Annotated in this window: 53 protein-coding genes; 33 read left to right on the top strand and 20 right to left on the bottom strand. The window is 72.3% G+C overall.

What is annotated here, in order from left to right; all coding sequences use genetic code 11:
• The first annotated feature begins 94 nt into the window (after nt 1-94).
• The 6 genes from AB0C62_RS13740 to AB0C62_RS13715 are packed head-to-tail and all read left to right on the top strand — an operon-like array spanning nt 95 to nt 6,536.
• Nucleotides 95-1,063: an endo alpha-1,4 polygalactosaminidase gene (locus tag AB0C62_RS13740; protein ID WP_362972647.1), complete on the top strand. Its 969-nt coding sequence runs from the start codon at nt 95-97 to the stop codon at nt 1,061-1,063.
• A 12-nt stretch (nt 1,064-1,075) separates the two neighbouring features.
• A complete protein-coding gene (locus AB0C62_RS13735) occupies nt 1,076-2,365 on the top strand; it encodes an ABC transporter substrate-binding protein (RefSeq protein WP_362972645.1) in 1,290 nt (429 codons plus the stop codon).
• Nucleotides 2,366-2,413: 48 nt separating this feature from the next.
• Nucleotides 2,414-3,376, top strand: coding sequence for a sugar ABC transporter permease (locus tag AB0C62_RS13730; protein WP_362972643.1), 963 nt, complete (start codon nt 2,414-2,416; stop codon nt 3,374-3,376).
• The gene (locus AB0C62_RS13725) at nt 3,373-4,203 is read left to right on the top strand and encodes a carbohydrate ABC transporter permease (RefSeq protein WP_362972641.1); all 831 of its coding nucleotides are present in this window, start codon (nt 3,373-3,375) and stop codon (nt 4,201-4,203) included. The genes AB0C62_RS13730 and AB0C62_RS13725 overlap by 4 nt, the downstream gene beginning before the upstream one ends.
• A 3-nt stretch (nt 4,204-4,206) precedes the next feature.
• Nucleotides 4,207-5,220 carry a carbohydrate kinase family protein gene (locus AB0C62_RS13720; protein WP_362972639.1) on the top strand — a complete coding sequence of 338 codons (1,014 nt, stop codon included), beginning with the start codon at nt 4,207-4,209 and terminating at the stop codon, nt 5,218-5,220.
• Complete coding sequence (locus tag AB0C62_RS13715) at nt 5,217-6,536, top strand: alpha-glucosidase/alpha-galactosidase (protein ID WP_362972638.1); 1,320 nt, start codon at nt 5,217-5,219, stop codon at nt 6,534-6,536. Before AB0C62_RS13720 ends, AB0C62_RS13715 begins: the two co-directional genes overlap by 4 nt.
• Before the next feature lie 76 nt (nt 6,537-6,612).
• On the opposite strand, the gene AB0C62_RS13710 is transcribed toward AB0C62_RS13715, so the two are convergent.
• The gene (locus tag AB0C62_RS13710) at nt 6,613-9,267 is read right to left on the bottom strand and encodes a LuxR C-terminal-related transcriptional regulator (RefSeq protein WP_362972636.1); all 2,655 of its coding nucleotides are present in this window, start codon (nt 9,265-9,267) and stop codon (nt 6,613-6,615) included.
• Nucleotides 9,268-9,555: 288 nt separating this feature from the next.
• Between AB0C62_RS13710 and AB0C62_RS13705 the strand changes: the two genes are divergently transcribed.
• The 4 genes from AB0C62_RS13705 (at nt 9,556) to AB0C62_RS13690 (ending at nt 14,276) form a co-directional block, all read left to right on the top strand.
• Nucleotides 9,556-11,211, top strand: a complete 1,656-nt coding sequence (locus AB0C62_RS13705) for an MFS transporter (RefSeq protein WP_362972634.1) — start codon at nt 9,556-9,558, stop codon at nt 11,209-11,211.
• A gap of 115 nt (nt 11,212-11,326) precedes the next feature.
• Nucleotides 11,327-11,524 carry a hypothetical protein gene (locus AB0C62_RS13700; protein ID WP_362972632.1) on the top strand — a complete coding sequence of 66 codons (198 nt, stop codon included), beginning with the start codon at nt 11,327-11,329 and terminating at the stop codon, nt 11,522-11,524.
• 125 nt (nt 11,525-11,649) lie between these two features.
• Nucleotides 11,650-12,312 (top strand): DUF308 domain-containing protein, encoded by a 663-nt coding sequence (locus tag AB0C62_RS13695; RefSeq protein WP_362972630.1) that lies wholly within the window; start codon nt 11,650-11,652, stop codon nt 12,310-12,312.
• A 107-nt stretch (nt 12,313-12,419) separates the two neighbouring features.
• The gene (locus AB0C62_RS13690) at nt 12,420-14,276 is read left to right on the top strand and encodes a phospholipid carrier-dependent glycosyltransferase (protein ID WP_362972628.1); all 1,857 of its coding nucleotides are present in this window, start codon (nt 12,420-12,422) and stop codon (nt 14,274-14,276) included.
• Nucleotides 14,277-14,279: 3 nt separating this feature from the next.
• On the opposite strand, the gene AB0C62_RS13685 is transcribed toward AB0C62_RS13690, so the two are convergent.
• Together AB0C62_RS13685 and AB0C62_RS13680 are read right to left on the bottom strand one after the other, a co-directional pair.
• Nucleotides 14,280-14,828, bottom strand: coding sequence for a flavoprotein (locus AB0C62_RS13685; protein ID WP_362972626.1), 549 nt, complete (start codon nt 14,826-14,828; stop codon nt 14,280-14,282).
• 9 nt (nt 14,829-14,837) lie between these two features.
• Complete coding sequence (locus AB0C62_RS13680; protein ID WP_362972624.1) at nt 14,838-15,599, bottom strand: NAD(P)H-dependent oxidoreductase; 762 nt, start codon at nt 15,597-15,599, stop codon at nt 14,838-14,840.
• Nucleotides 15,600-15,668: 69 nt separating this feature from the next.
• Here AB0C62_RS13680 and AB0C62_RS13675 point away from each other — a divergent pair, with 69 nt between their 5' ends.
• Nucleotides 15,669-16,646, top strand: coding sequence for a sigma-70 family RNA polymerase sigma factor (locus tag AB0C62_RS13675; protein ID WP_362972622.1), 978 nt, complete (start codon nt 15,669-15,671; stop codon nt 16,644-16,646).
• 443 nt (nt 16,647-17,089) lie between these two features.
• Here AB0C62_RS13675 and AB0C62_RS13670 read toward each other — a convergent pair whose 3' ends face one another.
• Both AB0C62_RS13670 and AB0C62_RS13665 read right to left on the bottom strand, forming a co-directional pair.
• Nucleotides 17,090-17,290, bottom strand: coding sequence for a ferredoxin (locus AB0C62_RS13670; RefSeq protein WP_351432150.1), 201 nt, complete (start codon nt 17,288-17,290; stop codon nt 17,090-17,092).
• A gap of 12 nt (nt 17,291-17,302) precedes the next feature.
• On the bottom strand, nt 17,303-18,547 hold the full coding sequence (locus AB0C62_RS13665; protein WP_362972620.1) for a cytochrome P450: 1,245 nt from the start codon (nt 18,545-18,547) through the stop codon (nt 17,303-17,305).
• 358 nt (nt 18,548-18,905) lie between these two features.
• Here AB0C62_RS13665 and AB0C62_RS13660 point away from each other — a divergent pair, with 358 nt between their 5' ends.
• The 3 genes from AB0C62_RS13660 (at nt 18,906) to AB0C62_RS13650 (ending at nt 20,722) form a co-directional block, all read left to right on the top strand.
• Nucleotides 18,906-19,535, top strand: a complete 630-nt coding sequence (locus tag AB0C62_RS13660; RefSeq protein ID WP_362972618.1) for a LysE family transporter — start codon at nt 18,906-18,908, stop codon at nt 19,533-19,535.
• 90 nt (nt 19,536-19,625) lie between these two features.
• A complete protein-coding gene (locus tag AB0C62_RS13655; protein WP_267049198.1) occupies nt 19,626-20,087 on the top strand; it encodes a carboxymuconolactone decarboxylase family protein in 462 nt (153 codons plus the stop codon).
• Between the two features lie 191 nt (nt 20,088-20,278).
• Nucleotides 20,279-20,722: a nitroreductase family deazaflavin-dependent oxidoreductase gene (locus AB0C62_RS13650; protein ID WP_362972616.1), complete on the top strand. Its 444-nt coding sequence runs from the start codon at nt 20,279-20,281 to the stop codon at nt 20,720-20,722.
• 137 nt (nt 20,723-20,859) lie between these two features.
• Here the strand turns inward: AB0C62_RS13650 and AB0C62_RS13645 are convergent, their stop codons facing one another.
• A complete protein-coding gene (locus AB0C62_RS13645) occupies nt 20,860-21,834 on the bottom strand; it encodes a cation diffusion facilitator family transporter (protein ID WP_362972890.1) in 975 nt (324 codons plus the stop codon).
• A 291-nt stretch (nt 21,835-22,125) separates the two neighbouring features.
• Between AB0C62_RS13645 and AB0C62_RS13640 the strand changes: the two genes are divergently transcribed.
• The gene (locus AB0C62_RS13640; protein WP_362972614.1) at nt 22,126-22,434 is read left to right on the top strand and encodes a DUF4235 domain-containing protein; all 309 of its coding nucleotides are present in this window, start codon (nt 22,126-22,128) and stop codon (nt 22,432-22,434) included.
• Nucleotides 22,435-22,476: 42 nt separating this feature from the next.
• Here AB0C62_RS13640 and AB0C62_RS13635 read toward each other — a convergent pair whose 3' ends face one another.
• The 3 genes from AB0C62_RS13635 to AB0C62_RS13625 all read right to left on the bottom strand — a co-directional run bounded on the left by AB0C62_RS13635 (nt 22,477) and on the right by AB0C62_RS13625 (nt 24,268).
• On the bottom strand, nt 22,477-22,869 hold the full coding sequence (locus AB0C62_RS13635; RefSeq protein WP_358815848.1) for a VOC family protein: 393 nt from the start codon (nt 22,867-22,869) through the stop codon (nt 22,477-22,479).
• A gap of 82 nt (nt 22,870-22,951) precedes the next feature.
• Nucleotides 22,952-23,413: a pyridoxamine 5'-phosphate oxidase family protein gene (locus tag AB0C62_RS13630; RefSeq protein ID WP_362972612.1), complete on the bottom strand. Its 462-nt coding sequence runs from the start codon at nt 23,411-23,413 to the stop codon at nt 22,952-22,954.
• 90 nt (nt 23,414-23,503) lie between these two features.
• A complete protein-coding gene (locus AB0C62_RS13625) occupies nt 23,504-24,268 on the bottom strand; it encodes a TetR/AcrR family transcriptional regulator (RefSeq protein ID WP_362972610.1) in 765 nt (254 codons plus the stop codon).
• 119 nt (nt 24,269-24,387) lie between these two features.
• On the opposite strand from AB0C62_RS13625, the gene AB0C62_RS13620 reads away from it, so the two are divergent.
• From AB0C62_RS13620 to AB0C62_RS13605, 4 genes are all read left to right on the top strand, one after another.
• Nucleotides 24,388-25,881: an APC family permease gene (locus AB0C62_RS13620; RefSeq protein WP_362972608.1), complete on the top strand. Its 1,494-nt coding sequence runs from the start codon at nt 24,388-24,390 to the stop codon at nt 25,879-25,881.
• Between the two features lie 13 nt (nt 25,882-25,894).
• Nucleotides 25,895-27,526 (top strand): amidohydrolase, encoded by a 1,632-nt coding sequence (locus tag AB0C62_RS13615; protein ID WP_362972606.1) that lies wholly within the window; start codon nt 25,895-25,897, stop codon nt 27,524-27,526.
• Between the two features lie 95 nt (nt 27,527-27,621).
• Nucleotides 27,622-27,984 (top strand): DUF1304 domain-containing protein, encoded by a 363-nt coding sequence (locus tag AB0C62_RS13610; protein WP_362972604.1) that lies wholly within the window; start codon nt 27,622-27,624, stop codon nt 27,982-27,984.
• Nucleotides 27,981-28,535 (top strand): TetR/AcrR family transcriptional regulator, encoded by a 555-nt coding sequence (locus AB0C62_RS13605; RefSeq protein WP_362972602.1) that lies wholly within the window; start codon nt 27,981-27,983, stop codon nt 28,533-28,535. The genes AB0C62_RS13610 and AB0C62_RS13605 overlap by 4 nt, the downstream gene beginning before the upstream one ends.
• Before the next feature lie 39 nt (nt 28,536-28,574).
• On the opposite strand, the gene AB0C62_RS13600 is transcribed toward AB0C62_RS13605, so the two are convergent.
• Both AB0C62_RS13600 and AB0C62_RS13595 read right to left on the bottom strand, forming a co-directional pair.
• Nucleotides 28,575-29,432, bottom strand: a complete 858-nt coding sequence (locus tag AB0C62_RS13600) for a hypothetical protein (RefSeq protein WP_362972600.1) — start codon at nt 29,430-29,432, stop codon at nt 28,575-28,577.
• A gap of 96 nt (nt 29,433-29,528) precedes the next feature.
• Nucleotides 29,529-30,503, bottom strand: coding sequence for a helix-turn-helix domain-containing protein (locus AB0C62_RS13595; RefSeq protein WP_362972888.1), 975 nt, complete (start codon nt 30,501-30,503; stop codon nt 29,529-29,531).
• A 116-nt stretch (nt 30,504-30,619) separates the two neighbouring features.
• On the opposite strand from AB0C62_RS13595, the gene AB0C62_RS13590 reads away from it, so the two are divergent.
• Nucleotides 30,620-31,570, top strand: a complete 951-nt coding sequence (locus AB0C62_RS13590) for an NADP-dependent oxidoreductase (protein ID WP_362972598.1) — start codon at nt 30,620-30,622, stop codon at nt 31,568-31,570.
• Between the two features lie 313 nt (nt 31,571-31,883).
• On the opposite strand, the gene AB0C62_RS13585 is transcribed toward AB0C62_RS13590, so the two are convergent.
• Nucleotides 31,884-32,837 (bottom strand): ribose-phosphate pyrophosphokinase, encoded by a 954-nt coding sequence (locus AB0C62_RS13585; protein ID WP_362972596.1) that lies wholly within the window; start codon nt 32,835-32,837, stop codon nt 31,884-31,886.
• Between the two features lie 263 nt (nt 32,838-33,100).
• On the opposite strand from AB0C62_RS13585, the gene AB0C62_RS13580 reads away from it, so the two are divergent.
• The 3 genes from AB0C62_RS13580 (at nt 33,101) to AB0C62_RS13570 (ending at nt 36,054) form a co-directional block, all read left to right on the top strand.
• On the top strand, nt 33,101-33,751 hold the full coding sequence (locus AB0C62_RS13580) for a DUF4230 domain-containing protein (protein ID WP_362972594.1): 651 nt from the start codon (nt 33,101-33,103) through the stop codon (nt 33,749-33,751).
• Nucleotides 33,752-34,213: 462 nt separating this feature from the next.
• Nucleotides 34,214-34,669, top strand: a complete 456-nt coding sequence (locus AB0C62_RS13575; protein ID WP_362972886.1) for a VanZ family protein — start codon at nt 34,214-34,216, stop codon at nt 34,667-34,669.
• Nucleotides 34,670-34,806: 137 nt separating this feature from the next.
• On the top strand, nt 34,807-36,054 hold the full coding sequence (locus AB0C62_RS13570; protein WP_362972592.1) for a family 16 glycosylhydrolase: 1,248 nt from the start codon (nt 34,807-34,809) through the stop codon (nt 36,052-36,054).
• 96 nt (nt 36,055-36,150) lie between these two features.
• Here the strand turns inward: AB0C62_RS13570 and AB0C62_RS13565 are convergent, their stop codons facing one another.
• A complete protein-coding gene (locus tag AB0C62_RS13565) occupies nt 36,151-36,387 on the bottom strand; it encodes a hypothetical protein (protein ID WP_362972590.1) in 237 nt (78 codons plus the stop codon).
• Between the two features lie 230 nt (nt 36,388-36,617).
• Between AB0C62_RS13565 and AB0C62_RS13560 the strand changes: the two genes are divergently transcribed.
• Together AB0C62_RS13560 and AB0C62_RS13555 are read left to right on the top strand one after the other, a co-directional pair.
• Nucleotides 36,618-37,646, top strand: coding sequence for a PHP domain-containing protein (locus tag AB0C62_RS13560; protein ID WP_362972588.1), 1,029 nt, complete (start codon nt 36,618-36,620; stop codon nt 37,644-37,646).
• Nucleotides 37,647-37,962: 316 nt separating this feature from the next.
• Nucleotides 37,963-38,922, top strand: coding sequence for an SDR family NAD(P)-dependent oxidoreductase (locus AB0C62_RS13555; RefSeq protein ID WP_362972587.1), 960 nt, complete (start codon nt 37,963-37,965; stop codon nt 38,920-38,922).
• 120 nt (nt 38,923-39,042) lie between these two features.
• Here AB0C62_RS13555 and AB0C62_RS13550 read toward each other — a convergent pair whose 3' ends face one another.
• Together AB0C62_RS13550 and AB0C62_RS13545 are read right to left on the bottom strand one after the other, a co-directional pair.
• Entirely contained in the window at nt 39,043-39,294 is a 252-nt protein-coding gene (locus tag AB0C62_RS13550; RefSeq protein WP_362972586.1) for a hypothetical protein, read from the bottom strand.
• A gap of 152 nt (nt 39,295-39,446) precedes the next feature.
• Entirely contained in the window at nt 39,447-40,763 is a 1,317-nt protein-coding gene (locus AB0C62_RS13545; RefSeq protein WP_362972584.1) for an ROK family transcriptional regulator, read from the bottom strand.
• Nucleotides 40,764-40,930: 167 nt separating this feature from the next.
• Between AB0C62_RS13545 and AB0C62_RS13540 the strand changes: the two genes are divergently transcribed.
• Genes AB0C62_RS13540 through AB0C62_RS13525 form a run of 4 tightly spaced genes read left to right on the top strand, consistent with a single transcriptional unit; the run spans nt 40,931 to nt 45,519 of the window.
• Nucleotides 40,931-42,247, top strand: a complete 1,317-nt coding sequence (locus AB0C62_RS13540; RefSeq protein WP_267049187.1) for a sugar ABC transporter substrate-binding protein — start codon at nt 40,931-40,933, stop codon at nt 42,245-42,247.
• A 14-nt stretch (nt 42,248-42,261) separates the two neighbouring features.
• Complete coding sequence (locus AB0C62_RS13535; RefSeq protein ID WP_362972582.1) at nt 42,262-43,263, top strand: sugar ABC transporter permease; 1,002 nt, start codon at nt 42,262-42,264, stop codon at nt 43,261-43,263.
• A gap of 28 nt (nt 43,264-43,291) precedes the next feature.
• Complete coding sequence (locus AB0C62_RS13530; protein WP_362972884.1) at nt 43,292-44,131, top strand: carbohydrate ABC transporter permease; 840 nt, start codon at nt 43,292-43,294, stop codon at nt 44,129-44,131.
• 29 nt (nt 44,132-44,160) lie between these two features.
• On the top strand, nt 44,161-45,519 hold the full coding sequence (locus AB0C62_RS13525; RefSeq protein WP_362972580.1) for a GH1 family beta-glucosidase: 1,359 nt from the start codon (nt 44,161-44,163) through the stop codon (nt 45,517-45,519).
• 57 nt (nt 45,520-45,576) lie between these two features.
• Here AB0C62_RS13525 and AB0C62_RS13520 read toward each other — a convergent pair whose 3' ends face one another.
• Nucleotides 45,577-46,578, bottom strand: coding sequence for a DUF3626 domain-containing protein (locus AB0C62_RS13520; RefSeq protein ID WP_362972578.1), 1,002 nt, complete (start codon nt 46,576-46,578; stop codon nt 45,577-45,579).
• A 193-nt stretch (nt 46,579-46,771) separates the two neighbouring features.
• On the bottom strand, nt 46,772-47,368 hold the full coding sequence (locus tag AB0C62_RS13515) for a TIGR03086 family metal-binding protein (protein WP_362972576.1): 597 nt from the start codon (nt 47,366-47,368) through the stop codon (nt 46,772-46,774).
• Nucleotides 47,369-47,487: 119 nt separating this feature from the next.
• Between AB0C62_RS13515 and AB0C62_RS13510 the strand changes: the two genes are divergently transcribed.
• From AB0C62_RS13510 to AB0C62_RS13500, 3 genes are all read left to right on the top strand, one after another.
• Nucleotides 47,488-48,750, top strand: a complete 1,263-nt coding sequence (locus tag AB0C62_RS13510; protein WP_362972574.1) for an aromatic acid exporter family protein — start codon at nt 47,488-47,490, stop codon at nt 48,748-48,750.
• Between the two features lie 96 nt (nt 48,751-48,846).
• A complete protein-coding gene (locus AB0C62_RS13505) occupies nt 48,847-49,902 on the top strand; it encodes a hypothetical protein (protein ID WP_362972572.1) in 1,056 nt (351 codons plus the stop codon).
• A gap of 115 nt (nt 49,903-50,017) precedes the next feature.
• A complete protein-coding gene (locus AB0C62_RS13500; RefSeq protein WP_362972570.1) occupies nt 50,018-51,241 on the top strand; it encodes a lactonase family protein in 1,224 nt (407 codons plus the stop codon).
• Here AB0C62_RS13500 and AB0C62_RS13495 read toward each other — a convergent pair.
• The 3 genes from AB0C62_RS13495 to AB0C62_RS13485 all read right to left on the bottom strand — a co-directional run bounded on the left by AB0C62_RS13495 (nt 51,209) and on the right by AB0C62_RS13485 (nt 53,186).
• Nucleotides 51,209-51,934: a DUF2470 domain-containing protein gene (locus AB0C62_RS13495; RefSeq protein ID WP_362972568.1), complete on the bottom strand. Its 726-nt coding sequence runs from the start codon at nt 51,932-51,934 to the stop codon at nt 51,209-51,211. The two genes, AB0C62_RS13500 and AB0C62_RS13495, sit on opposite strands and share 33 nt — an antisense overlap.
• 86 nt (nt 51,935-52,020) lie before the next feature.
• Nucleotides 52,021-52,383 carry a hypothetical protein gene (locus tag AB0C62_RS13490; RefSeq protein ID WP_362972566.1) on the bottom strand — a complete coding sequence of 121 codons (363 nt, stop codon included), beginning with the start codon at nt 52,381-52,383 and terminating at the stop codon, nt 52,021-52,023.
• Between the two features lie 194 nt (nt 52,384-52,577).
• Complete coding sequence (locus AB0C62_RS13485) at nt 52,578-53,186, bottom strand: TetR/AcrR family transcriptional regulator (protein ID WP_362972564.1); 609 nt, start codon at nt 53,184-53,186, stop codon at nt 52,578-52,580.
• Between the two features lie 110 nt (nt 53,187-53,296).
• Between AB0C62_RS13485 and AB0C62_RS13480 the strand changes: the two genes are divergently transcribed.
• Nucleotides 53,297-54,790 (top strand): cytochrome P450, encoded by a 1,494-nt coding sequence (locus AB0C62_RS13480; RefSeq protein ID WP_362972562.1) that lies wholly within the window; start codon nt 53,297-53,299, stop codon nt 54,788-54,790.
• The last annotated feature ends 41 nt before the right edge of the window (nt 54,791-54,831 follow it).

Genomic DNA, 54,831 nt, shown 5'->3' with positions numbered 1-54,831 from the left:
AGCCGGTAGCGGACTCGGTTCAAGTCCGGCCAAAGTCGCCAGGATCGCTCGCAGCGTCCGAGGCGGGGACGTACTCGCGATTGATGGAGCGGACATGCCCCCCGTCAAACGTGCTCTCCGCGCCGGAGTTCTGGGTACCGCCACAGCTCTGGCCGGCCTTCTCGCCCTCGTCGGCTGCGGCTCGGGGAAGGACACCGACGCCTCGCCGAAGACCCCGCGCGGGACCACCGGCGCGCCGGCCCCGTCGTCGAAGCCGAAGCCGTCCCGGACCTCGGCCGAACCCTCGGCCGACGCGGGCCAGCGGTCGTCCGGCGCGCCGAAACCGACCCGCCGTACCGACCCGAAACCGACCGCCGTCCAACTGCCGCCGCTGCACGCGGGCTTCGACTACCAGATCGGCGGCGCCTACCCTCCGGCCGCGGGGGTCCGCATCGTCAGCCGCGACCGTTCCTCGTCGCCCGCGCCCGGCCTGTACAACATCTGCTACGTCAACGCCTTCCAGGCGCAGCCGGAGGAGCGCGGCCAGTGGCCCGCCGACCTGCTGCTGCGGGACGCGGACGGCAAGGTCGTCGTCGACAAGGACTGGGACGAGGCGCTGCTGGACATCAGCACGCCGGACAAGCGCCGCCGGGTGGCGGCGCGCGTCGACCGGTGGATCGACTCGTGCGCCGACAAGGGCTTCGACGCGATCGAGCCGGACAACTACGACAGCTACACGCGTTCCCGGAAGCTGCTGACCGCGGACGACGCGACGGCCTTCATCTCGCTGCTGTCGGCGCACGCGCACGCCCGGCATCTGGCGATCGGGCAGAAGAACACCGTCGAACTGTCCGGGGCCAGGTCCCGGGCCGGGCTGGACTTCGCGGTGGCGGAGGAGTGCGGCGAGTACGACGAGTGCGGTGAGTACGCGAAGGCGTTCCACGACCGGGTGGTCGTCATCGAGTACACCGACAGCGGTCTGCGCAAGGCCCGGGCGGCCTTCGGGAACCGGCTGAGCATCGTGCGCCGGGACGTGCTGGTCTCGACGCCCGGCAGCGCGGACTACGTCCGCCGGACCCGCTGACAGGGGGCCGGGATGACCCGCGCGATACCGCGGCGCCTGGTCCTGGGCGCGGCGGCGGCCGGCGCGCTCGCCGGCTGCGCCGGCCCGTCGGACGGCGTCGGCTCGGACGGCAGAGTGACCGTCGAGCTGTGGCACGGCCAGAACGACACGGCCCGCAAGGCCGTGGAGGCTCTGGTCGCCGAGTTCAACCGCACGCATCCGCGCGTCCGCGTGGACAGTTCGGGCGGCGGGGTGCTGGCCGACGCGATGCTCCAGAAGGTGACGGCCGCGCTCGCCGCCGGCTCGTACCCCGACATCGCCTACGTCTTCGGCTCGGACCTCGCGAGCGTCGCCCGCAGTCCCCGGGTGGTCGACCTGACGTCCGCGCTGCGCGGCGGCAGCCCGCCGTGGACCTCGTTCTGGCCGCCGGTACGGGATGCCGTCACCGTCAACGGCGCCGTGCGCGCCGCTCCGGCGGCCCTCGACTCCCTGGCCGTCGTCTACAACAGGAAGCTGTTCCGGGAGGCCGGGATCCCCTTCCCCGAAGCCGGCTGGACCTGGGACGCGTTCGTCGACACCGCGCGCCGGCTCACCGACTCCGGGCGGGGCGTGTTCGGCACGGGCTGGCCGGGCACCGGCGACGAGGACACCGTCTGGCGGCTCTGGCCGATGATCTGGGACCTGGGCGGCGACGTGGTCGCCGCCGACGGCAAGGGGATCGGATTCGCCCGACAGGGCGCCCGGGCCCTTGCGACCCTCGCCCGGCTGGCCCACGACAAGAGCGTCTACATCGACCCGAAGACCGGCAGCGAGCAGATGTACCAGGTGTTCCTGGGCGGCCGCATGGGCATGGTGGCCACCGGGCCCTGGCAACTGCCCGACATCGGCGCCGCGAAGGTCGACTACGGCGTCGTCCCGCTGCCGTCGTACAGCGGCAGGCCGGTCACCATCTCCGGCCCGGACACGTGGACCGTGTTCGACAACGGCTCGGCCCGCTCCCGGGCGGCCGTCGAGTTCGTCCGGTGGATGGTCCAGCCGTCGCAGGACGCCCGCTGGGACATCTCCGCCGGCGGACTGCCGCTCACCTCGGCCACGGCCCGCCGGCCCGAGTGGCGCCGGCACGCGGAGACCACCAGGGGCCTCGACGTGTTCACCGCCGCGCTGGACTCCGCCCGGGTCCGGCCCGTGCACGCGGCCTACCCGCAGATCTCCCAGGCCCTCGGTGAGGCCGTCGTCTCGGTCCTGCTCGGCAAGGACTCCCCCGCGCAGGCCATCCGCCGGTGCGCGGACCAGGCCGACGCGGCCCTGCTCATCCCCCGGTGACGTCTCCCCGAGACGCTCCCTGCTGACTTCCAGGTGAAGGAGGCCGTCATGTCCACTCTTCCCCGCGCCCTCACGCTCCCCCCGGGCGCCACCGTGAACCCCGCCGCCGCACGCAGCGCCGCCCGCCGCCGTGCCCGCCGCGAGACGGCCACGGCCTGGGGCTTCATCAGCCCGGCCGTCGTCGTGATCCTCGGGCTCAGCATCGTGCCCGTCGTGTGGTCGCTGCTGCTCTCCTTCCGCGCCGACGACCTGGTCACCCCGGGCCGCTGGGTCGGCCTCGACAACTACCACGCCCTCGCCCAGGACCCCAACTTCCGTACGGCGGTCGGCAACACGCTGGTGTACACCGCCCTGTACGTGCCGCTCAGCCTGGTCGGCGGGCTCGTCCTCGCGCTGGCCCTGAACCGCCGTATCCGCTTCATCGGCCTCTACCGCACCCTCGTCTTCGTCCCCTTCGTGGTGTCGGCCACCGCGCAGGGCGTGCTGTTCTCCTTCATCCTCGACCCCGAGTTCGGTGTCGCGAACGCCCTGTTGCACCAGCTCGGTGTGTCCTCGCAGGGCTTTCTCACCGACCCGGACCAGGCGCTCTACCTGCTGGTGCTCATCTCGCTGTGGAGCGGCGTCGGCTTCTGCGTCGTGGTCTACCTGGCCGCGCTCCAGGACGTGCCGCCCGAACTCGTGGAGTCGGCGCGGATCGACGGGGCCGGCCGCTGGCGGGTACTGCGCCACATCACCCTGCCGACCCTCACGCCGGTCACCGTGTTCCTGCTCCTGTGGCAGCTGATCATGGCGCTCCAGGTCTTCGACCTGATCTACGTGACCACGAAGGGCGGCCCGCTGGGATCGACCGCCGTGGTCGTCTACTTCGTCTGGCAGCAGGCGTTCCAGATGTTCACGGCGGGCTACGGGGCCGCCGCGGCGTACGTCCTCGCGGTGGCCCTGCTGGTGGCGGGCGGCGCCCTGCGTCTGGCCCGGCGCCGGCAGGGACGTACGGAAGGAGCGGTGCGATGAGTTCATCCGGGACCTCGCGGCGGCCGAGCGGCTGGCATCTGGCACTGGCGCCGCTGGCGCTGGCCTTCGCGCTGCCGCTGCTGTGGCTGGTGCTCAGCTCGGTGATGTCCGACGCGGAGATCAACCGGTTCCCGCCCGCGCTGTGGCCCAAGGGCATCGACCTGGGCGGCTATCGCTACGTGCTCGGGAACGCCATGTTCCCGCGCTGGTTCGCCAATTCGCTGATCGTCGCCTCGGTGGCCGTCCTGTCGAACCTGCTGCTCGGGGCACTCGGCGGGTACGCGTTCGCCCGGATGCGGTTCGCCGGGTCACGGCTGCTGCTCGGGCTGATGCTGGCGACGATGGTGATCCCCTTCCAGCTCACGATGATCCCCACGTTCCTGGTGATGAAGGAGCTGGGGCTCATCGACACGCTCGGCGCGCTCATCGTGCCGTCGCTCGTCACGCCGTTCGCGGTGTTCCTGTTCCGGCAGTTCTTCCTCGCCCTGCCCCGGGAGATGGAGGAGGCGGCCTGGATCGACGGCTGTTCGCGGCTCCGGGTTCTCTTCTCGATCGTGCTGCCGCTGGCCCGGCCGGCCCTCGCCACGGTCGCCGTGCTCACCTTCCTGAGCACCTGGAACGACCTGTCGTGGCCGCTCATCGCGATCAACCACGACACCCAGTACACCCTGCAGCTCGGCCTGACGACGTTTCAGGGACAGCACCACACACGCTGGTCCGCGGTGATGGCGGGCAACGTGATCACGGTGCTGCCCGTGCTGGTGGCGTTCCTGCTCGCGCAGAAGACCTTCGTCCAGTCGCTCACGTCCAGCGGTCTGAAGGGATAGGCCGTGGAGAAATCCTTCGATCTGCTGGTCGTCGGTGACGCCAACCCGGATGTCGTGGTGGGTCCGCTGCGCGGCCCACTGCGGTTCGGTCAGCGTGAACAGCTCGTCGAGCACGGCGGGTTGGTGCTCGGCGGCTCCGCGGCGATCATGGCGTGCGGGGCTTCCCGCCTCGGACTGCGGGTCGCGTTCGCGGGCCGGGTCGGCGACGATCCGGCGGGCGCCTTCGTCCGTGCCGCGCTCGCCGCGCGCGGCGTCGACGTCGGCTTCCTGGTGACGGACGCCGGTCTGCCCACCCCGCTCACCACGGTCGTCACGGCCGGGGACGGGGACCGGGCCATCCTCACCGCGCCCGGCTGTCTCACGGCGACCGGACCCGAGGACGTACCGCGGGACCTCCTCGCCGCGTCCCGGCACGTGCACACGGCCTCGTTCTTCCTGATGCCCCGTCTGGCACGCGGCCTAGCGGGGCTGTTCGCGCTCGCCCACGACCTGGGGGCGACCACCTCGCTCGACACCAACGACGACCCGGCAGGGCACTGGGACAGGCAGCTCGTGGACCCGGTGCTGAAGGTCACCGACGTCCTGCTGCCCAACGCGGCGGAGGCGTGCGCGCTGGCCGGGGAGCCTCAACTGGTCCTGGCCGCCGCCTTCCTGGCCGGACAGGGGCCGACGGTCGTCGTCAAGGACGGTGCCGACGGTGCCCTCGCGTGCGCGGCGACCCGGCTGACGCGGGTCCCGGCGGTACCGGTCGACCCGGTGGACACGGTCGGCGCCGGCGACAGCTTCGACGCGGGCTTCGTCGCCGCGAGGCTGCGTGGACTCGACCTGTCCGCCTCACTGGCGGTGGCCGCGGCCTGCGGTTCGCTGTCGACGCGCGCCCACGGCGGCACGGCCGCCCAGCCCACCTGGGACGAGGCGACCGCGGCGGCCCTGCACACCTCCGCGGACCCGAACACCGCTCCGCTCCCCTGCACTGCGCAAGACCCCAGCACCCCCGACACCTGGAGCCGTACATGAACGACGTCACCGCCCCGAAGATCGCCTTCGTCGGAGCCGGGAGCGTGGTGTTCACCCAGGGACTGCTGGCCGACCTGTTCACCTTCCCGGAACTCGCGCACGCGCGGATCGCGTTGCACGACATCGACGCGGAGCGGCTCACCACGGCCGAGGGCGCCGCCCGGTACATCGCGGGCGTCCGAGGCGCGAAGCCCGTGATCACCACCCACCCGGACCGGCGATCGGCCCTCGCGGACGCGGATTTCGTCATCAACATCATCCAGGTCGGCATGGACAGCGCCACCCGGACGGACTTCGATGTCCCCGCCCGCTACGGGCTGCGCCAGACCATCGGGGACACGCTCGGCATCGGCGGCATCTTCCGGGCCCTGCGCACCTTCCCCGTGCTCCGCTCCCTCGCCGCCGACATGGCCGAACTCTGCCCGGACGCACTGCTGTTGAACTACACCAACCCCATGGCGATGAACGCCCTCTACCTGAGCCGCGTCGCGCCCGCCCTGCGGGTGACGGGTCTGTGCCACTCGGTGTACTGGACGATGCACGACCTCGCCCAGCTCGTCGGCGTCCCCTTCGAGGAAGTCACCTATCTCGCGGCCGGGGTCAACCACCAGGCGTGGGTGCTGCGGTTCGAGCGCGCGGGCCAGGACCTCCACCCCCTGCTGGACGAGGTGATCGCACGGGACCCGGAACTGCTGCGCAGGGTCCGCGTGGACATGTACCGCAGGCTCGGCCACTACCCGACCGAGACCAGCGAGCACTCCTCGGAGTACGTGCCCTGGTACCTGCACCACGACAGCGAGATCGAGCGGCTGAGGCTGCCGGTCGGCGCCTATCTCGACATCATCGAGGAGAACGCGGAGAGCTATGTGCGCACCCGCGAGGCGCTCGCGTCGGGGACACCCCTGCCGGTCGAAGGCACCCTGGAGTACGCCCCGCAGATCATCCACAGCGTCCTCACCGGCACCCCGCGCACGGTCTACGGCAACGTGCCCAACCGCGGCCTGATCGACAACCTTCCCGCCGACAGCGTCGTCGAAGTGCCGTGCCTGGTAGACGCTTTGGGGATCCAGCCCACCCGGGTCGGCGCGCTGCCGCCGCAGTGCGCGGCGCTGAACAGCGCGTACGTCGCCGTCAACGACCTGGTGGTCCGCGCCGCGACCGACAACGAACCGCGTCACATCCGGCACGCCGCGATGGCCGACCCGGCGACCGCGGCGGCCCTCCCGGTCGAGCGCATCTGGGACCTGTGCGACGACCTCGTACGGGCCCACGGGGAACTGCTCCAACCGGAGTTGCGGGTGGAACTCGGCCACTGAGCCGCGCGAGCGCGGACGGTCCGGAAGGCAGGCGGTACGGCGTCGGCCGGGCGACGGTCCCGGCCGACCCGGGCGTTCACAGGAGGTGCAGGTCGCGGGCGCGGCGCACCGCCTCCCCGCGGCGCGTCGCGGCCAGCTTGCGGTAGACGCTCTTGAGATGGGTCTTGACCGTGTTGACGGACAGGTGGAGGTCGGCGGCGATCTCGTCCCGCGACATCATCTGCGCCAGGCGCTCCAGCACTTCGCGCTCGCGTTCGCTGAGCGGCTCGACCACCGGGACGAGGTCCTCGGGCCGGCCCGGCCGCCGGCTTCCCGCCGCGGCCACCACCGGGAGCCAGTCGTGTCCCTGGGCCAGGGCGGGCCGGCGCCGCACGAGCGCCGGCAGCCAGGGGCCCGCCTCCACGAACGGCCTCCTCAGGTGCTCGGGGCGGGCTCCCCGCAGGGCACGCGCCACCAGCCGCTGGGCGGTGAGGTCGTCGCCCAGTGCCTCCACGGCCTGCGCCCGGGCCAGTTGTACACGGACCGTCGTGCCCGGTGCCTCGTCCCGCTCGGCGGGGAGCGCGTCGAGCAGGGCGAGCGCCCCCGCCGCGTCACCGGTGGCCAGCCGCGCCCGGGCGGCCGCCGCGGTGGCCTCCGGCCCGGCAGCTCCGGGCCCGTCCGCGGCGAGGGCCTCCAGTGCGGCGAGCGGGTCACCCATCGCCAGGTGGGCGGCGGACAGCAGCAGCGCGGCCCGCTCGTCGACCCAGGGCGAGGGTTCCACCCCGTGAGGACGGCGTAGCTCCTCCAGGACCCGTACCGCCTCCTTCGGATGTCCCTTGGCGAGCAGCGTCCGTGCGCGCACGGACGCGAGTTCGGCGATCGCGACGGGGTCGCGCGAGGCCGTCGAGGAGGCGGTCGCCTGGTCCAGGTGGGTCTGCGCCGCGGCGAGGTCGTCGCGGTCGACCGCGACCGCGGAGAGGACGAGCTGGGCCACGCCCGTCCGGGCACCGGGCGGCAGGCCGGAGCGTTCGGCCTCGGCGACCGCGGCCCGCGCGTGCGACTCCGCGCGGCCCGGCCGGCCGTGCAGGAAGTCGATCAGGGCGAGTCTGCTGAGCGACTCGTGGCGCGGGTACGCGGTGGCGGGCCCGTCGTCGGTGCGCGCGGCGGCGGACAGCGCGGCGACGGCGTCGTCGAAGTGCCCCGCCCACAGCTGCGCGGAGCCCAGATCGGTGAGCATCAGCGCGGACAGCTCCGGGTGGCGTCCGAGGCGTTCCGCGGGCAGCCGGCGCTCCGCCGTCCTCATGTCCTCCGCCGCCGCCCGCGCCAGGTCGGCGGAGCCGGTCAGCCGTGCGGCGAGGACCCGGAGTAGGGCGTGGCTCAGCCGCAGGGCGGCCGTGTCCTCGTCGTCGGCGGAAAGGCCCTCGGCCGCGCGGCGGAGGTGGTCGAGGCCGCGCCCGACGTCGTGGCGGGCGAGTTCGCGGGCGGCGCGCACCAGGCAGGCGGCCGGGCCGGCCGTGTCGGGCGGCATGCCGGCGAAGAGCTCGTCGAGGCGTTCCGCGTCGAGTCCCGTCAGCAGCCGTCCGATGGCCGGTTCGTCGATGAGCCGGCCCGCCGCGAGATCCCACTCGCCCGCCCCGGCGGCATGCGGCAGCGCCTCCGCGAGGAGCCCCGCGTCGCTCAGCCAGCGGGCGGCCCGCCGGTGCAGCTCGGGTTCGAGTCCGGGGCTCCTGACGTGCAGATGGACGCGGAGGATCTCCGCGAAGAGGGGGTGCAGCCGGTACCAGCCGTGCCCGATGGCCTCGACGAACGCGTTGGCGTGCCGCAGTCCGGCCAGGATGGCCTGCGCGTCGTCCCGGCCCGTCAGCACGTCGGCGAGGTCCGGGTGGATCTGGTCGAGGACGCTCGTCCGCAGCAGCAGGTCCTGTGTCGCGTCCGGCTGCGCATCGAGCACCTCGGCCAGCAGGAAGTCGGCGAGGGTGCTCCGTCCCGCCTCGAAGTTCTTGATGAAGGTGTCCGGATCGTCCGCGCCCCGCGCGGCCAGGATGCACAGCCGCAGGCCCGCCGCCCAGCCGCCGGTCCACTCGGTCAGCGCCCGTGTCCCGCCGTCCGACAGGCTCAGGTCGTGGTGGCGCAACAGGTCGACCGTCTCGTCCACGGCGAACGCCAGGTCGGCGCCGCGCACCTCGGCGACCGCTCCGGCGGCGCGGTAGCGGTGCAGGGGCAGCTGCGGCTCCGTACGGCTGACGAGCACCAGGCGCAGTCCGGCGCCCGCGTGGCTGAGGACGAACTGGACCTCCTCCGCGACCTCGGGTGAGGCTCCCGCCCGGTCGAAGTCGTCGAGCACCAGCACCACGGGATCGGCGCGCTCGCTCAGCCAGGCGGCGAGCCGGGTGAGCAGGGAGTGGTCCACGTCGCCGGGCCCGGCGGGGCTGCCGACGCCGTCCGGTACGGCCACGCCGTGCCGTCGCAGGGCCTCCAGCACGTACGTCCAGAAGATGCCGGGTCCCGCGTCGTCGTTCTCGACCGTCAGCCAGGCCAGGTCGCCGGGGTGTTCCCGTGTGGAGACCCAGTGGGCGACGAGGAGGGTCTTGCCCGCGCCCGCCGGTCCGTTGACCAGGGTCAGCGGGCCCTGGACGCCCCGGGCCAGCCGGTCGACCAGGCGTGGTCTGTGGACGAAGGTCTCGGTGAGGTCCGGGACGGTGAACCGCACGGCGAGCAGGGGATCGCCGCCCGGTGTCAGAAGCCCTGCCATGGGGTCGGCCTCCGCGATCTCTCGGCTGCGCCGCGGCGTCTCGTTCCGGAGCGGTCGGCTCCGGCGCGGTCCTGCCCGGAGCGGTCCGGGCGCCACAGCGCACTGTCCGGAGCGGTCCCGCCCACTGATCGTCACCCCGCGTACCGGAAGTCGCAAGGCAGGCTCCGGTCGCCCGCGGCGGGTGAGGCGCGGGCGGCCGGACTCGGGTGCGATGGAGGCAGGGCAGGAGCCGAGCGCGGTGGGTCCGACGGACCGGCGGCGCCGGCAGGCCCGGTGAGGTGGTGACCGGTGAAGCACTGGCACGCGCTGATGGTGCTCGGGACGGCCCAGTTCCTGATGGTCCTGGACACCTCGGTCATGAACGTCTCGATCAGTCAGCTGGTCGAGGACTTCGACACCGAGGTCACCTCCATCCAGGCCGTCATCACGCTCTACGCACTGGTCATGGCCGCCTTCATGGCCACCGGTGGGCGGCTCGGGGACATCCTCGGGCGCCGCCGCCTGTTCCTCCTCGGACTCGTCGTCTACGGCGTCGGGTCGGCCCTGACCGCGGTGGCCCCGACCCTGTGGGTCCTCGCCCTCGGCTGGTCGGTCGTGGAGGGGCTGGGCGCGGCGATGGTGCTGCCTGCCATGGCGGCCCTGGTGGCCGAGTCGTACACCGGCCGGGACCGGGCGGTCGCCTACGGCGTCATCGGCGGCCTCGCCGGGGCGGGCATCGCCGTCGGACCGCTCCTCGGCGGCTGGGTGACGACGTATCTGACCTGGCGCCTGGTCTTCGCCGGGGAGGTCGTGGTCGTCGTCGCGATGCTCTGCTTCCGCCGGGTGATCACCGAGTCGGCCCGTTCCGGGCCCCGCCCCCGGCTGGACGGTGTCGGTGCCGCGCTCTCCGCGGCCGGCCTCGGACTGGGTGTGCTCGGCGTGCTCCAGAGCAGTTCCTGGGGCTGGGTGCAGCCCCGCAACCCGCCGTTCACCGTGCTCGGCTTCGCCCCGACCCTGTTCGTCGTCGCCGCCGGAGTCGTCGTCCTCGCACTGTTCGCCCGGTGGGAACGCCACCGGGAGGCGCAGGGCGCCGATCCGCTGGTCCATCTCTCCCTGCTGCGCGTGCCGCCGCTGCGCTCGGGGCTCTTGACCCTGGTCAGCCAGAACCTCATCCTGCTCGGCCTGTTCTTCGCCATCCCGCTGTATCTCCAGGTGGTGCAGGGCTTCGACGCGTTCCAGACCGGACTGCGGCTGCTCCCGGTGTCCGTCACCATGCTGGTCGCCTCCGTGCTGGCCTCGCGGCTCGGGCGGGTGATGGGGCCGCGCCGGGTGGTGCGGCTGGCCCTGCTGACCCTGCTCGGTGCCATCGTGTGGCTGCTGGCCACCATCGACCCGGTCATCGACGACGCTCAGTTCGCGGGGGCCATGGCCCTGCTCGGTGTCGGCATGGGCCTGCTCGCCTCGCAGTTGGGCAACGTGGTGCAGTCCAGCGTCGGGGAGAAGGAGCGCAGCGAGGTCGGCGGGCTCCAGTTCACCGCGCAGAACCTCGGCTCCGCGCTGGGCACCGCGCTCATCGGGTCGATCCTGATCGGCGCCCTGGCGCAGGCGTTCACCACCCAGGTGGAGAGGAACCCGAGCGTGTCCGAGGAGGCGCGGCAGCAGACGGGCGTGGCCCTGGAGGCGGGCATCAGCTTCGTCTCCACGGACCAGGTCCGTTCCGGGGCCGAGCAGGCCGGGCTGCCGCCGCGCGAGGTGGACGCGGTCACGGACTCGTACGCGACGGCGCAGCTGAACGGCCTGAAGGCGGCCGTCCTCGCCGCCGGCGGCATCACGCTCGTCAGCTTCCTGGTCACGGGGCATCTGCCGTCCGGCCGTACCGGACGCGGGAGGGGCGGCGCGAGGTCGCCCGCCACGGGCACCGACACCGACGCCGGCGACCCCGCCGACTCGCCCGGAGCCGCGTGAACGCGCCGGGCCCACGTTCACCTGCCGCGGGTGAGGGCGGACGGGCCCCCGCGCCGGATGATCGCAGGGAAGGGCCGTCCGCCTGCCCCAGGCCGCTCGCCGGGGGGAGTACACCATGCGCTACGAGATCCGCGTCGAGGGACAGCTGACGGAGACGCTCGCCGAGGCGTTCCCGGAGATGGAGCACGTGGTGGTCTCCGGACAGACGATCCTGTTCGGCCCCGTCGTCGACGAGGCTCACCTGTACGGGCTGCTGGCCCGCTGCCGGTCGCTGGGGCTGCGCGTCGTGGAGATGCGCCAACTGCCCGAATGACCAGGAGGATCACCCGTCGGGGGTGACCCGCGCACCAGAGGCGGGCGGGACGCTGAAGTGCGGGAATCCACCCGCGTCCCGTCGGCGGTCCGGCGGTCGTCCGCTCGACCGCGTGAGGAGGAGCCATGACGGAATCGCGTGGTCCGACGCCGCACACCGGGTCGGAGTCCGGGCCCGGCGGGACGGCTTCGGCGTCCCCGGGTGACCCGGCGGAGCTGCTGGCCGGAGTCGGGGCCTCGTGGACCTGGCTCCTCGGCTCGGCGCTCGCGACCCTGATCCCCGGCATCCTGGTTCTGGTGTGGCCCGAGGAGACGCTGCACGTGCTGGCCGTTCTCCTCGGTCTCTACCTGCTGGTGATCGGCGGCTTCCGCTTCGTGTCGGTCTTCGGCCACCGGGAGCAGGGCGACCGGATCGCCGGCCTGCTGATCGCGGTGCTGTACGTGCTCGCCGGGGTCCTGTGTCTGCGCAACCCCCTGCAGACCATCGCCGCGCTGTCGGTGATCATCGGCATCGTCTGGCTGGTCTCCGGTGTCCTCACCGCCTACACCGCCCTGGCCGCCAGGGATCTGCCGCACCGCGGGTTCGTGCTGTGCGCGGCGGCGATCGGCGTCATCGCGGGCATCGTGGTCCTCGCCCTGCCGACCGAGTCGGCGCGCGCCCTGACGCGGCTGCTCGGCCTGTGGATGATCCTGATCGGCCTGGTCGAGCTGGCCGTAGCCTTCGCCTGGCGGGCCGCCCTGCGCAGGGCGCTGGCGGTCACACCGCGCGATCCGGCCTCGCCGATCTGAGGGGGCTCCCGCCGTCCCGTCCGTGCGGGAAGTCCCCGACGAATTCGGGTGCCTGCCGGTGAGCAGGCCGGGGAGCCGCGCACGTACCAAGGGGCATGCCGACTTTCATGGCCAGCAGGCACGACGACCGCGTGCCGGCGGGCGGCGACGCGACGCCCTCCACGGGGCGGTGGGAAGGTCTGCGACGGCGCCGACGGGCGCTGTTCGCGGTGGCGGTGATCCTGCTGCTGGCGCAGATGACGGTCGCGATGGTGACCACGGCCGTGGAGCAGACGCCGACGATCGACGAGCCCGTCTACGCGGGCACGGCCGTGGTCTATGTCCAGCAGCACAGCCTGCGCTACAACCCGGAGCATCCGCCGCTGGGCAAACTGATCGTCGGCGCCGGGATGCTGTTCGCCCGCCCGCACCTCGACCCCGCGTTCCGGGGCGACCAGACGGAGCTGGGCCGGCATCTGCTGTACGAGTCCGGCAACGACCCGTGGCGGGTGATGCTGTGGGCGCGGCTGCCGGTGATCGTCCTGACGCTGCTGTTCGGTCTGGTCGTCCTCGCGTTCACCCGTGAACTCGTCGGCCGGTTGGGCGCGTTGGTGGCGCTCGCGCTGTACACGCTCTCACCGGACGTGATCGCCCACGGCTCACTGGCCACGCTCGACGTCCCCGCGTCCGACTTCCTCCTGACGTCGGTGTGGCTGCTGTGGCGGGCCCGGCGGCGGCCCCGGCTGTACGTGCCGCTCGCCGGCGTGGCCCTCGGCGCGGCCCTGGCCACGAAGATGAGCACGCTGCCGGCGGTCCCGGTGCTGCTGCTCCTCGCTGTCCTGTCCGTACGGCACGCGGGCCGCCCCGCTCCCGACGCCGCACCGCGCGACGGCGAAGGGGCCGGGACCCGGCGCTCCGGGACGGGCACCGCGGCACAGCACGACGAGGGCGCGGGGAACCGACCGTCCGACCCGGCCGTCGAGCCGCGCGGTGCCGAGGCGGCGGAGGTCCGGCCGCCGCGATCGGCCGGGCCGCACCACGCCGGTGGGGTCCTACGGCTGCTCCGGACCGGTGCGCCGGCGGCGGCCGGGATGGCTCTGGTGGCCGTCGTCACGGTCTGGGCGACCTATCTCGCGGTCGACCCCCGGCTGCGCTGGACGCCACCCCCGGGCCTGCCCGCGGTGCACGGACTGCGGGCGCTGCTCGTCGACCTGCTGCCCCTCCCCCAGCCCTACCGGGACGGCATGCGCGTCCAGTTCGGCTTCGAGGACACGGTCTGGCAGGGCTTCCTCTTCGGCCGTCTCTACCGGGGTTCCCTCTGGTACTACCTGCCGGCCGCGCTGCTGGTGAAGACCCCGCTCGGCATGGCGGCCCTGTGGGCGGCCGGCACCACCGCGCTGACGGCCGTACGCCGGCTGCGGCCCGCCGTTCCGTACCTTCTGCTCCCGCCCGCCGTGCTGCTGGCCGCGGCGATGACCGGCTCCCGTGATCTCGGCGTGCGCTACGCGCTCTTCGTGCCGGTGTTCCTCGCGGTCGTGGCGGGCTGTGCCGTCGTCGTGCGGCGGCGCTGGGCGGGGATCGGCGCGGCGGCGCTCGTCCTGTTCGTCGCGGTCAGCTCCCTGCTGACGTACCCCTACTACCTCCCGTACGCCAACGAGGCGTTCGGCGGCCCGGCCGAGACCCGGCTGCGTCTGCACGACTCGAACGTCGACTGGGGCCAGGACCTCGGGCGCCTGGCGGACCGGCTCCGCCGGGAGCATCCGCACGAGAAGGTGTGGCTCGTGTACAAGGGCGCCGGTGTGCCCGCCGCGTACGGGATCGACGCGGCCGATCCGCGCACGGTGCCGCCGGAGCGGGTGCACGGTCTGCTCGCCGTGTCCGACACCGCGATCGCCAAGGCCGACGCACGACTGAAGGCGCTCCTCGCCGGCAGCCGGCCGGTCGACGACGTCGGCCACTCGATCACCGTGTTCCGACGGCCCTGACCGTCAGCGGCCGTCCTCCCCGTCCGGGGCACCCAGCAGGTCCAGGACCCGCTCCCACCGGAAGTCCCCTCGCCCGCCGTCCTGTTGGGCCTCGCCCGCATACGGGTCGCCGAAGCGCACGCCCATCCCGGTCAGCCGCTCGACGCTCGCGCGGTAGGCGGGGTGAACCGCCAACGCCTCGTTCACGCACGGCAGTACGGCGATCGGGACGCCGAGTCCGTACGCCTCGTTCAGCGTTCCGAGGGCGAGCGTGTCCGATATGCCGGCCGCCCACTTGTTGACGGTGTTGAAGGTGGCGGGCGCGACGGCCACCGCGTCCGGGGCGGGGAAGGGGCGCGGCTCGCCGGGGGTCCGCCAGGCGGAGCGGAGGGGCCGGCCGGTCCGCGCCTCGACGGCGGCCGCGTCGAAGAAGCCGAGGCCCTGGGGGGTGGCGATGACACCGACCTCCCAGTTCCGCCGGTGAGCCGCGGTGATCAGCGTGTCGATGTCCTCGGCGACGCCCGCCGCGCACACCACGACGTAGAGGAAGGGCTTCTCGGTCGGTTCGCTCACACCGGAACACTAAAGGGTGTCGGGCCGGTGCCCGACGGGTCCCGTGCCGGCTCCCGCACCGGTGGATCGATGCGCGAGCGCGGTCACCGCGGCCCGCGCCGCCGCCAGGGAGGCGTCGGCGAGCCCGGTGAGTCCGGCGAGTTCGGGAACGTCGGCCGACCGGGTCAACTCGGCCGCCACGAGGTGCAGATGGGACGGGGTGACTCCGAGGGCCCCGAACCAGGCCCGCAGATAGGGCGTCTGGAAGTCGTAGCCCTCGCGGGGCGTGCCCGGTCCGTAGCCGCCGCCTCGCGCCATGACCACCACCACACGCGTGTCGCGCAGCAGACTCTCCCCGTTGTCGGGGTCGCGGAAGGCGCCGGGGAAGGTCACCCGGTCGATCCATGCCTTCAGGGCGGCCGGCACCGAGAAGTTGTACATCGGCACGCCGAGCAACACGGTGTCGGCGGCGAGGAGTTCGGTGATCAGAGGTCGGGTCAGGGACCACTCGCGTTCTTCGGCGGCGTTCTCGACGAGGGCGGCGACCTTGCCGGGAGGTACGAGGCCCTGGCGTTCGACGCGCCGTCCGAGCACGGGGTAGGCCGGGCCGATCGGCGGGACGGGTTCGGAGACGAGATCGCGGTGGACGTGTCCGTCCGTGCCGTGGGCCGCGCACCAGGACTCCGCGAACAGGGCGGTCAGCCGCCGGCTCACCGAGTCCTCGCGTTCGCCGGCGCTGGAGTCCAGGTGGAGCAGGGCGGCGGGGCGGGAGGCAGTCGTCTGCGTGGGCATGGTTCGTGTCACCTCGGGGGGATCGTGGACGTCATAGGAGGGACGGGGCGCGACGAGGAAAGGTGACCGATGGACGGGCACGACGAGCTGGCGCTGCGGTTCGAGGCGCAGCGCGGCCGGCTGTGGGCGGTGGCCCACCGGATGCTCGGTTCCGCGAGCGAGGCGGACGACGCGGTCCAGGAGACCTGGCTGCGGCTCGGCCGCGTCGACGCGGGCACGGTGGAGAACCTGCCCGGCTGGCTGCGCACGGTGGTGTCCCGGATCTGCCTGGACATGCTGCGCGCCCGCACGGCACGGCGCGAGGAGTTCGTCGGGGGGCCGCTTCCGGAGGCGTTCGAAGCGCCTGACGACGGGGCCGATCCGGCTCGGGAGGCCGAACGGGCCGACGCCGTCGGACTCGCGCTGCTCGTGGTGCTCGACACGCTCACCCCGGCCGAGCGGATCGCGTTCGTCCTGCACGACCTGTTCGCCGTGCCGTTCGAGGACATCGCTCCTGTCGTGGACCGTACCCGGACCACCGCCAAGAAGCTCGCGAGCCGGGCGCGGCACAAGGTGCGGGGCACCCCGGCGGTGTCCGCGGTCGATCTCGCCGTGCAGCGGCGGGTGGTGGAGGCGTTCCTCGCCGCGGCGCGGGGCGGCGACATCGGCGCCCTGCTCGCGGTCCTCGACCCCGATGTCGTCCGCCGGGCCGACCCCGGCGCGGTGCCGGCGGGCGTACCCACGGAGGTCCGGGGCGCACGCGCCGTCGCGGCGGAGACGGTGTTGCTCAGGCGGCAGGCCCTGCACGCCGCTCCGGCACTGCTCGACGGAAGGGCCGGCCTGGTGGTGGCCCCGGGGGGCCGGCTGCTCCTCGCCCTGACCGTCGCGGTCGACGGCGAGCGGATCACGTCGTACGAGGTGATCGCCGACCCCGTACGCCTGCGCGCGCTCGATCTGGCCGTACCGGAGGGATGGTCCGGGCCGACCGGATCGGAACCCCGCCGGGAGCCGCCGGGCGAACCGCGGGCCTCCGCGGACCGGACCGGGCGAGCCGGAGGCCCGCGCTGATGGGGAAGGGCCGGACGTCGCGCGCGGCCGTCCCGGCCGCGAGAGCGGCCCGCGCCGGTGGCGGCGGACACCTCGGTAAGTGCCCGTCGCACGGGATGCGGGGGAGGTCCGGGGCAGGTCCGGATCCGATCGGACAGGTGATCAGGGGGCCGCCCTGCTGAGACCGCCGGCCGACGCCGTCACAGGCCGCCCGCACTCGGCCGGGGGCCGCGGATGGTCCGCACACGGACGGGCCCCCGACGAGCAGGCAACCGACCCGTGGGCCGCAGGCCGCCGCAACCGGCCCCGGGGACCACACATCGGCACCCGACCGGGGGCCACAGGCCGTCCCGCAACCGTCCCCGTGGACCGCACATCGGCACCCGACCGGGAGCCGCAGGCCGACTCGCAACCGGCCCCCGGGTCGTGCGGACCTACGACCCCCCTCCGGCGAGGGCCGGCCCTCACGCCTCCTTCACGGTGATGGCGGCGACCGGGCAGGCCCGTGCCGCCTCCCGCAGCATCGGGTCGCCCCCGCCGTCCGTGCCGCCCGGCAGCAGTTCGCTGAACCCGTCGTCGTCCTGGGTGAAGACGCGCGGCGCAGCGAGGGCGCACTGGCCCGCGCCGATGCAGACGTCCTTGTCGATCGCGATGTCGACACTCATGCCGGACCTCCGCTACCAGGTCACGGGGAGTTCGAGCATCCCCTGGATCGTGTCCCCGGGCTTGAACGGGACGGCGTCCGCGGGGGTCGCCAACTGCAGGGTGGGGAAGCGGTCGAAGAGCGACAGCAGCGCGATCTCCATCTCGGCCCGGGCGAGGTTCTGCCCGAGGCACTGGTGGATGCCGAAGCCGAACGCGACGTGGTGCCGGGCCGGCCGGTGCCAGTCCAGGTCGTCGGGGTCGGGGAAGGTCCGCGCGTCACGGTTGATGACGGAGGTGGAGAAGACCACGCCGTCGTCGGCGCGGATCGTCCTGTCCCCCACCTCGATGTCCTCGGTCGCGACCCGCAGCAGCCCGTCCGCGATGGACAGGAACCGCAGCAGTTCCTCGACCGCGGCGGGCATCAGCCCCGGGTCGGCCCGCAGTTCGTCGAGCTGTTCCGGATGCCGGAGCAGCGTGAAGGTGCCCAGCGAGATCATGTTGGCCGTCGTCTCGTGCCCGGCCACCAGCAGGATGGTCGCCAGCCGGATCAGCTCCTGCCGGTCGACCTTGCCCTCCCGCATCTGGTCGTGGATGAGTTCGTCGAGCAGCCCGTCCCCGGGTTCCGCCTGCTTGCGGTCGATCAACGAGCCGAAGTAGTCGTCCAGTTGGCTCCGGGCCGCGTCGACGTCGGCTCCGCCGGGACCGCGCAGCAGCCGGCGGGACTGTGCCTCGAAGAAGTCGTGGTCGGCGTACGGGACGCCGAGGAGCGCGCAGATCACCGTGGAGGGCACGGGGAGCGCGAAGTCGTTCACCAGCTCTGCGGGCGGGCCCTGTTCGGCCATCCGGTCCAGGAGGCGGTCCACGGTCTCCTGGATACGGGGGCGCAGGGCGCCGATCCGCCGGAGCGTGAAACTCGGCACCAGCATGCGGCGCTGGACGTGGTGTTCGGGGTCGTCGACGCCGAGCAGCGCGACCCGGCGGTCTCGGGACGCGGCCAGCCGCTCGGTGGTCGCAGGGAAGGCGGGCAGCGTGCGGTCCGAGGACAGCCGCTGGTCGGAGAGGAGCTCCCGGGCGGCGGCATGACCGGTGACCACCCACACCGCGCGCCCGTCGAACAGGGAGATCCGTGAGAGAGGGCGTTCCTCGCGCAGCGGCTGGTAGCCGGCGGGCGGGTGGTAGGGGCACGTACGGTCCTGCGGAAACGCGACCGGGTCGGTGAGCTGCGACGCGGGGGCCTGTGACGTGGGGGGTCGGTGGGTCAGGGGGGCTTCTGTCATGAGTGACCTCGCAAGCGATGGTTCCCTCTTACCGATCTTCATTAGATGCCCCAGGCATCTATGTGGCCACGCGAAGTTCGGCCAGATGCGCCGTTCGCCCGATCTGGCCGAAGTGCGGCGGCACACGTTCCGCTTCCCTTGGCGTTCCGGCGCCCACCCTCGCCCCGGCGCCGCGCGCGTGGCCTGATCCGCACCTGGACACCCCTTCCGAAATTCGGTTGCGTGCGCAGATCCGGTGCCCCGAACATCGGCCCATGTCCACGATCGAAGCCTTCCTGCCGCCGACCGCCGCCGCCGTTCGTCCGGTGCGGGTCCAGCAGCAGCCCGGCCGCCCGCGGAGGCCCGACCGTTCCGCGTCGTGACCGCCGCGCTGCTCGCGGGCCTTCTCGCGGGCTACGGCATCGCCGTGCCCGTCGGAGCGGTCGCGACCTACCTCGTCTCCCTCACCGCGCGCACGACCCTGCGGACCGGTGTCTGCGCGGCGCTCGGCGTCGCCACGGCCGACGGGCTGTACGCCCTCGTCGCCGCGCTCGGTGGTACGGCACTCGCCTCCGCCCTCCAGCCCGTCCTGGTACCGCTGCGCCGGGCCTCGGCCCTGGTCCTCGCGGTTCTGGCGGTCCGGGGTGCGGTCGGCGCACTGCGGCAGTACCGCGAACGGCGCCTCGCCGCCCGCTCCGTGCAGGACCCGCCGCACCCGGCGCGCGCCTATCTGACGCTGCTGGGGATCACGCTGCTCAACCCCACCACGGTCGTCTACTTCGCCGCGCTGGTGCTCGGCAGCCGTACCGCCGAGGCCGTCCGTCCGCTGGAGCAGGGGGTGTTCGTGCTCGCCGCGTTCGCCGCGTCCGCCAGTTGGCAGCTCTTCCTCGCCGGGGGCGGCGCCCTGCTGGGCCGGGCCCTGACGGGTCAGCGGGGACGGCTGGTCACGGGGCTGGTGTCGAGCGCGGTGATCATGCTGCTCGCCGTACGGGTGTTCGTGGCGTCGTGACCCGTTCGCTCCGCCTGTCACATTCCAGCGCCGGGCTCCGTCAGTGCGATGACGGCGCGACGGGCGCCGCGGACGGTCGAGGAGAGCGCGATGCAGGCACGGATGAAGAACCCGGCGATGATCCTTCCCGGCGCCATGGAGGCGATACAGGGGCTGTACAAGGCGACGAACAAGGGCGGTGTCCCCCAGCAGACACTGGAACTCGTCCACCTGCGGGCCAGTCAGATCAACGGGTGCAGCGCCTGCGTCGACGCGGGCGGCAGGGGCGGGCGGAAGGCCGGCCTCACGGACGAGCGGCTGTGGTCGGTCGCGGCGTGGCGCGAGGCGCCCTACTACTCGGACGCCGAGCGGGCCGCGCTGGCCCTGGCCGAGGAGATGACCCGGCTGAACGACCGCGGCGGGGACGCGGTCTCCGACGAGTTGTGGGACGAGGTGGCCGACCACTACGACGAGCAGCAGGTCGCCGCGCTGATCCTGTGGATCGCCACGACCAACTTCTTCAACCGACTCAACGCCACCATCAAGGAGCCTGCGGGCGCGACCTGGGGATGAACCCGGTCGCCGGGGGCCGACCCGGCCCCCCCGCCCGCACGCGTCGGAGGCGCGGAGCGTGCCCGACCCCGGCGGCCGCACACGCCGACGCGAGCCGCAACTCGGGCCACCGGTGCGGAAGATTCACGTCCGCTCTGGTGTTGAATCGTGCCGAGACACGACCAGTCCGACGCGATGATGGGACGGAAGTCATGCCACTCGAGGGCGAGTACGAACCCAGCCCGACCCAGTGGGTGCGGGACCAGGTGGAGTTGTACGAGGGGTCCGGCGGGACCAAGGGGACGACGCTGGCGGACACCGGCCTGCCGGTCATCCTCCTCACGACACGCGGAGCCAAGAGCGGGAAGATCCGCAAGACCCCCCTGATGCGGGTCGAGAACGACGGGCGCTACGCGGTGGTCGCCTCGCTCGGCGGCGCCCCCAAGCACCCGGTCTGGTACTTCAACATCAAGTCCGACCCGCACGTCGAACTCCAGGACGGACCCGTCCGCAAGGAGTACACGGCGCGGGAGATCACCGGCGACGAGAAGGCCCAGTGGTGGGAGCGCGCGGTCGCCGCGTACCCCCCGTACACCGACTACCAGAAGAAGACCGACCGGGAGATCCCCGTCTTCGTGCTGGAGCCGACCGACTGACGCCTGCGGGACGCGCACCCGTCCGTGGCCCGGGCCGGCATCGTCGCCGGCGCGGGCCACGCGTGTGTCCGGACAGCCCGGCGGGGACGGCCACGGGACCGGAGCGCATGAACCCACGGACGCCGGGCACCCGGCCGTCAGGCCCCGCCGCGCTCCCCCGTCGCGGCGGGGCTTTCCGCTGCCGTGTCGTCGACGTGCCCCCAGTCGCTCACCCCGGTCTCGCCGCGCCGTGCGGCAGCCCGCGCGGTCTTCGCGTCGGTCACGTCCAGGAAGATCTGGTCGGCCGCCGGGAAGGTGTGGGCGACGGAACGCTTGATGCGGACGGCCACGTCCTCGACCTCCTCGCTGTCGAGTCCGGGGACGAGGTCGATCCGTGCGGCCACCAGCGTCGAGTCGAGGCCCAGCTCCATGGTCAGCAGCGCCTCGACACTGTCGATCTCGGGCTGCGCCTTCAGCAGCTCACGGATCCGGTCGCTCTCCTCCTCGTCGACAGCCCGCCCGATCAGCTGGTCACGGGCGTCCCGGCCGAGCCAGAAGGCGACGAAGACGAGCAGCAGTCCGATGGCGAAGGAGGCCGACGCCTCCCACACGACCTGGCCGGTGACCATGTGCAGCACCATGCCGATGATCGCGAGGGTGACGCCGAGCACCGCGGTGCCGTCCTCGGCGACGACGGTCCGCAGGGCCGGGTCCTTCATCCCCGCCGCGCCGCCCTGGCCGCGTACCTGGAAGAGGGCCCGCAGCAGCGAGGCGCCCTCGGCGAGCAACGACACGACGAGGACCGCGATGCCGACCATGTAGCCGCTGAAGGACTCCTCGGCGCCGTTGCGCAGGGCTTCGAAGCCCTGGAAGAAGGAGAAGCAGCCGCCCATGACGAAGATGCCGACAGCGGCGAGAAGGGACCAGAAGAACCGCTCCTTGCCGTAGCCGAAGGGGTGCTTGCGGTCGGCCGGGCGTTTGCTGCGGCGGAGCGCGGCGAGCAGGAAGACCTCGTTGAGGCTGTCCGCCACGGAGTGCGCGGCCTCGGACAGCAGCGCGGGTGAGCCCGAGAGCAGGCCGCCGACGGCCTTGGCCACGGCGATCAGCAGGTTGGCGCCCAGCGCCACGAACACGGTGACCCGCGTACTGCTGTCGGATCCGTTGCTCGTGCCCTCGCCCTTGCCCTTGCCCTTGCCCTTGCCTTTGCCTTTGCCTTTGCCCTCGCTCTCCCCCGTGTCGGCTGGCGTGCTGTCCGGCTGTTCCTTCGTGTCTTCACTGGTCACCCCGGCCGGTTTCCCCTGCCCCCGCACCTCAACCATGCGGGCGGAGGGAATCGGTGGGCATACTTCGGGCACTCGTACCGCGTCGGACCGGGCGGTGTACGCCCACGGCCGCCCCTGCACCGAAAGCGAGAAGGAGCCCCAGTGTCCAAGAAGCAGAAGAAGCAGAAGCTGTCCCTGGCCTACAAGCCCGTCGGCTTCGCGCTGAGCTGGGCCGGAGGCTCCCTGGCCGGGCTCGCCTTCCAGAAGACCTGGATGGCCATCCGGCACGAGGAGAACGCCCCCGACGCCCTCGACCGGGATCGCGGCTGGGGCGAGGTGCTCCTCGCCGCCGCCATCCAGGGCGCGATCTTCGCCGTCGTCCGGAGCGCGGTGGACCGGTCGGGTGCGAAGGCCATAGAGCGTTCGACGGGCGTGTGGCCCGCCACCGCCAAGAGCGGCGGCCGCGACTGAACCGGTCCGGCGGGCCCCGCCACCTGGACGGGGCCCGCCGGATCAGCCCTGCTTGGGCGCCGTGGAGCGGACGCACCGCAGCGTGAAGGAGTGCCCGGACGGGTCCGCGTAGCCGCGTTCCTCGTACGGGCCCGACATGTCCTTGGTCTCCAGCGGGCGTCCGCCGAGGCCGATCACCTGGCGCTCCGCCGCGTCGAGATCCTCGACGTGGAAGTCGATGTGGGCCTGGAACGAGTTCTCGGGGCGCGGCCAGCTCGGCGGGGTGGCGGTCACGTCCCGGCGGAAGGCCATCCGCATGCCGTCGGCGCCCTTGATCTCGACGCGGTTGCCGCTCGCGTCCGTCTCCTCCGCGCCCAGCATCTCCTTGTAGAACGCGGCGAGCTTCTCGGGCTCGGCGCAGTCCAGCACCACGACCGCTGCCGTGACGAGTGCCATATGTCCTCCGTAGGGTTCCGGGACGACGGCCGGCGTCCGGCCGCCACTGCCCTGCCGTCCCGGGTTACCCCGTACGGCCGATTCAGTCGGCCACGAGCCACGTGCCGCCGCGCATGAGGTCGCGTCCGGCGATCTCGTTCGCCTCGCGCCAGGCCTGCACCCGCTGCGGTGTGACCCGGAAGTACTGGTAGTGGGCGGTGAGTGCACGGGGGTCGAAGCCGGTCCTCGTCGCGAAGGCGTCCCCCACCCCGTCCGGCAGTTCGCCGGCCTCCAGGGTCTCCACGGTGCCGTCGATCATGACGACGTCGCGGGTCGGTCCGATACCGAGCCGCACGGTGCCGCTCGACCGCAGGTTGCGGCCGGTGGGACTGGCTGCCGGGGTCGCCAGCAGCAGGGTCGTACCGTCCCAGAGGTAGGACAGGGGTACGAGGTAGGGCGTGCCGCCGGTGCCGTCGGCGGTGGACACCCAGGTGTCGACGTCGCTCTCCAGCCGGGCGAGCGTGTCCTGCTTGCGCTGCTTCGCGGTGCGGGCGGGCGGGTTCATCTGCGGACGGCCTCCTGGTCGGCGTGCGGGAACGGCACCCCCGGGGCGGGGCGTGCGCGTCGGTCCACGGGGATGACGGTGGAGCGGCCCTCAGTGTGACGGGCCGGGCGGCCGCGCCCCCGCTCCGGACGTCCTCCGGGCGCCCTCGATCTCCGCGAGCCGGGCCGCGGCCGCGCTCAGCAGCAGGTCGAGGGCGGTCGGGTAGGCGCTGCGCCCCATGTCGCGCACCAGGTGGTGGGCGGTCGCCGCGATGTTCGGGTGGCTGTCGGCGGGCAGCCGCGCGTACATCGCCCGCCACACGCCGGCCTCCGCCTCGCGCGCGGCCGGGGGCAGGGCGACACTCGCGGCGTCGAGAGCCGCGAACGCCAGGGACTGGTCGACGAACGCGTGATAGATCCGTACGGCGTCGGGGTCGGGGAAGCCTGCGCCGCGCAGCACGCCGATGATCGTCTCCACCGCCTCGATCTCGTGGACGCGGCCGGTCACCCGGTAGGAGCTGAGCACGGCGGCCTGCGGATGGGCGAGGGCTCCGGCGTGGACGCGCAGTCCGAGCTCGCGGAGGTCGGCGCGCCAGTCGCCGGTGGCCCGCCAGTCGCGCAGCGTACGGCCGATGAGCTCGTCGGCGACGGCGAGGAGCAGGTCGTCGGTGTCGCGGAAGTAGCGGTAGAGGGCGCTCGGGTCGGCGCCGAGGGCCAGGCCGAGGCGGCGGACGGTGAGGGCGTCGGCGCCGTGCTCCTTGAGCAGTCGCAGCGCGGTCCGGACGATCAGTTCCTCGGAGAGGACCACGCCTGTCTTGGTGGGGCGTCTGCGCCGCCGGGCGGCGGCGGGGACGACACGGTCGTTGGCGGACGTCATGGCGGTCTCCCTCCGGTCCCGGCACCTTATGACAACGGCGTTGACCTGTTAAGGCCCCGGGCAGTTTCATTTCCGGTCATCGGGCCGGAATCAGGCCCCGGGTGCGATCGGAGCAGGCCATGACGCAGAAGCCGTACGGTGTGGATCCCCCGTCCTTGCGCAGGACCCTCGGTGTGGCGGACGGCGTCGCCATCGCCGCGTCCAGCACCGCGGCGACGACGAGCATCGGCATCGGGCTGGGGGTGACGGCCGGGGTGGTCGGGTTGCATCTGCCCGCGATCATGCTGCTGGCCTTCCTGCCGATCCTCGGGATCGCGGGTGCCTACTCCCGGCTGAACCAGGTCGAGCCGAACGCGGGCAACGGCTATGTGTGGGTGGGCCGTTCGCTCAGCCCCTGGCTGGGCTTCCTGGTCGGCTGGGTGAGCATCGTCGCCACGGTCGCGTTCCTGGCGTACACCACGGCGGTGACCGGTTCGGCGATGATCCAGCTCGCCGGGGAGGCGGGTGTGCACGACGTGGCGGGCCTGACGCTCGATCCGGGCTCGACGGCCCAGACGACGGCCGTGGGCATCGTGGTCCTCGTCGCCGTCACCCTCACCGCGGTGACCGGAGTGAAGACGGCGGCGCGGCTGCAGAGCGGGCTGCTGGTCTTCGAGTACGTGGTGCTCCTCGGCTTCTGCGGCTACGGCATCGTGACCGGCCCGCACCCCTTCAGCCTGAGCTGGTTCGACCCCTTCCAGATCCCCTCGACGACGGCGCTGGCCCAGGGACTGCTGCTGTCGGTGTTCTGTTACTGGGGCTTCGAGGCGGCCTTCACCGTGAACGAGGAGGTGCGCGACCCGCGGGACGCCTCCCGGGCCGGGACGATCACACTGGTGACGATGCTGGGCCTCTTCCTGCTCGGCTCGGTGGCCTTCCAACGGGTGCTGTCAGAGGACGAGTTGGCCGGACACGGTGCCGAGGGGCTGGCCTTCCTGGGGAACCGGCTCGCCGATCAGCCGCTGGCCGCGCTGCCGCTGGTCGCCCTGATGTTCTCGGCGGTCGCCTCGCTCCAGGCGGGCGTGATCCCGACGGCGCGCGGGATGTTCGCGATGAGCCGGGACCGTACGCTCGGGCCCGTGTGGTCGCGGGTCGACACCCGGTACGGGACCCCGGCCGTCGGAACGCTGCTGATCGGCGCGCTGGCCGTGGTCGTGGCGGGTCTGGCCTTGGTGATCCCCCGGCTCGCCGACATGATCATGGCGACGGTCAACGCGGTCGGGATCGTCGTCGCGCTGTCCTACGCCCTCACCGCACTCGCGGCCGCCGTCCGCTTCCGCGGACTGCTCCGGGAGGACTGGCGGGTGGGCCTCCGCGCGGTCGTCTTCCCCGCGCTGAGCGCCTGCGCGCTGCTCGGTCTCGGCGGTTATCTGGCCTGGTCCTTCTACACCTCGACCGACCACTTCGAGGTGAGCGCGGACAACGGCTGGTTCCTGCTGCTGACGCCCACCCTCATGGTCGTCTCGGGGTTCGCCGCGGCCGCCTGGGCCAAGTGGGTCCGTAAGTCCCCCTACTTCGCCACCGGACGGGGCACCGACGCCGACGCGCCCCAGCTCCTGGCAACCACCAACTAAGGAACAGAAAAGCATGCACGCTGACCTCATCCTCACCGGCGGCCCGGTGTTCACCCCCGAGGGCCGCACCGCGACCACGGTGGCGGTCACCGGCGACCGGATCACCGCCGTCGGCACCTCCGAGGTCCTCGATCTGCGGGGCCCGGACACCGAGGTCGTGGACCTGGCCGGGAGGCTCCTGCTCCCCGGGTTCCAGGACGCGCACGTCCATCCGGTCCCGGCCGGCCTGGAACTGGCCCAGTGCGACCTGACCGGCACGAAGACCGCCGAGGACACCGTCGCCGCCGTCCGGGCCTACGCCGACGCCCACCCCGAACGGGAGTGGATCCTCGGCGGCGGCTGGTCCATGGAGGCCTTCGCCGGTGGCACGCCGACCAGGGAGCTGCTGGACACGGTCGTACCGGACCGGCCCGTGTATCTGCCCAACCGGGACCACCACGGCGCCTGGGTCAACAGCCGCGCGCTGGAGCTGGCGGGGGTCACCCGCGACACACCCGATCCGGCCGACGGGCGGTTCGAGCGGGACGCTTCGGGCGAGCCCACCGGCATGCTCCAGGAAGGAGCCATGCAGTACGTCGGCCGGCTCACTCCCCCGGCCACGGCGGCCGACCGGCTCGCCGCCCTGCTGCACGCCCAACGGCATCTGCACGCGCTCGGCATCACCGCGTGGCAGGACGCGATCGTCGGCACCTTCCTCGGCATGGAGGACCCGTCCGAGGCGTACATGACGGCCGCGCGCGACGGTTCGCTGACCGCGCGGGTGGTCGGCGCACTGTGGTGGGACCGGGCGCGCGGCGCCGAGCAGATCCCCGAACTCGTCGAGCGGCGGGCCGCGTTGGACCACGGCAGGTTCCGCGCGACCAGCGTCAAGCTGATGCTGGACGGGGTCGCCGAGAACGGCACCGCCTCGCTCATCGACCCGTACCTCGACACGTGCGGCTGCGCCACGGCGAACCGGGGCAAGAGCTTCATCGATCCGGCCCACCTCCCTTCGTACGTCAGCGAGTTGGACGCACTCGGATTCCAGTGCCACTTCCACGCGCTGGGCGACGGTGCCGTGCGGCACGCCCTGGACGCGGTCGAGGCGGCCCGCAAGGCGAACGGCCCGAGCGACACCCGCCCGCATCTGGCGCACCTCCAGGTCGTCCACCCCGACGACGTGGCCCGGTTCGCGCACCTCGGCGCCACGGCGAACATCCAGCCGCTGTGGGCCGCGCACGAACCGCAGATGGACGAACTCACCATCCCCTTCCTCGGCCCCGAACGGGCCGCCTGGCAGTACCCGTTCGGCGCGCTGCTCCGCTCCGGCGCGCGTCTCGCGGCCGGCAGCGACTGGCCGGTCAGCAGCCCCGACCCGCTGCAGGGCATCCACGTCGCGGTGAACCGGGTGAGCCCCGACGAGCCCGGCCCGGTGTTCCTGCCGGACGAACGCCTGGACCTCACCGCCGCGTTGACGGCCTACACCGCGGGAACGGCGTACGTGAACCACCTCGACGACACCGGCGTCGTGCGGCCGGGCGCCCTCGCGGACCTCGTCGTCCTGGACCGCGACCCCTTCGCGGGTCACCCGGAGGCGATCAAGGAGACCGGGGTCGCGCTCACCTACGTCGGCGGGGAGCGGGTGTACGCGGCCCCGGACGCGTGACGCCCACGACGCGCTAGCTTCCTGGACAGGTGTCCATCTATATTGGGCACCTGTCCAAGAAGTGTGAAGTGTGTCCGTGAACGGAGCCACAGACCATGCAGACGGTCGCGAATGTGCTGGTGGGCCTGGTGGCCGCGCTGCACGTGTACATCCTGGTGCTGGAGATGTTCCTCTGGGAGAAGAAACCGGGGCGGGGGCTGCACGGATTCGACCCCGAGATGGCGCGCGCGACCGCTCCGCTCGCCGCCAACCAGGGGCTGTACAACGGCTTTCTGGCCGCGGGCCTGGTGTGGGGGCTGATCGCCACGGACCCGACCGGGTTCCGCGCCCAGGTCTTCTTCCTCTCCTGTGTCGTGGTGGCCGGTGTGTACGGGGCGGCCACGGCCAACCGACGCATCCTGTTCGCCCAGGCCCTGCCCGGCGCCGTCGCCCTCGCCGCCGTCCTCCTCGCCCGGTGACACCCGACGACCCGCGCGCCGCCCGGACCCGCGCGAAACTGCGGCAGGCACTGCTCGACGAATGCGCCGAACACCCCCTGGAGGAGACCGGCGTCGCCGCGCTCGCCCGGCGGGCCGGGGTGGGCCGGGCCACCTTCTACGTGCACTACGCCGACCTGGAGGCGCTGGCCGTCGACGCCTGCGCCGATGTCGTACGGGAGGCGGTGGAGGCGCTGCACGCGTGGCGCGGGCGGCCCGACCCGGTGTCCGCACCGCCCGCGCTGCACGACTTCTTCGCCCAACTCGCCCCGCACACAAGCCTGTACCGCTCTCTGCTGAGCCCGGGCGGCGGTGGCCCGCTGGGCCGGGTGCTCCACCACGACCTGCGGGCCCGCAGCCTCGCCGAACGCACGCTCGCCGGCGCACCGGACGCCCCGCTCGTGGCCTCCGCGGTCGCCGCCACGTTCGCCGGCGTCCTCGCTGACTGGCTGCACGGCCTGCTGGAGGGCACCCCGGACGCGGTCGCCGACGAGGTCTGGCAGCTGCTCGTCGCGCTGCACATGAGTCGCTGACGGGTCCGGCACGCCGTTGGCCAGGACCCGCCGCGCTTCCTACCTGCAGCCGAACCCGTCCCTCACCGCCGGCCAGGCCTCCACCCCGTCGGAGGTGCGGATGTACGCCGTCGACTTGTCCGCCGCCAGCCAAAGGTTCCAGTCGCGGTAGTGGTACCCCGTGTCGTGCGCGTCCGCCGGCATACGGACCTCCCCGTCGTACCTGCCGCTCAACGACTCGGGCTCGAAGATCTCCTTCGGATCGCGCACGTACTGGCGGGAGTTCGGGCCGTCGCCGAGGGTGAGGAAGTGCGCGCTCTGCCAGTCGCAGTGCTCGGCGCCGGGTGAGCTGCTCACCTTCGTGGTCGGCACGCGGTGGCCCTTTCGGTCCTCCCAGATCTCGTAGCCCTTGGACCTGGCGTAGCTCGCCGGCCATTCGGACGGATCACAGGACGCGCTGGTCTCCGGGCCCCAACCCGGGCGGTGCGGCTGGTCCTTGGCGACGACGACCGCGACCTTGGTCCTGCCCTTCACGTCGAAGGAGAACAGCACGCGGTCGCCCTCCCGTCGCTCCACGCGGTAGCCGTAGTCGGGCTCCTCGGGCTGGTAGATGTCGAAGTACGCGTTCAGCCCCTCCTCGGGGGTCGAGCCACCGTCCCGCTTGCTCCACCGGTCCGACCCGCCGCCCGAGAAGATCGCGCCGTCGCACTCCAGCGCCTTGCCCGCCGCGCCCGAACCCTCCCCCGGCTCGGGCTCACCGTCCCCCGAGTTCTTCTCCGAGGGCAGATGGAGCGACCCCGTGTAGGGCGAGGCCGGCGGGGTGCCGGTCACCACCAGGTCGTCCCGCCCGCCCGCGCCGCCGCACCCCGCCAACGCCAGCCCGGCCAGCACCACTCCGGCCGCGATCCCTCTGCGCATACCCAACCCCCGTCACACCGTTCCGTGTTCGTGCTCCTACGACGCGGGGGGGCACGGAGATCGTTCGGTGACCGGCGGGTAGAGGACGGGCCGGGCTCAGCGCGTCGCCTGGAACGTCCGCCGGTACGCCTGCGGCGAGACGCCGATCGTGGCGTGCAGGTGCTGGCGCAAGGAGGCGCCCGTCGCGAAACCGACCTCGCCGGCGATCTGGTCCACCGACAGGTCACTGGCCTCCAGCAGATGGCGGGCCCGCGCCACCCGCTGCTGGATGAGCCAGCGGCCCGGGCTCATGCCCACCTCGTCGTTGAAACGGCGGGCGAAGGTGCGCAGGCTCATCCGCGCGTGGCCCGCGAGATCGCTCAGGGTGAGCGGGTCCCCGAGACGGGCCAGCGCCCAGGCGCGGGTCGCCGCCGTGCTCGCCGTGGAGAACTCCGGCACCGGCAGCTCGATGTACTGGGCCTGGCCGCCCTCGCGCAGCGGCGGCACCACACAGCGACGGGCCACCCGGTTGGCCAGCTCGCTGCCGTGGTCCTCGCGCAGGATGTGCAGGCAGATGTCGATGCCGGACGCCGCGCCGGCCGACGTGAGGATCTCGCCGTCGTCGACGAACAGGACGTCGGGGTCGAGGTCGACGCGCGGGAACATGCGCCGGAACTGCTCCGCGACGTACCAGTGCGTGGTGGCCCGGCGTCCGTCCAGCAGCCCGGCGGCGGCCAGCACGAACGCGCCCGTGCAGATGGAGACGATGCGGGTTCCGGGGCGGATGTGCGCGAGGGCGGCGGCCACCTCGTCGGAGATCTCCGGGGTCACCTTGGAGGGCGTGACCGCCGCGATCACCACCGTGTCGGCGGTGCCCATGATCTCGGGGCCGTGGTCGACCGTGACGGAGAAGTCCGTCTCGGTACGGACCGGGCCTCCGTCGACCGTGCAGGTCAGTACCTCGTACCGGCCCTCGGCCGCGCCGAAGATCCGGCTGGGGATGCCCAGCTCGAACGGGTAGACGCCGTCGAGCGCCAGCACGACGACGCGCTCCACGTGCCCGGCCGCCCTGACCGACCTCGCCTGCTTCATCCGGTCCACCGGGTCCACCTGGTCCACCTCGTCCGTCCGCTCCATGGCACGATCGTATCGAAGGTTGGCAATCATGCCATTTCCTGATCGGGCACGGCACGGCAGGCTGGTTCACCATGAGCACTGTGAACACCATGCGAGCCATCAGCCAGAACGTCCTCGGTGGCCCCGAGGTCCTTGAAGAAGTGACCGTGGAACGGCCCGCGCCGCGGCCCAACGAGATCCTCGTCCGAGTACGGGCGGCCGGGGTCAACCCGACCGACTGGAAGCACCGCGCGAACGGCGGCTTCCTCGGTGAGCCGCCGTTCGTCCTCGGCTGGGACGTCTCCGGCGTCGTCGAGGCGACCGGGATCGGCGTCGCCCTCTTCCAGCCCGGGGACGAGGTCTTCGGCATGCTGTCCTACCCGTTCGGCCACGGCTCGCACGCCGAGTACGTGACCGCGCCCGCCCGGGCCTTCACCCTGAAGCCGTCCTCCATCGACCACACGCAGGCGGCCGCGCTCCCGCTGGTCTCCCTGACCGCATGGCAGGCCCTGACGGAACGGGCCGACGTGCGGCCCGGACAGCGCGTGCTGATCCACGCCGCGGCGGGCGGGGTCGGCCACGTGGCGGTGCAGATCGCCAAGGCGCGCGGCGCGTACGTGATCGGTACGGCGAGCGCCGGCAAGCACGACTTCCTGCGGTCCATCGGCGTGGACGAGCCGATCGACTACACCAGCGTCGACTTCGCCGACGCCGTGCGGGACGTCGACGTCGTGCTCGACCCGATCGGCGGGGAGACCGGGTTGCGCTCCCTGCGGGTGCTGCGTCCCGGCGGTGTGGTCGTCTCGATCATCCCCGTCGGCTCGGACGAGTTCTACGAGGAGGCCGAGCGGCTCGGGGTGCGCGCGATCCGGATGCTCGTCGACGCCGACCAGGCGGGGATGCGCGCGGTGGCCGGACTCGTCGAGGAGGGAGCACTGCGGGCGACGGTCGCGGAGACGTTCCCGCTGGGCGACGCAGCGAAGGCGCATGCGCTGGGCGAGACGGGGCGCACGGCGGGGAAGCTGGTGCTGACCGTCGACTGACGGCCGGTCGGGGGCCGTGCCGGTACATCCGCCCGTCGCCGCTGGATCAGACGTGAATCGAGCAGCGGGAGCTGCTCGATCCGGAGGTGAGCGACGGACATGTGATGTACCGGCACGGCCCCTCCCGCCGGACGCCGGGTGCAGACCGTGGGTGGCTGGGGTGCGTCCTCTCCGGCGCTCGCGACAATTCAGCCCCTCCGGCGTTTGAGGAGCGGGGTCTGGGGCGGCGCCCCAGGTACGGGTTGGGTAGGGGCGGAGGGGGCGAAAGAAGGTTGTCGTCGCGGCAGGGGGCGAGCCCGCGTCACGGGGCGGGTCACTCGTTCCGCGGGGCGTCGAAGAGGGCGCTCACCGACTCCCCGTTGTGAATCCGCCGCACCGCCTCCGCCAGCGCCGGCGCGACGGACAACACGCTGAGCTTCTCGGTGTGCTCCTCGACCGGCACCGGCACGGTGTTCGTGCAGACGATCTCCAGAACGTCGGGCTGCTCACTGAGCCGCTTCAGCGCCCCCGCGGCGAACAGCCCGTGGGTACAGGCGACCCGGATCGACCGAGGCCCCAACTCCCTCAGCCGGTCGAGAAGTTCGAGCACCGTACTGCCCTTGGCGATCTCGTCGTCCAACACGATGACGTCCCGCCCGGCGACCTCACCGATCACGCTGCTGATACTCACCCGGTCGTCGGCGAAACGCTGCTTGGCGCCGGCGGCCACCTGGGCCCCGATCAGCCGCGCGAACGCCGCCGCCTCCTTGGCGTTGCCGAGGTCCGGCGAGACGACCGTGGTGCGCGACAGGTCATTGCCCCGGAAGTGCGCGGCCAGCTCCCGCAGCGCGTGCAGATGGTCGACCGGCACCGAGAAGAAGCCGTGCACCTGCGGGGAGTGCAGCGTCACCGCGAGGACCCTGCTGGCGCCGGCCGCCACCAGCAGGTCCGCGACGAGCCGGCCGCCCATGGAGATCCGCGGCATGTCCTTTTTATCCGAACGCGCATACGAATAGTGCGGCATCACGACGGTGATGCGCCCGGCCGAGGCACCACGGGCCGCGTCGCACATCATCAGCAGTTCGACGAGGTGCTCCTGCACCGGAGTGACCAGGGGCTGCACCAGGAAGACGTCCCGTTCGCGACAGTTGGCCTGGAGCTGGACCTCCAGGCAGTCGTTGGCGAACCGGCTGACCCGGGTGGGGCTGAGGGGCACACCGAGGTGGGCGCAGAGCTCGGCCGCCAGCTCGGGATGGGCACTACCGCTGAACACGGCGATGTCACGCACGACCGCTCCTCGCATGATCGAACCGGGTTGCGTCGCCGGTTGGCAAGATCGTCCCGGAGTGCGTACCTCATGCTACTGGGCACCCCTCGGGCCTTCGACCGGGGGGAATGCCGGCCAGGGCGAGGGTTTCGGCCGTGGGGGCCGAGGGCTCCGGTCACCGTCCGACCGTGCCCGGCGGGCGCCGCCGCCCCGACCCCGGCCCAACCCGTTGGCCTGTCACAGGACTTGCCGGGTATACGGGCGCTGAAAGGAGGGCCGTCGACATGACGACGTCCATCAAGCGCATGCCCGGTTGGGCGAAGGTGGTCTGCGCCTTCGTACTGGTACTCGTGGTGCTCTTCGCCGGGCTGCGGCTGGCCGTTCTGCCGGGTCTGCGCGACCTGTTCGGCACGGAGAGTCACGACAGGTCGGGGCCCACACTCCTCAAGTCGATCCAGGACATGAGCCGTTACGACGCGGCGTCGGGCAACTTCCAGGTGGTCGTGGACCTGGAGAAGGACGCCAAGTACCTGCCCGACGCGATCCGTGGCACCCGCACGCTGTACGTGGGGGCCGGCACGGTCGACGCCTACGTCGATCTGGGGCATCTCGCCAAGGAGGACGTGAAGGTCAACGACGACCGGACGTCCGCCACGCTCCACCTGCCGCACGCGGCGCTGGGCAAGGCCGCCCTCGACCCCGACCACTCGTACGCGGTCTCGAAGCAGCGCGGCCTCCTCGACCGGCTCGGGGACGTCTTCTCGGGCAACCCGAACAACGAGCAGGCCGTTCAGAAGCTCGCGGTCAAGCACATCAGCGACGCCGCGAAGGACAGCGAACTCACCTCGCGGGCCGAGAAGAACACCACGGGCATGCTCGAAGGCCTGTTGCGTTCGCTCGGCTTCGAGGAGGTGAAGATCACCTACGGCAGCTGAGCCCGGGAGGGGCGGCACGCGGTGGGCGGCGCCCGGCGGGACCATGTGGTCCCACCGGGCGCCGCTCCTGTGTCCGGGGTCGTCCAGACCCCTCGCGCCTGCTCACGGAGAGTGTTCACGGCTCGTTTCGTTCGCCCTGTCAGGGAGCACGGTCGAGGCCTCGAACCGCCTCAGGACCGGACGCCGAACACACGCATCGACAGGCCTTTAGGGGGTATGCGGGCTGCACCAGAGGGCAGCTTGAAATAAGGGGAGGGCCGCATGGTCCGCACGGCGTTGGGCACACGGGTCGCGAAGGCGGGTCGCCGGAAATCGGCACCGAAGTCCGGATCAGACCGAAGCAGGACGACGTCGAAGGCGGAGCGGAGCAAGGGCACTTCGAAGTCCGACCGCGTCAAGGCCGGGAAGTCGCGGTCGTTCTTCAGCCGCAGGGACCCTGAGCCGGTGCCCCAGCGCGAGTCGATGGCCTGGCCGCTGCGGGCCCTGGCCATGCTGATCGGGTTCGTCGCGATGGTCGCCTTCGCGGTCGCGCTGGCCCATCTCACGCTGGAGCCCTCACCGGCGTCAACAGCCCTGATCCACAACAACCTCCACCCCGGACGCTCCCTGAAGGCCTATCTCGACCAGCCGGAGCTGCGCGACGCCGTCAAGCAGATCGGCGGCAACATCCTGCTGGGGATCCCCTTCGGAGTGCTGCTGCCCGTGATCTTCCCGCGGACCAGGGGCATCCTGCGCGTGCTCCTCCTGACCGCGGCCGTCATGCTGCTCGTCGAACTGGTCCAGGGAGCCCTCATCACCGGACGCTCCTTCGACATCGACGACGTCATCCTCAACACCGGTGGGGCGCTGATCGGTTACCTGCTGCTGGGTCGTCGGCTCGGTCGGGCGGTGCACCCCCGCAAGCGCCTTCGCGCCTGAGGCGTCACCCCAAGTGATGGTACGGACCAGAGTCTTGACACTCACTTACCTCACTTCTTAAATCAAGAGGCGAAGCATGCACCCCCCACCTCAGTCGGCTCTCCCGCCCCGCGGGCAGCCGTACGGAAGGGAGAGTCATGGACTCCCCACGCCTGCTGCGCAGATGCCTCTTCGCCGCGCTGTCTGCCGCGCTCGTCGCCTCCGCCTCGGCCGTCGCCGCTCCCGCTCACGCGGGTCCGGCGGCGGCCGCTGCCGCGGTGACGTTCCAGGACACCTTCGACGGTGCCGCCGGTTCGGCCGTCGACTCCTCCAAGTGGCAGATCGAGACCGGCGACAACGTCAACAACCACGAGCGGCAGTACTACACGTCGGGCAACAAGAACGCGGCGCTGGACGGCCAGGGGCACCTGGTCATCACGGCCCGCAAGGAGAACCCGTCCAACTACCAGTGCTGGTACGGCACCTGCCAGTACACCTCGGCCCGGCTGAACACCTCCGGGAAGTTCAGCTCGACGTACGGCCATGTCGAGGCGCGGATGAAGGTCCCGCGCGGGCAGGGCATGTGGCCGGCGTTCTGGATGCTGGGCAGCGACATCGGGCAGGTCGGCTGGCCGAACTCCGGTGAGATAGACGTGATGGAGAACGTCGGCTTCGAGCCGTCGACCGTGCACGGCACGATCCACGGCCCCGGCTACTCCGGGTCCGCCGGCATCGGCGCGGGCTACTCCCTGCCGAACGGGCAGGCCTTCGCGGACGCCTTCCACACCTTCGCGGTGGACTGGGCGCCCAACTCGATCACCTGGTCGGTGGACGGCACGGTCTACCAGCGGCGCACGCCCGCCGACCTCGGCGGCAACACCTGGGTGTTCAACAAGCCGTTCTTCCTGATCCTCAACCTCGCCGTCGGTGGCTACTGGCCGGGGGACCCGGACGGTTCCACCTCCTTCCCGCAGCAACTCGTCGTCGACGAGGTGAAGGTGACGACGAGCGACAGCCCGAGCGGCACCGCGGCACCGATCAAGGGCCTCGCGGGCAAGTGCGTGGACGTCGCGGCGGCCGGTACGGCCAACGGGACACCCGTACAGCTCTACGACTGCAACGGAACGGCCGCCCAGCAGTGGACGGTCGGTTCGGACGGCACGATCCGCGCCCTCGGCAAGTGCCTGGACGTCACCAACAACGGCACGGCGGACGGCACACCGATCCAGTTGTGGGACTGCACGGGCGGTACCGGCCAGAAGTGGGCCGTCAGCGCGGCGCACGACATCGTGAACCCGGCGGCCAACAAGTGCCTGGACGTCACGGGGAACAACTCGGCCAACAGCACCCGGCTGCAGATCTGGACGTGCTCCGGCGGGGCCAACCAGAAGTGGACCGTGGGCTGACAAACCGCTCGGGCGGGCGGCGAAGGGTCCGGTGGGGGCATCCCCGCCGGACCCTTCGCGCATCCGGCACCCCTGTGCGGGCGGGCGGGGACGGTGTCAGCGCGGTACCCAGGTGAGCTTGTCGCCGCCCACCCAGCGGACCACGTCGGGGTCGTCGAGGTCGTGCACGGTGATGCCGTACGCGGCGGCGTACTCCAGGACGTCCGTGATCGCCCTCGCCTCGCCGACCATCTCGCCGTCGATCTCCATGATCCGGAACGGCGGCGTGCCCGGCTGCACCCCGAGCACCAGGATCCGCGGGCGGGAGAGGTAAGGGCTCGAGCTTTCGGTCATGGCTAGATCGTAAAGCGGTTGTCGCCGGTCAGCGCGGCGCCGGGAGCCACGCGCCCACCGCCCCCGGAAGGGCCGCGGAGCTGCGGGAATCCGCTGTTCCCCCAGCCGGGTGAGCCGACCCGCGCTGCCCGCCGCCGGCCGCTCCCGGCGTCCGTCGTGCGGTCCCGCAGTGGCTGGGCAACCCTGGGAGGAGGCGGGCGGCGGCCCGCGCGACCGGCGAGGAGGTGGCGATGGACCCCGTGGAGGCCTTGGACCGCATCGCGTTCCTGCTGGAGCGGAGCCTCGCCCCCACCTATCGCGTACGGGCCTTCCGCACGGCGGAGGCGGTGCTCGCGGCGCTCCCCGCCGAGGAGGTGCGCGAGCGGGCGGCCGACGGATCGCTGGAGAGGCTCAAGGGCGTCGGCCCGAAGACGGCGCAGGTGGTCCGGGAGGCGCTGGCCGGTGAGGTGCCCGGCTATCTGGAGAAGGTGGAGCGGGATGTCGGGGGGCCGCTCACCGACGGCGGTACGGCCCTGCGGGCGCTGTTGCGCGGGGACTGTCATCTGCACTCCGACTGGTCGGACGGCGGCAGTCCGATCGAGGACATGGGGCGGGCCGCCGCCCGGCTCGGCCACGACTGGGCGGTGCTCACCGACCACTCGCCACGGCTGACCGTGGCGCACGGGCTGTCCCCCGAGCGGCTGCGGGAACAACTGGCGGTCGTCGCGGACCTGAACGAGCGCTGGGCGCCCTTCCGTCTGCTCACCGGCATCGAGTGCGACATCCTCGACGACGGCTCGCTCGACCAGGAGCCCGAGCTGCTGGAACGACTCGACGTGGTGGTCGTGTCGGTGCACTCCAAACTGCGCATGGACGCATCGTCGATGACCCGCCGGATGGTCGCCGCCGTACGCAACCCGCTCTCTGACGTGCTCGGGCACTGCACCGGCCGGCTGATCGGCGAGCGCGGGCGGCCCGAGTCGGCGTTCGACGCGGACGCCGTCTTCGCGGCCTGTGCGGAGACGGGGACGGCCGTCGAGATCAACAGCCGTCCCGAGCGCCTCGACCCGCCGCGCCGGCTGCTGCGCCGGGCGGTCGAGGCGGGCGTCCTGTTGTCGCTGGACACCGACGCGCACGCGCCGGGGCAACTGGACTGGCAGGTCTACGGCTGCGCGCGGGCCGAGGAGTGCGGGGTGCCCGCCGGACGGGTGATCACCACCTGGGGCGTGGACGATCTGCTCGCCTGGGCCAGGACGCGCCGGACGCCCGCCGGGGCGTGACGCACATCACCGTCGGTTCGGACACCCCGGGGAACACCGACCGGTAGTTTCCCGTTGAACGACTCGTGGGTGCGGATGGGACAGTGTCCCCGGGCCTCACCTTTTGCCCACAGGGACGATCGTTCGGCTGAAGCCCTGTGGAGCGTTTCGCCGAGAGGCGACCGCCATCCGTGCCCACCCACAGACGGCCCCGACCGCGATTCCCCCGTCCGGTCGGGGCCTTTCCCTTGCCTTCCTGCCCCCGCCCTCCGGCCGCGGGTCACGGATGCCGTGTCCGCTTGACTTGGAGTCCGCTCCAATTCGTAGCGTTCAGGACATGAGCACTGCACAGCACAAGATCGGTTCGGGTTTCGGCGCCAAGAGCACGGCCGACGAGGTCCTGGAGGGGATCGACCTCTCCGGCAAGCTCGCGATCGTCACCGGCGGCTACTCGGGCATCGGCCTGGAGACCACCCGGGCACTGGCCCGGGCCGGCGCCCACGTGGTGGTCCCCGCGCGGCGCCCCGAGGCCGCCCGCGAGGCCCTGGAGGGCATCGACGGCGTCGAGACGGACGAGCTGGACCTCGGCGACCTGGAGAGCGTGCGGGCCTTCGCCGAACGGTTCCTCGCCTCCGGTCGCACCATCGACATCGTCATCGACAGCGCGGGCATCATGGCCTGCCCCGAGACGCGGGTCGGCCCCGGCTGGGAGGCCCAGTTCGCGACCAACCACCTCGGCCACTTCGCCCTGGTCAACCGCCTGTGGCCGGCGATCGCACCGGGCGGGGCACGCGTCGTGTCGGTCTCCTCCACCGGCCACCACACCTCCGGCATCCGCTGGGACGACGTGCACTGGCGCACCGGCTACGACAAGTGGGAGGCGTACGGGCAGGCGAAGACGGCGAACGTGCTGTTCGCCGTGGAACTCGACCGGCTCGGCCGGGACTCGGGCGTACGGGCCTTCGCGCTGCATCCGGGCGGCATCCTCACGCCCCTTCAGCGGCACCTGGCCAAGGAGGAGATGGTCGAGCGCGGGTGGATCGACGAGCAGGGCGAGCTCCTGCACCCCGACCTGTTCAAGACGCCGGAGCAGGGAGCGGCCACCCAGGTGTGGGCCGCGACGTCACCGCAGCTGGACGGCCTCGGCGGGGTGTACTGCGAGGACTGCGACATCGCCGAACCGGCGCCGGAGGACGACGCCCGAACCGGCGTGAAGGCATACGCCACCGACCCCGAGCAGGCCACCCGGCTGTGGGCGTTGTCGGCGGAGCTGACCGGGGTGAACGCCTTCGCCTGAGCAGCCCGGACCTCGTCCGTGACGGGGAGCCGCAGTAGCAACTCCCGCGGCTCCCCGTCGCGTTGGCGACGGCTCCGGCTCGTGGCCACGTGACGGCGGCGGCGCGCGTCCTTTGGCCGCTCAGGCCGGGGACTCCTCCGGCCCCGGGTGCTCGGGGTGCACGGTGTCCGAGCGGGGGGCGCCCTGCCGGGCGGTGCCCGCCTCGTCGGTGTCGGGGACGTCCGTCGCCGGTTCGTCCTCGCTGACTTCGGGCCCGTCCTGCCCCGAGACGACGTCCCAGGGATCGTCGCCCTCGTGGGCCTGTTGGTCGGGCATGTCCCGCGGTACCGGGTGAGGGGTCTCACCGGGGGCCTGCGGAAGCTCGTCGCTCACAGCGCACTCCGTTCGTGGGGCGGATCGGGGCGTGCCGGGGTGGCCCGCACACCGTCGGGCGGGCCACCTCCGGACACCGTCCGAGTACCTCGACACCCGCCGGTGAAACCCACCGCGTGCCCGCTGACCTCGCGTTCTCGCCCGTACGGACGTCAGTGGGGCGCCCGCTCCTCCAGGGCCGTGCGCCAGGCGGGCGACGGGCCGGTGGGCGCCGGTTCCTCGCGTCGGCCGCCGCGCGCGAAGAAGTCGGCGAGCGGCAGGATCGCGGCGCCCACGGTGACCGCGTCGGGGCCGAGGCGGCCGAGGTCCACGGTGACCCGCTGGGCGGGATAGCGCAGGGAGTACGAGATCGCGTAGCGGCGGACGGCGGGCAGGAAGCGCGAGCCGAGCTGGAGGCCCGCCCAGCCGCCGATGAGGATGCGCTCGGGCTGGAAGAGGTTGATCAGGTCGGAGAGTCCGGCGCCGAGGTACTCGGCGGTCTCCTCCAGGACGGCGAGGGCGATGGGGTCGGAGGCGGTGCCCTCGGGCGGGTAGGCGGCGGCCAGCATCGCGGTCAGCGCCGTCTCCTCGTCGGTACCCTCCGGGGGGTGTCCGCCCTCCTCGCGCCAGCGGTCGAGCAGCGCCTCCGCTCCCGCGTACGCCTCCAGGCAGCCCAGGGAGCCGCAGCGGCAGCGGCGCCCCCTCACCCGTACGGTCAGATGGCCCCATTCGACGGACCGGCCGTTCTCCACCTCGTCGGTGACCAGGCAGGCGCCGACGCCGGAGCCGAAGAGGACGACGACCGCGTTGCGCGCGCCGCGCCCGGCACCGAACCACATCTCGGCCTGCCCGAGAGTGCGGGCGCCGTTGTCCGCGAAGTACGGGACGGTGTCGGGGAGTTCGCAGGCGGAACGGAGCAGGGACTCCAGCGGGACGGCGTCCCAGCCGATGGTCTGGCCGTGCACGACCGCGCCGCGGTCGGGGGTGCGGGCGACGATGCCGGGCACGCCGATGCCGACACCGAGGAGCTGGTGCGGGGCGATGCCCGCCTCGGCGAGCACCTCGGCGATGCCGTCCCGGATGTGCCCGACGATGACGTCGACATCGTAACCCTGGCTGCGCAGCGGCCGGTCGTAGCTGTGGCGTTCCAACGGCCTCTCGACGCGGGCGAGTTCGGTGAGGGTCAGGTCGAACAGCTCGACCCGGACGCGGGTTTCGCCGACGTCCACGCCGATCATGTGGCCACTGCCGGGGACCACGCGCAGCAGAGTACGGGGGCGGCCGCCGTCGGAGTCGACGCTGCCGGCCTCCTCCACGAGTCCGTCCGCGACGAGTTCGGCGACCACGTTGCTGACCGACCCGGAGCTGAGCCCCGTGGCGGGACCGAGCTCGTAGCGGCTCATCGGCCCATCGAAATACAACCGTTGCAGTACGGCGGTGCGGTTGCCCCGTCGCAGGTCACGCACTGTCCGACCGTTCCGCGCCGCCATGTGATTCCCTTCCGGCCTGCCCGACCTGCAAGATACCCCTGCGCGATCCCTTGACGCGACTTTCTTCCGGGTCTTAACTCACGTCCTAAATTAAGCCATGAGGATCGTTCGGGAAGTGAACGCGGGCGCTCCTCATGGCTCCCTCCGGGAAAGGGACATACGCAGCCATGCGCAGAATCCGAGCCGCGGCCGCCGGTGCGGTCACCATCACCCTGCTGACCGCCGCGACCGCCTGTGGTGGCGGCTCGTCGAACGGTGGCGGGTCCAACGACTCGCCCAAGACGCTCACGTACTGGGCGTCCAACCAGGGCGCCAGCATCTCGATCGACAAGAAGGTGCTCGCACCCGAGCTCGCCAAGTTCGAGAAGCAGACCGGCATCAAGGTCAAGCTGGAGGTCGTCCCCTGGTCCGACCTGCTGAACCGGATCCTCACGGCCACCACCTCGGGTCAGGGCCCCGACGTGCTCAACATCGGCAACACCTGGAGCGCCTCGCTGCAGGCCACCGGTGCGCTGCTGCCGTGGGACGCGAAGAACTTCGACAAGATCGGCGGCAAGGACCGCTTCGTCGACTCCGCGCTCGGCTCGACCGGCGCCGAGGGCAAGGACCCGGCCGCGGTCCCGCTGTACTCGATGGCGTACGCGCTGTACTACAACAAGGCGATGTTCGCCGACGCGGGCATCTCCAAGCCGCCGGCCACCTGGGACGAGCTGGTCGCCGACGGCAAGAAGCTGTCCAAGGGCGGCAAGTGGGGCATCGGCGCCGAGGGCGCGAACGTGTCGGAGAACATCCACCACGCGTTCGTCTTCGCCAAGCAGCACGGCGCGGACTTCTTCAAGGCCGACGGAACCGCCGACTTCACCAACGACGGTGTGGTGGCCGCGGTCAAGCAGTACGTCGACCTGATGGCGAAGGACAAGATCATCGCCCCGGGCAACGCCGAGTACGCCCAGAACCAGTCCATCAGCGACTTCGCCAAGGGCAAGAACGCCATGCTGCTGTGGCAGTCCGCGGCGGCCAACCTCAAGTCGCAGGGCATGAGCCCCGACGCGTACGGCATCGCCCCGGTGCCCGTGCAGTCCGGCACCCCCGGCACGGGCACGAACACCAACTCCATGGTCGCGGGCATCAACCTCGCGGTGTTCAAGAACACCAAGAACCTCGACGGATCAACCAAGTTCGTCAAGTTCCTGACCAGTGACGCCGAGCAGAAGATCCTCAACACGGCGTACACCTCGATCCCGCCGGTCAAGACGGCGCAGGAGGTCGCGCCCTTCACCGACCCGGCGAACGCGGTCCTCAAGGACACCCTGGCGAAGAGCGCGGCGGCCCTTCCGCAGGTGGCGGACGAGTCCCAGTTCGAGACCGCGGTCGGCACCGCCGTCAAGGAGCTGTTCGCCGACGCGGCCGGCGGTAAAGCGGTGACCACGGCCTCGGTGAAGGCGGCGCTCGAGAAGGCCCAGCAGCAGATGCCCAAGAAGTGAGTGCGGGAACCACGATGACCACCACGACCGCCGCCTCCGCCGAACCCGGCGAGACGACGGTGCGCGAGAGCTCCCCCGGGGCGGCGCGAGGCCCGCGCCGCCCCGGGCGGATCAAGCGCATCGGACTGCCCTACCTCCTGCTCCTGCCCGCCCTGGTCCTCGAACTCCTCGTCCACCTGGTGCCGATGGTGATCGGCATCGTGATGAGCTTCAAGGAGCTCACCCAGGTCTACATCAGCAACTGGGGCACCGCGCCCTGGTCCGGCTTCGACAACTACTCGGTGTCGGTGGACTTCGACGCACCCGTCGGCAAGGCGCTGCTGCACTCGTTCTTCGTCACCGTCGTCTTCACCCTGCTCTCGGTCGGGCTGTGCTGGCTCATCGGCACCGCCGCCGCGATCTACATGCAGGACACCTTCCGCGGGCGCGGCATCCTGAGGGCCCTGTTCCTCGTGCCGTACGCGCTGCCCGTGTACGCGGCCGTCATCACCTGGGTCTTCATGTTCCAGCACGACAACGGCCTGGTGAACCACGTCCTGCACGACCAGCTGCACCTCACCGACGAGCCGTCCTTCTGGCTGATCGGCGACAACAGCTTCTACGCCCTGCTCACCGTGTCCGTCTGGAAGGGCTGGCCGTTCGCCTTCCTGATCGTCATGGCGGGCCTGCAGAACATCCCGGGCGAGCTGTACGAGGCGGCGGCGCTCGACGGGGCCGGCCTGTGGCAGCAACTGCGCCGCATCACGCTTCCGTCGCTGCGGCCGGTCAACCAGGTCCTCGTCCTGGTGCTGTTCCTGTGGACGTTCAACGACTTCAACACGCCGTTCGTCCTGTTCGGCAAGACGGCCCCGGAAGCGGCGGACCTCATCTCGGTCCACATCTACCAGGCGTCCTTCGTGACCTGGAACTTCGGCACCGGCTCGGCGATGTCCGTGCTGCTGCTGCTCTTCCTGCTCGTCGTCACGGGCGTCTACCTGCTGCTGACCTCCCGGGGAAGGAAGACGGCCGATGTCTAGCACCTCCACCACCCGGCCGCGCTCGCCGATGGCGCCGCCGCGGTCCTTCCAGGCGGGCCGCGCGGTCTTCCTGACGCTGCTCAGCGGATTCGTCCTGGTGCCGGTGTACGTCATGGTCTCCAGTTCGCTGAAGCCGCTCGCGGACGTCACCGGCAAGTTCCGCTGGCTGCCGAGCGGTCTGACGATCCGGCCGTACATCGACATCTGGTCGACGGTGCCACTGGCGCGGTACTTCGTGAACTCGCTGATCGTGGCGGGGGCGGCCACGGCCCTCTCCGTCGTGATCGCGGTCTTCTCCGCCTACGCCGTGAGCCGCTACAACTTCCGCGGCAAGCGCGTCTTCACGGTCACCGTGCTGTCCACGCAGATGTTCCCCGGCATCCTCTTCCTGCTGCCGCTGTTCCTCCTCTACGTCAACATCGGGAACGCGACGGGCATCGCGCTGTTCGGCTCGCGCGGCGGTCTGATCCTCACGTATCTGACCTTCTCGCTGCCGTTCTCGATCTGGATGCTGATCGGGTACTTCGACTCGGTGCCGCGCGATCTCGACGAGGCGGCGCTGGTGGACGGCTGCGGGCCGCTCGGGGCGCTGTTCCGGGTGGTCGTGCCGGCCGCGATCCCCGGCATCGTCGCGGTCGCCGTCTACGCCTTCATGACCGCCTGGGGCGAAGTGCTGTTCGCGTCCGTGATGACCAACGACGCCACCCGAACGCTCGCCGTCGGGCTTCAGGGCTACTCCACGCTCAACGACGTGTACTGGAACCAGATCATGGCCGCCTCGCTGGTCGTCAGCGTTCCCGTGGTCGCCGGCTTCCTGCTGCTCCAGCGCTATCTCGTCGCCGGGCTGACCGCGGGAGCCGTGAAGTGACCGATTCCATTGATGACGAAGGGACTTCAGTGACCATCGACCTTGCCGCCCTCCCCGAGGACTTCCTGTGGGGTACGGCCACGTCGGCCTACCAGATCGAGGGTGCCGTCAGCGAGGACGGCCGCTCCCCCTCGATCTGGGACACCTTCTCGCACACCCCGGGCAAGATCGACAACGGCGACGACGGGGACGCGGCCTGCGACCACTACCACCGTTGGCGCGAGGACATCGGCATCATGCGTCAACTGGGCACCAACGCCTACCGGTTGTCCGTCGCCTGGCCGCGCGTCGTGCCGGGCGGCGACGGTCCGGTCAACGCGAAGGGGCTCGCCTTCTACGACGAGGTGATCGACGGGCTGCTGGAGGCGGGCATCACGCCCTCCGTGACCCTGTACCACTGGGACCTGCCGCAGGTGCTCCAGGACCGGGGCGGCTGGCCGGCCCGTGACACCGCGGAGCACTTCGCCGCGTACGCGTCCGTGGTGGCGGAGCGGCTCGGCGACCGGGTGAAGCACTGGACCACGCTCAACGAGCCGCTGTGCTCGGCGTGGATCGGTCACCTGGAGGGCCGGATGGCCCCGGGCTTCACCGACCTCACGGCCGCGGTCCGCACCTCGTACCACCTGCTCCTCGGGCACGGACTGGCCACGCAGGCGATCCGTGCCGCGGTGCCGGGGGCCCAGGTCGGCATCGTCAACAACCTGTCCGACATCCAGCCGGCCACGGACCGTCCCGAGGACGTCGCCGCGGCGAAGCGGCTCGACGGACACACCAACCGCTGGTGGCTCGACCCGGTGCACGGCCGCGGCTTCCCCGCCGACATGGTCGAGGTGTACGGGGTCGAACTCCCCGAGGTGGCGGGCGACCTGGAGACCATCGCCGCGCCGCTGGACTGGCTGGGCCTGAACTACTACTTCCCGTCCACGGTCGCCGACGACCCGACGGGACCGGCCCCCCACGTCCGCTCGATCAGCCGGCCCGGCGTGCCCCGTACCGCCATGGACTGGGAGGTCGAGGCTGCGGGTATCGAGCGTCTGCTGCTCCGTCTGACGCACGACTACGGGGCCCGCAAGCTGTACATCACGGAGAACGGCTCCGCCTACCCCGACGTCGTGCGTCCCGACGGCGTCGTCGACGACCCGGAGCGCGCCGCCTACCTGGAGCAGCACCTGGCGGCCTGCGCCTCCGCGGTCCGCAAGGGTGTGCCGCTGGCCGGCTACTTCGCCTGGTCGCTGCTGGACAACTTCGAGTGGGCGTACGGCTACGACAAGCGGTTCGGTCTGGTGCACGTCGACTACAAGACCCAGAAGCGCACGATCAAGGGCAGCGGTCACCGCTACGCGGAGATCGTCCGCGAGCACCTCGGACGGGGGCGCAGCGCGGCCTGACCGTAGGGACATCCGGTGGTGGCGCGGCTCGCGGCGACGGGCCGCGCCACCGTTCGGTCAGGAGTTGTCGTCGGCCGGGGCGTTCGCGCTCCGGCCGACCTCGTCGAGGGCAGCGGTGAACCCCGGAGCGACCGACTCGCGGACTGTCCACGCGCCGGACACCCCGTACTCCAGCGGGTGACCGTCCCTCGCCGTCCCCGCTCCCGGTGGGGCCCCGAAGCGGGCGAGGCAGTGCCAGACCTTCTTCAGGTCCTGGAGGTCGTGGCGTCCCGTGCGGGCGGCGTCGCCGATGACGCGGGGGTCCAGTAGCCCGTTCTCGGCGATCCGAGCGCCGAGTTCGACGAACTCGGGGCCGCGGAAGTCGGGGTGCCGGCGCAGTTCCCCGACGTCGAGCCGGTAGCCGGGATGCCAGGCGACCGGGCAGGGCAGGCGGTGGGCCGCGTCCTCGACGGGGGTGCCGCGGTAGGAGGCGTCGAGGACCAGGGCCTCGACGTCCCGGGCCAGGACGACCGGTCCGTGCACCTGAGCCTCGATGTAGTCGTCGAGGGCGTCCCGGTCGCCCGCCTCGGCCAGCTCGACGAGGGACATGCGGGACGCGACCCCGAACGAGGCCGGTTCGGCCGCGCTGTCGGGGTAGCAGAAGGTGGCCCGGCACAGCGCCGCGCCGGTGAGGCGGAAGTGTGAGGACCCGAACCGGGGCGCGGCGCCCACCACTTGACGCCGGAAGTCGAGCCCTCCGTAGACGGGTCGCTCTTCGGAAGGGGCCGTGTCGTAGGCCGCGCCGAAGATCCGGCTCTCCCAGCGCCAGCGGTCGCCGCCGGGATGCGCGGTCAGTCCGCCGTTGCTCGTGCCCGTGACGAACTGTGAGCGGTAGACGCCGTCCCGGGCCAGCGCGTCGAGGACCGGGACGCCGTGCGCCGACCGGTCGGGGTGCAGGTTCAGGGTCATCCGCAGGGTGGGATCGACTGCGGGCCCCGCGGAGAGCGCCTCGACATGACGCAGGGCCCGCTCCCGTGGGGTGTGCCCGGGCCGCGCCGTCCGGCTGTCCCCGACATTCATTGGTTCCTCCCCGTGGAGCACGCCGGCCCGGCCCGGGACCCGCTGCTCCCGGGTTCCGGGCCGGTGACCCCAGGAGCACTCCCCCAGTGATCTCCCATGACGTAGGTCGTCCGCAACTGGATTGCGGGCCGCTCCCCCGGCCGGGCCGCCCTCCACCGGGCACGTTCAGGTCGCCCGGTTCAGGTCGCCCCGTTCAGGTCGCCCGAGGAGTCCAGTGCGGGTCCCGGCCGAGGAACGCGAGGAGGGACGCGGCCCGGCTCGCGTCCTGGGGTGTCTCGCGCGCGGCGGCGAACACTCCGAACGCGTCGCGGAGATGATCGGCCAGGTGGTCCGCCGCGAGACGGATGCCTCCGGCCAGGTCGTCGTCGAGAGGGGACTGCTGGCCCGTCGCGACGGCGATGTCCCAGGCGTGCACCGCGGCGTCCATGGCAGCCGCCGCGGCGGCCACCCGCAACGGCAGCGGTCCGAGCGGCGTCGGCACCGCCTCCGTGTCGGCGGGCAGCCCCGCGTAGACCCCGGCGACGTCCGCGAGCACCTTGTCGAGGGCCGCCGTGGCGTCGGCCGCCGGCTCGTCGGAGGGCTGGAAGGCGTCCGAGTCCGGCCGGCCGGTGCCGGTGACCGCCGCGCCGTACGCCTGCTGGTCGAGTCGCGCGTGGTTGAGTACCTGCCGCACCGTCCACTCGTCGCACGGCGTCGGTGCTCCCCACGCGCCCTCGGGAACGCCTGCCGCCGCGTCACGCAGCCGGGCGTGGGCGCGTGTCAGCAGTTCGATGCCTTCGACGTCACTCATCCTGAAGTCCTCCAGACGCGGTCCGGCCGGGCTGATGACATCAACTTGGATTCCCTTGCGGACAGATACGGTCCGCAAGGGGAACGTTCGTACAGCTGTGAAAGGGGAAGGCCCAAGAGATGCAAGAGGCACGTGGTGAGTGGGCGGCGTCCGTCGCGAAGATCGTCGAGCGGCGACGGGAGCCCGTGGTCGTCCAGACGCTCCGATCGACGTTCGCGGCGACCCTCGCGTACGTGGTGGCCGTGCATCTCAGTCCCGAGGCCGCGCCGCTGACCGCCCCGCTGACCGCGCTCCTGGTCGTGCAGGTCACCCTGTACTCGACGATCACCACCGCCATCCGACGGGTGAACTCCGTGGTGGTGGGCGTGGTCATCGCCATCGGCTTCAGCAGTCTGGTGGGTCTGACCTGGTGGAGTCTGGGTCTGATCATCCTCGCCTCGCTGGGTGTGGGACATCTGGTCCGGGTCAGCGAGTTCGTGCCCGAGGTCGCGATCAGCGCGATGCTGGTCCTCGGGGTCACCCGGGTCGGCGACACGGCGTGGGCCCGGGTGCTGGAGACGCTGATCGGCGCGGTCGTGGGCCTCGCCTGCAACCTCGTGCTCGCGCCTCCCGTGTGGGTGGGGGTGGCCGGGGAGTCCATCGAGGATCTGGCACGCCGGTTGCGGCAGTTGATGTTGCGGATCGGCGAGGAGGCCGCCGGCCGCACGCCGTACCAGCTGGCCGCCGAGCGGCTGCACGAGGCACGCCGCCTCGATCACGACATCGCCTCGGTGGACGCGGCCCTGCGGCAGGCCGAGGACAGCCTGAAACTGAACCCGCGCGTGCGCGAGGGGCTGCTGCACCGGGTCGTGCTGCGCACCGGTCTGGACACCCTGGAGATCTGCACGGTGGTCCTGCGGGTCCTCGCGCGCAGCCTCACCGACCTGGCGAAGGAGCGGGAGCCTGAACCGCTGTTCGATCCGCAGGCGGGTGCCGTCCTGGAGGAACTGCTGTCCCAGATGGCCGACGCGATCGTCAGCTTCGCCGTGCTGGTGACGACGGACGTCAGCCGCAGCGCCGAGAACGCCGAGGAGCGGCTCAGCGCGGAACTCGCCACGGCGGCCGGCACGCGGGACAAGCTGGCCCAGTTGTTCCTGGAAGAGGTTCAGCGGGACGCGAGTCAGTGGCAGCTGCACGGAGCGGTCCTCACCGAGGTCAACCGCATCATCGACGAGCTCGACACCGAGCACCGCACCCGCCGGCTCCTGGAGGAGCTGGACCGCAGCGGCCGCGAGGAGCGCGAGAACCGGCCGCATCTCGCGCGGTTGCGGCGCCGGCTGCGGCTGCCGTCGCGGCTGCGCAGGAACCGGAACCGTTCCGGCGCCTCCGGTCGTTCTACCTGAGAGGTCCGGCGTGAGGACGAGAGGTGGCGGCGCGGAGCGGTGAGCCGCCGCTCGGCCCGCGCCGGGTGCGAAGCGACACGACGAGGGGGCGGGCGGATGACCGAGGACACCGTACGGATCGACGGGAACGCGCTGCGGCTGCCGGGCGGGGTGCAGGTGCGGTTCATCCGCACCCTGCGCCTGCCCGAGTCGGGCACCCACGCGTTGCCGCCGGGGCTCGGGGAGTTCCCCGTCCGGCGGATCGAGGACTACGGGGACCGGGTGCCGGCCGAGTGGCGCGCCCGTGGCGGCGTGATGCTGCCGGTGTACCTGCGCGAGGCGATGTGGCTCAGTTTCGCGGGCACGGCGGAGCCTGCCGCGTTGCAGGTCGGCGTGGGCAAGGTGTGCGCGGTCTCGGGCAGGCCGTGGAGCTCCCGGCTCGGTCGCGACCCGCAGAACTACGTCGTACTGCCGCGGCAGCCATGGCTGGACGGGATCAACTCCGGGAAGGGCACGGTCCGCCAGTTCGTGGCGGTCCCGCTGGGACTCGGGGCCACCGTCGAGGGCCAGGTCACCGGCGAGGAGGTCTGGGGCGGCGTCCAGCTCCAGTCGTTCCCGCTGAACGAACGGGAGCTGGCCGCCTGGCGCGAGGCGGAGCGCCGCAGGGCCCGGCAGCTCCCGCGGATGCCGATGGCGACCGGGGCGTACGGCGGCGCGGCGATGCCGATGGCCGCGCCACCCGCTCCGGGGGCCGCACCCGCGGGCGCCGCGCCGCTCCGGGCGCGCAGCGCGCCGGCGATGGGCCTCGGCGTCGGCGGTTCGATGCGCCAGGAGGTCTACGAGGACGACCGGCCGCTGAGGTCCTGGGCCGGGGAGCCCGCCGGGCGGGTGTTCGTGCATCTCGTGACACCGCCGGAGTGGCGCCGCATCACCGGTGAGGCCCCGCCGCCGTCGCCGGTGGACCGAGCGGCGTACACCCGCGCGGGACTCCCCTGGTTCGACTACTACGACGAGGACGCCTCGGACCTCGCGCCGGCGGACGAGCTGGGCTCGGTCAAGCCGGTCGGCGACTGGCTGGGGGACGACCACGAGCCGTGGCAGCCGCCGTCGCCCCACCAGGTGAAGCCGCTCGGCGACGCACCCGGCAAGCCGGTCGGGGACGGCGACTGGTAGACACCCGACCCGCGTTGCGCACCGCGCAACGCGGGTTGCCGTTCTTGCACTCGCGGCGCGCTCCGCGCCAAGGTAGGTGTCACAGCTGAGGCAACCGACACCCCGAGGTGCAGGCATGAGCAGTGGTGCAGAGCCGTCACGCGGCCCGGGCGGCGGCTGGAGCAGGCGTCGTTTCGTGGGCGCCCTGGCGGGGGCCGCCGCGATCACGACGGTCCCGGCACCGGCCCGGCCGCGGTCCGACGCCTCCACCCGAGCGGCGGCGCCGAAGGCCCCGGCCGCGTCCCCGTCCACGCCCGCGGCGAAGCGTTCGGGCCCCCGGCCGCTGTATCTCGGCACGTACACCTCGGGTGAGGGCGCGGGGAAGGGGATCGGACTCGCCACGTACGACGCGGAGTCGGGGGCGGTGACCGGCGGGGGTGTCGTGACGGGCGTCGCGAACCCGTCCTTCCTCGCGGTGCATCCGGACGGGCGCACGCTCTACGCCGTCGACGAGCAGGACGCGGGCGCGGTGACGGCCGTGCGGCTGCCCGGGCACGAGGTGCTCGGCTCACGGGCCACCGGCGGCGCGGGCCCCTGTCACCTGTCCGTGCATCCGGGCGGGCGCTGGCTGCTGAGCGCGAACTACACCTCGGGCAGTGTGGCGGTACACCCGCTCGACGCCTCGGGCGCGATCGGTGAGCGCACCGACCTGGTCACGCACTCCGGCCCGGCGCCGGGCCCCGGCCAACAGGGCCCGCACGCGCACCAGTTCGTCACCAGTCCCGACGGCGGCCATCTGCTCGCCGTCGACCTGGGCACCGACACCGTCTACACCTACCGGCTCGACGAGTCCGAGGGCACGCTCACCGAGGTGTCACGGGCGGCCGCGAAGCCGGGCGCGGGCCCGCGCCACCTGACGTTCCACCCCGGCGGCCGGTACGCCTATCTCGCCGACGAGGTCGACAACACCGTGGCGGTCTGCGGCTACGACCCGGCGGACGGCCGCCTCACGATCGGCGCGCCACGGTCCACGGGCACCCGGAGCGGCACCAGTTACCCGGCGCAGTTCGTGGTCACGGCGAACGGCTCGTACGCCTTTCTCGCCAACCGGGGCGACAACAGCCTGACGCGGTACGCGATCGAGGAGGACGGGGCCGAGCTGCGTCTGCTGGACACCGTGCCGGTCGGCGGCGACTTCCCGCGCCACATCGCGTTGTCCCCGGACGGGCGGCTGCTCTTCGCGGCGAACCAGCGGTCCGGCACGGTCACCGTCTTCGAGGTCGACGACACGAGCGGTGAACTGCGGCGCGTGGGCGAGCCGTTCGCCTCACCCGTCGCGGTCTGTGCGCTGCCGCTGTAGGGCCCGGGGACAGGACGCGGCGCTCGCCTGCGTGAGCAGGACGTGCATGCGCTCGGTGAGCTGGGACACGTCGTCGGCGGGTGCGTGGAAGGGCAGGCGTACGTCGCCGTTGCCGCGGGCCCGCTCGATGCGCAGGGTCAGTCCGTGCCGGTCGACGGCGAGGGGCTGGACGCGCACCGCACCGTGCAGACTGTCCGGTTCGACGAGGCGGGTGAGCCGCTCGACGGCGTCCGGGTGGGCGTCGGCGAGGTGCGTGAGCAGCCGCGCCTCGGCGACGGCGAGCGGGTCGGGCTCGGCGGCGGCCAGCTCGTCCAGGTCGACCACCACGGTCCCTGAGGGGCGGCGGAGCACGGCGCGGGTCGGCCGGAACGCCAGGTGACCGTCCTCGGGGACGAACCAGCCGGCGAGCCAGAGCCGGGCGCGGATCCGGTTCCGTACGGGCACCGGTGCGACGTCGGCGAACTCCAGAACGGCGGACGGCTCCCCGCGCGGCGCGCAGATGGCGTTGGCGAGCAGCGCGCTGTCCTCGGGCACGCGCAGGAGCACCCGGCCGTCGGCGGCGACGGAGTGCGCGCCGACGAACTCCTCCCGGCCGCCCTCCGCGCTGACCGCGCAGGACCAGGCCGCGGCGAGCACCGAGCGGGCGTGCTCCGCCGCGGCGGGCGCGGCCGTCCAGGTGTCACGGTCACCCATCAGCTTCCTCCTAAGGTAAGGCTTGCCTAACTTATCGAAGTTCGGGGCGTACGCCAACCACGCCTCGCCGAGAGTTCCGGGCAGTGTCAGAACCCGGGAGCGGGAAGGGAGCCCGGCCACCACAGGGGTACGCCGTCGGGACAGGTGGGGGTGACTCCGCTCCAGAAGAAGGAGAGGGCGCACCAGCACAGGCCGAGGAGCGTCACCACGAGGGCGACGGTGTGGAGGAGGGGGTGACCCCCCAGGACGGCGCCCACCAGCACCCAGCCCATGAGGAGGAGGGCGGAGAGGGCGGGGATGAAGAAGTAGAGCAGGAAGACGCTGTTGGCCGCGTTGTGCACTCCCGCGTCACAGGCGTTCGTCGCCCGGCCCAGCAGCATCGTCGTGAGCAGCGCGAACGCCACGCCCACCACCAGGCCGAGACAGCCGTGCACTCGTCGGTTCCCCATGCGTCGTCCCATTGTCGTCGGCTCCGGCAGGCACCTCAGCCGCACGGCTCGTCACGGTGTCCACCTGCTCGGCAAGCCCCGAAGTAGGCCCGGACAAGATCAACCGGTCCGAACTCCCTTCGCGCCCCCCTTCCCGCTCGGCGCGACGGGAAGGGGATCCCCATGCGGACCGGGGGTGCCGAACAGGGCGTCGTTCAGGGGGCAATGGCCCCGAGCAGCGCCCGCGCGCAGAGGTCGCGCACCTGCGCGCGGGTCAGTTCGGCGCCGCGGAGCCACTCCAGGCAGACGGCCGTGGTGAAGGCCAGCCAGCCGCGGACGGCGATCCGCAACTCGGGACGGTCCTCGGGCGCCCAGCCCAGTTCGGGATCGGCGGCGAGTGCGGCGAGGATCTGCCGTTCCTGCGCGGCCAGCGCCTGCCGGTAGACCTTGCGCACGGCCTGGTCGCCGGCCGCGTCCGCGCGGTGGAAGGCGCGGAAGCCGTGCGCGTGCTCCTCGACGTAGCCGAGGAAGGTGTCGAGGCCGGCCGAGAGTTGCTCCCGGACCGGGACGCCGGGCACGGCCGCGGTCATCCGCAGCATCCGCCCGCTCTCCCGCTCGACCACGGCCGCGAAGAAGTCCCGCTTCGTCGGGAAGTAGTGGTAGAGCAGACCGCGGGAGACCCCGGCGATCTCGGCGACCTGCTCGATCCACACGTCGTCGTACGGGCTCTCCGAGAAAAGGCGGGCCCCGACCGTGAGCAGTTGCTCGCGACGCTCCTCGGTGCTGAGCCGCCGACGCGCGCGCTCCCCCTGTTTCCCGGCCATGCCCCGCACTGTACTTGACGCCGGTTCAACAACGGGACGACACTGAACGCCGTTATTGAACCCGCGTACAACAGGTTCCAACCGGCGGCACGCACAAGGGAGATGGCGTCATGGCGGAGACGAGGGAAGCCGCACAGGCCGCGCTGCCGAAGGGGTTCCGCAGCGCGGAGCTGGGCTGGCCGGAGCTGCACCGCATCCCGCACCCGCCCCGGCGCGTCCCCCTGGTCGGCGACGTGCTCGGCGCCAACGTCCGCTCCCCGCTGCAGGATTCCCTGAAGTTCGGGCGGCAGCTCGGGCCGATCTTCCGGCGCAAGGCCTTCAGCAACGAGATCGTCTTCGTGTGGGGCGCGGACCTGGCCGCCGAGCTGGCGGACGAGTCGCGGTTCGCGAAGCACGTGGGCCTCGGCATCGCCAACCTCCGCCCGGTGGCCGGGGACGGCCTGTTCACCGCCTACAACCACGAGCCCAACTGGCAGTTGGCGCACGACGTCCTCGCCCCCGGCTTCAGCCGCGAGGCCATGGAGGGCTACCACCCCATGATGCTGGCCGTGACCGAACGGCTCACGGACCGCTGGGACCGCGAACAGACGGCGGGGCGCGCGGTGGACGTGCCGGGCGACATGACGAAGCTGACCCTGGAGACGATCGCGCGCACCGGCTTCGGCCACGACTTCGCGTCGTTCGAGCGCTCCCGGCCGCACCCCTTCGTGACGGCGATGGTGGGCACCCTGACCTACGCCCAGCGCCGCAACGTCGTGCCGGTGCCACTGGCCCCCGTCCTGCTGCGCGAGGCCTCCCGGCGCAACACCGCCGACATGGCGTACCTCAACCGCACGGTCGACGCCGTGGTCGCCGCCCGCCGGTCCGGCGCCGGCGGCCAGGGGGACCTCCTCGACCGCATGCTGGAGACCGCCCACCCGGAGACCGGGGAGCGACTGACGGCGGAGAACATCCGCCGCCAGGTCATCACCTTCCTGATCGCCGGCCACGAGACCACCTCGGGCGCCCTGTCCTTCGCGCTGCACTACCTCGCCCAGAACCCGGACATCGCCGCCCGCGCCCGCGCCGAGGTCGACCGTGTGTGGGGCGACACCGACCGGCCGGCCTACGACCAGGTCGCCCGCCTGCGGTACGTGCGACGGGTCCTCGACGAGTCGCTGCGGCTGTGGCCGACCGCCCCGGCGTTCGCCCGGGAGGCCCGGCAGGACACCGTGCTGGGCGGTGTCCACCCGATGCGGCAGGGGGCATGGGCCCTGGTCCTCACCGCGATGCTGCACCGGGACCCGGCGGTGTGGGGCGCCGACGCCGAGGCGTTCGACCCGGACCGCTTCGACGCCAAGGCCGTACGGGCCCGGCCCGCGCACACCTTCAAGCCGTTCGGTACCGGGGCGCGGGCCTGCATCGGCCGCCAGTTCGCGCTGCACGAGGCGACACTGGTCCTCGGCCTGCTGCTGCGCCGCTACGAGGTGAGGCCCGAGCCGGACTACCGGCTGCGGGTGGCCGAGCGGCTGACCCTGATGCCGGAAGGACTGCGGCTGCGTCTTGAGCGCCGTACCCCGGTCGCGGTGGTGCCGCGGACACCGGCGGCGCGGGCCGCCGAGTGAGCGGCCCGCCCGGCGATCGTCCGTCAGGCCGTCGGGGCCTG

It is taken from the genome of Streptomyces sp. NPDC048643 (assembly GCF_040650615.1).
Taxonomy (GTDB): Bacteria; Actinomycetota; Actinomycetes; order Streptomycetales; family Streptomycetaceae; genus Streptomyces.
The sequence above is the reverse complement of the archived record's forward strand: the minus strand, read 5'-3'. Positions and strand labels throughout refer to the sequence as shown.

Bases quoted from the DNA above. Each gene is read 5' to 3' on its own strand.
- AB0C62_RS13695 (WP_362972630.1), top strand. From the start codon at position 11,650: ATGACGGAATCGCGTGGTCCGACGCCGCACACCGGGTCGGAGTCCGGG.
- AB0C62_RS13480 (WP_362972562.1), top strand. From the start codon at position 53,297: ATGGCGGAGACGAGGGAAGCCGCACAGGCCGCGCTGCCGAAGGGGTTC.
- AB0C62_RS13725 (WP_362972641.1), top strand. From the start codon at position 3,373: ATGAGTTCATCCGGGACCTCGCGGCGGCCGAGCGGCTGGCATCTGGCA.
- AB0C62_RS13555 (WP_362972587.1), top strand. From the start codon at position 37,963: ATGAGCACTGCACAGCACAAGATCGGTTCGGGTTTCGGCGCCAAGAGC.
- AB0C62_RS13665 (WP_362972620.1), bottom strand. From the start codon at position 18,547: ATGACAGAAGCCCCCCTGACCCACCGACCCCCCACGTCACAGGCCCCC.
- AB0C62_RS13515 (WP_362972576.1), bottom strand. From the start codon at position 47,368: ATGAGTGACGTCGAAGGCATCGAACTGCTGACACGCGCCCACGCCCGG.
- AB0C62_RS13505 (WP_362972572.1), top strand. From the start codon at position 48,847: ATGACCGAGGACACCGTACGGATCGACGGGAACGCGCTGCGGCTGCCG.
- AB0C62_RS13655 (WP_267049198.1), top strand. From the start codon at position 19,626: ATGCAGGCACGGATGAAGAACCCGGCGATGATCCTTCCCGGCGCCATG.
- AB0C62_RS13595 (WP_362972888.1), bottom strand. From the start codon at position 30,503: ATGAAGCAGGCGAGGTCGGTCAGGGCGGCCGGGCACGTGGAGCGCGTC.
- AB0C62_RS13510 (WP_362972574.1), top strand. From the start codon at position 47,488: ATGCAAGAGGCACGTGGTGAGTGGGCGGCGTCCGTCGCGAAGATCGTC.
- AB0C62_RS13610 (WP_362972604.1), top strand. From the start codon at position 27,622: ATGCAGACGGTCGCGAATGTGCTGGTGGGCCTGGTGGCCGCGCTGCAC.
- AB0C62_RS13600 (WP_362972600.1), bottom strand. From the start codon at position 29,432: ATGCGCAGAGGGATCGCGGCCGGAGTGGTGCTGGCCGGGCTGGCGTTG.
- AB0C62_RS13570 (WP_362972592.1), top strand. From the start codon at position 34,807: ATGGACTCCCCACGCCTGCTGCGCAGATGCCTCTTCGCCGCGCTGTCT.
- AB0C62_RS13540 (WP_267049187.1), top strand. From the start codon at position 40,931: ATGCGCAGAATCCGAGCCGCGGCCGCCGGTGCGGTCACCATCACCCTG.
- AB0C62_RS13710 (WP_362972636.1), bottom strand. From the start codon at position 9,267: ATGGCAGGGCTTCTGACACCGGGCGGCGATCCCCTGCTCGCCGTGCGG.
- AB0C62_RS13565 (WP_362972590.1), bottom strand. From the start codon at position 36,387: ATGACCGAAAGCTCGAGCCCTTACCTCTCCCGCCCGCGGATCCTGGTG.
- AB0C62_RS13520 (WP_362972578.1), bottom strand. From the start codon at position 46,578: ATGAATGTCGGGGACAGCCGGACGGCGCGGCCCGGGCACACCCCACGG.
- AB0C62_RS13650 (WP_362972616.1), top strand. From the start codon at position 20,279: ATGCCACTCGAGGGCGAGTACGAACCCAGCCCGACCCAGTGGGTGCGG.
- AB0C62_RS13615 (WP_362972606.1), top strand. From the start codon at position 25,895: ATGCACGCTGACCTCATCCTCACCGGCGGCCCGGTGTTCACCCCCGAG.
- AB0C62_RS13490 (WP_362972566.1), bottom strand. From the start codon at position 52,383: ATGGGGAACCGACGAGTGCACGGCTGTCTCGGCCTGGTGGTGGGCGTG.
- AB0C62_RS13700 (WP_362972632.1), top strand. From the start codon at position 11,327: ATGCGCTACGAGATCCGCGTCGAGGGACAGCTGACGGAGACGCTCGCC.
- AB0C62_RS13535 (WP_362972582.1), top strand. From the start codon at position 42,262: ATGACCACCACGACCGCCGCCTCCGCCGAACCCGGCGAGACGACGGTG.
- AB0C62_RS13735 (WP_362972645.1), top strand. From the start codon at position 1,076: ATGACCCGCGCGATACCGCGGCGCCTGGTCCTGGGCGCGGCGGCGGCC.
- AB0C62_RS13690 (WP_362972628.1), top strand. From the start codon at position 12,420: ATGGCCAGCAGGCACGACGACCGCGTGCCGGCGGGCGGCGACGCGACG.
- AB0C62_RS13680 (WP_362972624.1), bottom strand. From the start codon at position 15,599: ATGCCCACGCAGACGACTGCCTCCCGCCCCGCCGCCCTGCTCCACCTG.
- AB0C62_RS13635 (WP_358815848.1), bottom strand. From the start codon at position 22,869: ATGGCACTCGTCACGGCAGCGGTCGTGGTGCTGGACTGCGCCGAGCCC.
- AB0C62_RS13630 (WP_362972612.1), bottom strand. From the start codon at position 23,413: ATGAACCCGCCCGCCCGCACCGCGAAGCAGCGCAAGCAGGACACGCTC.
- AB0C62_RS13545 (WP_362972584.1), bottom strand. From the start codon at position 40,763: ATGGCGGCGCGGAACGGTCGGACAGTGCGTGACCTGCGACGGGGCAAC.
- AB0C62_RS13625 (WP_362972610.1), bottom strand. From the start codon at position 24,268: ATGACGTCCGCCAACGACCGTGTCGTCCCCGCCGCCGCCCGGCGGCGC.
- AB0C62_RS13500 (WP_362972570.1), top strand. From the start codon at position 50,018: ATGAGCAGTGGTGCAGAGCCGTCACGCGGCCCGGGCGGCGGCTGGAGC.
- AB0C62_RS13675 (WP_362972622.1), top strand. From the start codon at position 15,669: ATGGACGGGCACGACGAGCTGGCGCTGCGGTTCGAGGCGCAGCGCGGC.
- AB0C62_RS13530 (WP_362972884.1), top strand. From the start codon at position 43,292: ATGGCGCCGCCGCGGTCCTTCCAGGCGGGCCGCGCGGTCTTCCTGACG.
- AB0C62_RS13485 (WP_362972564.1), bottom strand. From the start codon at position 53,186: ATGGCCGGGAAACAGGGGGAGCGCGCGCGTCGGCGGCTCAGCACCGAG.
- AB0C62_RS13620 (WP_362972608.1), top strand. From the start codon at position 24,388: ATGACGCAGAAGCCGTACGGTGTGGATCCCCCGTCCTTGCGCAGGACC.
- AB0C62_RS13670 (WP_351432150.1), bottom strand. From the start codon at position 17,290: ATGAGTGTCGACATCGCGATCGACAAGGACGTCTGCATCGGCGCGGGC.
- AB0C62_RS13590 (WP_362972598.1), top strand. From the start codon at position 30,620: ATGAGCACTGTGAACACCATGCGAGCCATCAGCCAGAACGTCCTCGGT.
- AB0C62_RS13730 (WP_362972643.1), top strand. From the start codon at position 2,414: ATGTCCACTCTTCCCCGCGCCCTCACGCTCCCCCCGGGCGCCACCGTG.
- AB0C62_RS13495 (WP_362972568.1), bottom strand. From the start codon at position 51,934: ATGGGTGACCGTGACACCTGGACGGCCGCGCCCGCCGCGGCGGAGCAC.
- AB0C62_RS13580 (WP_362972594.1), top strand. From the start codon at position 33,101: ATGACGACGTCCATCAAGCGCATGCCCGGTTGGGCGAAGGTGGTCTGC.
- AB0C62_RS13560 (WP_362972588.1), top strand. From the start codon at position 36,618: ATGGACCCCGTGGAGGCCTTGGACCGCATCGCGTTCCTGCTGGAGCGG.
- AB0C62_RS13715 (WP_362972638.1), top strand. From the start codon at position 5,217: ATGAACGACGTCACCGCCCCGAAGATCGCCTTCGTCGGAGCCGGGAGC.
- AB0C62_RS13575 (WP_362972886.1), top strand. From the start codon at position 34,214: ATGGCCTGGCCGCTGCGGGCCCTGGCCATGCTGATCGGGTTCGTCGCG.
- AB0C62_RS13740 (WP_362972647.1), top strand. From the start codon at position 95: ATGCCCCCCGTCAAACGTGCTCTCCGCGCCGGAGTTCTGGGTACCGCC.